At 45.4% G+C, this 56136-nt stretch carries 51 protein-coding genes and 1 rRNA gene; 31 read left to right on the top strand and 21 right to left on the bottom strand.

Annotated features, from left to right (window positions below; all coding sequences use genetic code 11):
* Nucleotides 1–1170 precede the first annotated feature (1170 nt).
* Nucleotides 1171–1473, bottom strand: a complete 303-nt coding sequence (locus tag L4D09_RS19390) for a DUF3301 domain-containing protein (RefSeq protein WP_428459175.1) — start codon at nucleotides 1471–1473, stop codon at nucleotides 1171–1173.
* Nucleotides 1474–1491: 18 nt separating this feature from the next.
* Nucleotides 1492–2544: a DUF3549 family protein gene (locus L4D09_RS19385; protein ID WP_428459174.1), complete on the bottom strand. Its 1053-nt coding sequence runs from the start codon at nucleotides 2542–2544 to the stop codon at nucleotides 1492–1494.
* A 95-nt stretch (nucleotides 2545–2639) separates the two neighbouring features.
* On the opposite strand from L4D09_RS19385, the gene L4D09_RS19380 reads away from it, so the two are divergent.
* From L4D09_RS19380 to L4D09_RS19370, 3 genes are all read left to right on the top strand, one after another.
* Complete coding sequence (locus L4D09_RS19380) at nucleotides 2640–2960, top strand: YqcC family protein (RefSeq protein WP_428459173.1); 321 nt, start codon at nucleotides 2640–2642, stop codon at nucleotides 2958–2960.
* Nucleotides 2961–2965: 5 nt separating this feature from the next.
* On the top strand, nucleotides 2966–3712 hold the full coding sequence (truC, locus tag L4D09_RS19375; protein WP_428459172.1) for a tRNA pseudouridine(65) synthase TruC: 747 nt from the start codon (nucleotides 2966–2968) through the stop codon (nucleotides 3710–3712).
* An 85-nt stretch (nucleotides 3713–3797) separates the two neighbouring features.
* On the top strand, nucleotides 3798–4259 hold the full coding sequence (locus L4D09_RS19370) for a flavodoxin (RefSeq protein WP_428459171.1): 462 nt from the start codon (nucleotides 3798–3800) through the stop codon (nucleotides 4257–4259).
* A 48-nt stretch (nucleotides 4260–4307) separates the two neighbouring features.
* On the opposite strand, the gene L4D09_RS19365 is transcribed toward L4D09_RS19370, so the two are convergent.
* The 3 genes from L4D09_RS19365 to map form a co-directional block, all read right to left on the bottom strand.
* Complete coding sequence (locus L4D09_RS19365) at nucleotides 4308–4688, bottom strand: DUF3461 family protein (RefSeq protein WP_428459170.1); 381 nt, start codon at nucleotides 4686–4688, stop codon at nucleotides 4308–4310.
* Nucleotides 4689–4760: 72 nt separating this feature from the next.
* Nucleotides 4761–7379 (bottom strand): bifunctional uridylyltransferase/uridylyl-removing protein GlnD, encoded by a 2619-nt coding sequence (gene glnD / locus L4D09_RS19360; protein ID WP_428459169.1) that lies wholly within the window; start codon nucleotides 7377–7379, stop codon nucleotides 4761–4763.
* Between the two features lie 112 nt (nucleotides 7380–7491).
* A complete protein-coding gene (map, locus tag L4D09_RS19355; protein WP_428459168.1) occupies nucleotides 7492–8319 on the bottom strand; it encodes a type I methionyl aminopeptidase in 828 nt (275 codons plus the stop codon).
* Between the two features lie 325 nt (nucleotides 8320–8644).
* On the opposite strand from map, the gene rpsB reads away from it, so the two are divergent.
* From rpsB to L4D09_RS19255, 20 genes are all read left to right on the top strand, one after another.
* Nucleotides 8645–9373 (top strand): 30S ribosomal protein S2, encoded by a 729-nt coding sequence (gene rpsB, locus L4D09_RS19350; RefSeq protein ID WP_428459167.1) that lies wholly within the window; start codon nucleotides 8645–8647, stop codon nucleotides 9371–9373.
* A gap of 111 nt (nucleotides 9374–9484) precedes the next feature.
* On the top strand, nucleotides 9485–10330 hold the full coding sequence (gene tsf, locus L4D09_RS19345) for a translation elongation factor Ts (RefSeq protein ID WP_428459166.1): 846 nt from the start codon (nucleotides 9485–9487) through the stop codon (nucleotides 10328–10330).
* 91 nt (nucleotides 10331–10421) lie between these two features.
* Nucleotides 10422–11150 carry a UMP kinase gene (gene pyrH, locus L4D09_RS19340; RefSeq protein WP_428459165.1) on the top strand — a complete coding sequence of 243 codons (729 nt, stop codon included), beginning with the start codon at nucleotides 10422–10424 and terminating at the stop codon, nucleotides 11148–11150.
* Nucleotides 11151–11207: 57 nt separating this feature from the next.
* Nucleotides 11208–11765, top strand: a complete 558-nt coding sequence (frr, locus tag L4D09_RS19335; RefSeq protein ID WP_428459164.1) for a ribosome recycling factor — start codon at nucleotides 11208–11210, stop codon at nucleotides 11763–11765.
* A 75-nt stretch (nucleotides 11766–11840) separates the two neighbouring features.
* On the top strand, nucleotides 11841–12605 hold the full coding sequence (uppS, locus tag L4D09_RS19330) for an undecaprenyl pyrophosphate synthase (protein WP_428459163.1): 765 nt from the start codon (nucleotides 11841–11843) through the stop codon (nucleotides 12603–12605).
* A 151-nt stretch (nucleotides 12606–12756) separates the two neighbouring features.
* Nucleotides 12757–13605 carry a phosphatidate cytidylyltransferase gene (locus tag L4D09_RS19325; protein ID WP_428459162.1) on the top strand — a complete coding sequence of 283 codons (849 nt, stop codon included), beginning with the start codon at nucleotides 12757–12759 and terminating at the stop codon, nucleotides 13603–13605.
* 113 nt (nucleotides 13606–13718) lie between these two features.
* Complete coding sequence (gene ispC / locus L4D09_RS19320; RefSeq protein WP_428459161.1) at nucleotides 13719–14918, top strand: 1-deoxy-D-xylulose-5-phosphate reductoisomerase; 1200 nt, start codon at nucleotides 13719–13721, stop codon at nucleotides 14916–14918.
* Nucleotides 14912–16267, top strand: coding sequence for a sigma E protease regulator RseP (gene rseP / locus L4D09_RS19315; RefSeq protein WP_428459160.1), 1356 nt, complete (start codon nucleotides 14912–14914; stop codon nucleotides 16265–16267). The genes ispC and rseP overlap by 7 nt, the downstream gene beginning before the upstream one ends.
* Nucleotides 16268–16306: 39 nt before the next feature.
* On the top strand, nucleotides 16307–18715 hold the full coding sequence (gene bamA / locus L4D09_RS19310) for an outer membrane protein assembly factor BamA (protein ID WP_428459159.1): 2409 nt from the start codon (nucleotides 16307–16309) through the stop codon (nucleotides 18713–18715).
* A 19-nt stretch (nucleotides 18716–18734) separates the two neighbouring features.
* Nucleotides 18735–19244, top strand: a complete 510-nt coding sequence (locus L4D09_RS19305; RefSeq protein ID WP_428459158.1) for an OmpH family outer membrane protein — start codon at nucleotides 18735–18737, stop codon at nucleotides 19242–19244.
* A gap of 223 nt (nucleotides 19245–19467) precedes the next feature.
* Nucleotides 19468–20496, top strand: a complete 1029-nt coding sequence (gene lpxD, locus L4D09_RS19300; RefSeq protein WP_428459157.1) for a UDP-3-O-(3-hydroxymyristoyl)glucosamine N-acyltransferase — start codon at nucleotides 19468–19470, stop codon at nucleotides 20494–20496.
* 97 nt (nucleotides 20497–20593) lie between these two features.
* Nucleotides 20594–21046: a 3-hydroxyacyl-ACP dehydratase FabZ gene (gene fabZ, locus L4D09_RS19295; RefSeq protein WP_428459156.1), complete on the top strand. Its 453-nt coding sequence runs from the start codon at nucleotides 20594–20596 to the stop codon at nucleotides 21044–21046.
* Nucleotides 21046–21834: an acyl-ACP--UDP-N-acetylglucosamine O-acyltransferase gene (lpxA, locus tag L4D09_RS19290; protein ID WP_428459155.1), complete on the top strand. Its 789-nt coding sequence runs from the start codon at nucleotides 21046–21048 to the stop codon at nucleotides 21832–21834. Before fabZ ends, lpxA begins: the two co-directional genes overlap by 1 nt.
* Before the next feature lies 1 nt (nucleotide 21835).
* Nucleotides 21836–23002, top strand: a complete 1167-nt coding sequence (gene lpxB / locus L4D09_RS19285; protein WP_428459154.1) for a lipid-A-disaccharide synthase — start codon at nucleotides 21836–21838, stop codon at nucleotides 23000–23002.
* Complete coding sequence (gene rnhB / locus L4D09_RS19280; RefSeq protein WP_428459153.1) at nucleotides 22977–23582, top strand: ribonuclease HII; 606 nt, start codon at nucleotides 22977–22979, stop codon at nucleotides 23580–23582. The genes lpxB and rnhB overlap by 26 nt, the downstream gene beginning before the upstream one ends.
* A gap of 128 nt (nucleotides 23583–23710) precedes the next feature.
* Nucleotides 23711–27190, top strand: coding sequence for a DNA polymerase III subunit alpha (gene dnaE / locus L4D09_RS19275; protein ID WP_428459152.1), 3480 nt, complete (start codon nucleotides 23711–23713; stop codon nucleotides 27188–27190).
* 56 nt (nucleotides 27191–27246) lie between these two features.
* The gene (accA, locus tag L4D09_RS19270; RefSeq protein WP_428459151.1) at nucleotides 27247–28206 is read left to right on the top strand and encodes an acetyl-CoA carboxylase carboxyl transferase subunit alpha; all 960 of its coding nucleotides are present in this window, start codon (nucleotides 27247–27249) and stop codon (nucleotides 28204–28206) included.
* 135 nt (nucleotides 28207–28341) lie between these two features.
* On the top strand, nucleotides 28342–29661 hold the full coding sequence (tilS, locus tag L4D09_RS19265; RefSeq protein WP_428459150.1) for a tRNA lysidine(34) synthetase TilS: 1320 nt from the start codon (nucleotides 28342–28344) through the stop codon (nucleotides 29659–29661).
* Between the two features lie 95 nt (nucleotides 29662–29756).
* Nucleotides 29757–30065 carry a c-type cytochrome gene (locus L4D09_RS19260; RefSeq protein WP_428459149.1) on the top strand — a complete coding sequence of 103 codons (309 nt, stop codon included), beginning with the start codon at nucleotides 29757–29759 and terminating at the stop codon, nucleotides 30063–30065.
* A gap of 215 nt (nucleotides 30066–30280) precedes the next feature.
* Nucleotides 30281–31492, top strand: coding sequence for an aromatic amino acid transporter (locus tag L4D09_RS19255; protein WP_428459148.1), 1212 nt, complete (start codon nucleotides 30281–30283; stop codon nucleotides 31490–31492).
* An 83-nt stretch (nucleotides 31493–31575) separates the two neighbouring features.
* On the opposite strand, the gene L4D09_RS19250 is transcribed toward L4D09_RS19255, so the two are convergent.
* The 9 genes from L4D09_RS19250 to metN form a co-directional block, all read right to left on the bottom strand.
* Entirely contained in the window at nucleotides 31576–31764 is a 189-nt protein-coding gene (locus L4D09_RS19250; RefSeq protein ID WP_428459147.1) for a DUF4250 domain-containing protein, read from the bottom strand.
* Nucleotides 31764–31970, bottom strand: a complete 207-nt coding sequence (locus L4D09_RS19245; RefSeq protein ID WP_428459146.1) for a YaeP family protein — start codon at nucleotides 31968–31970, stop codon at nucleotides 31764–31766. The genes L4D09_RS19250 and L4D09_RS19245 overlap by 1 nt, the downstream gene beginning before the upstream one ends.
* Before the next feature lie 139 nt (nucleotides 31971–32109).
* Entirely contained in the window at nucleotides 32110–32964 is an 855-nt protein-coding gene (locus L4D09_RS19240) for a GGDEF domain-containing protein (protein WP_428459145.1), read from the bottom strand.
* A gap of 92 nt (nucleotides 32965–33056) precedes the next feature.
* Nucleotides 33057–34181 (bottom strand): patatin-like phospholipase family protein, encoded by a 1125-nt coding sequence (locus tag L4D09_RS19235; RefSeq protein ID WP_428459144.1) that lies wholly within the window; start codon nucleotides 34179–34181, stop codon nucleotides 33057–33059.
* Nucleotides 34182–34329: 148 nt separating this feature from the next.
* Complete coding sequence (locus L4D09_RS19230) at nucleotides 34330–36045, bottom strand: proline--tRNA ligase (protein WP_428459143.1); 1716 nt, start codon at nucleotides 36043–36045, stop codon at nucleotides 34330–34332.
* Nucleotides 36046–36175: 130 nt separating this feature from the next.
* A complete protein-coding gene (gene tsaA, locus L4D09_RS19225; protein WP_428459142.1) occupies nucleotides 36176–36880 on the bottom strand; it encodes a tRNA (N6-threonylcarbamoyladenosine(37)-N6)-methyltransferase TrmO in 705 nt (234 codons plus the stop codon).
* A gap of 113 nt (nucleotides 36881–36993) precedes the next feature.
* The gene (locus L4D09_RS19220) at nucleotides 36994–37809 is read right to left on the bottom strand and encodes a MetQ/NlpA family lipoprotein (RefSeq protein WP_428459141.1); all 816 of its coding nucleotides are present in this window, start codon (nucleotides 37807–37809) and stop codon (nucleotides 36994–36996) included.
* Between the two features lie 89 nt (nucleotides 37810–37898).
* The gene (locus L4D09_RS19215) at nucleotides 37899–38585 is read right to left on the bottom strand and encodes a methionine ABC transporter permease (RefSeq protein WP_428459140.1); all 687 of its coding nucleotides are present in this window, start codon (nucleotides 38583–38585) and stop codon (nucleotides 37899–37901) included.
* On the bottom strand, nucleotides 38575–39609 hold the full coding sequence (metN, locus tag L4D09_RS19210) for a methionine ABC transporter ATP-binding protein MetN (protein WP_428459139.1): 1035 nt from the start codon (nucleotides 39607–39609) through the stop codon (nucleotides 38575–38577). Before metN ends, L4D09_RS19215 begins: the two co-directional genes overlap by 11 nt.
* Before the next feature lie 328 nt (nucleotides 39610–39937).
* Between metN and gmhB the strand changes: the two genes are divergently transcribed.
* A complete protein-coding gene (gene gmhB, locus L4D09_RS19205) occupies nucleotides 39938–40492 on the top strand; it encodes a D-glycero-beta-D-manno-heptose 1,7-bisphosphate 7-phosphatase (RefSeq protein WP_428459138.1) in 555 nt (184 codons plus the stop codon).
* A 216-nt stretch (nucleotides 40493–40708) separates the two neighbouring features.
* Nucleotides 40709–41014 carry a hypothetical protein gene (locus L4D09_RS19200; RefSeq protein WP_428459137.1) on the top strand — a complete coding sequence of 102 codons (306 nt, stop codon included), beginning with the start codon at nucleotides 40709–40711 and terminating at the stop codon, nucleotides 41012–41014.
* Between the two features lie 103 nt (nucleotides 41015–41117).
* Here the strand turns inward: L4D09_RS19200 and L4D09_RS19195 are convergent, their stop codons facing one another.
* The 7 genes from L4D09_RS19195 to L4D09_RS19165 form a co-directional block, all read right to left on the bottom strand.
* Nucleotides 41118–42338, bottom strand: a complete 1221-nt coding sequence (locus L4D09_RS19195) for a tetratricopeptide repeat protein (protein ID WP_428459136.1) — start codon at nucleotides 42336–42338, stop codon at nucleotides 41118–41120.
* A gap of 9 nt (nucleotides 42339–42347) precedes the next feature.
* Nucleotides 42348–42980 carry an energy transducer TonB gene (locus L4D09_RS19190; protein WP_428459135.1) on the bottom strand — a complete coding sequence of 211 codons (633 nt, stop codon included), beginning with the start codon at nucleotides 42978–42980 and terminating at the stop codon, nucleotides 42348–42350.
* A 4-nt stretch (nucleotides 42981–42984) separates the two neighbouring features.
* Entirely contained in the window at nucleotides 42985–43392 is a 408-nt protein-coding gene (locus L4D09_RS19185) for an ExbD/TolR family protein (RefSeq protein ID WP_428459134.1), read from the bottom strand.
* Between the two features lie 26 nt (nucleotides 43393–43418).
* Nucleotides 43419–43946 (bottom strand): MotA/TolQ/ExbB proton channel family protein, encoded by a 528-nt coding sequence (locus L4D09_RS19180; RefSeq protein WP_428459133.1) that lies wholly within the window; start codon nucleotides 43944–43946, stop codon nucleotides 43419–43421.
* A gap of 9 nt (nucleotides 43947–43955) precedes the next feature.
* A complete protein-coding gene (locus L4D09_RS19175; RefSeq protein ID WP_428459132.1) occupies nucleotides 43956–45317 on the bottom strand; it encodes a MotA/TolQ/ExbB proton channel family protein in 1362 nt (453 codons plus the stop codon).
* Entirely contained in the window at nucleotides 45317–46084 is a 768-nt protein-coding gene (locus L4D09_RS19170) for a DUF3450 domain-containing protein (RefSeq protein ID WP_428459131.1), read from the bottom strand. Before L4D09_RS19170 ends, L4D09_RS19175 begins: the two co-directional genes overlap by 1 nt.
* A gap of 68 nt (nucleotides 46085–46152) precedes the next feature.
* A complete protein-coding gene (locus tag L4D09_RS19165; protein ID WP_428459130.1) occupies nucleotides 46153–48786 on the bottom strand; it encodes a TonB-dependent receptor in 2634 nt (877 codons plus the stop codon).
* An 834-nt stretch (nucleotides 48787–49620) separates the two neighbouring features.
* Here L4D09_RS19165 and L4D09_RS19160 point away from each other — a divergent pair.
* The 6 genes from L4D09_RS19160 to L4D09_RS19135 all read left to right on the top strand — a co-directional run.
* Entirely contained in the window at nucleotides 49621–50646 is a 1026-nt protein-coding gene (locus L4D09_RS19160; RefSeq protein ID WP_428459129.1) for an ABC transporter permease subunit, read from the top strand.
* 1 nt (nucleotide 50647) lies between these two features.
* Complete coding sequence (locus tag L4D09_RS19155) at nucleotides 50648–51688, top strand: ABC transporter permease (protein ID WP_428459128.1); 1041 nt, start codon at nucleotides 50648–50650, stop codon at nucleotides 51686–51688.
* Between the two features lie 38 nt (nucleotides 51689–51726).
* Nucleotides 51727–53562, top strand: coding sequence for an extracellular solute-binding protein (locus tag L4D09_RS19150; RefSeq protein ID WP_428459127.1), 1836 nt, complete (start codon nucleotides 51727–51729; stop codon nucleotides 53560–53562).
* A gap of 17 nt (nucleotides 53563–53579) precedes the next feature.
* Nucleotides 53580–54446, top strand: coding sequence for an ABC transporter ATP-binding protein (locus tag L4D09_RS19145; protein WP_428459126.1), 867 nt, complete (start codon nucleotides 53580–53582; stop codon nucleotides 54444–54446).
* Between the two features lie 33 nt (nucleotides 54447–54479).
* Nucleotides 54480–55319 (top strand): ABC transporter ATP-binding protein, encoded by an 840-nt coding sequence (locus L4D09_RS19140; protein ID WP_428459176.1) that lies wholly within the window; start codon nucleotides 54480–54482, stop codon nucleotides 55317–55319.
* A gap of 423 nt (nucleotides 55320–55742) precedes the next feature.
* A 16S ribosomal RNA gene (locus tag L4D09_RS19135) occupies nucleotides 55743–56136 on the top strand; the annotation flags it as partial.

Raw genomic sequence — 56136 nt, 5'->3', positions numbered from 1 at the left:
GTACTAGGATGGTATATCGAACATGGACTGTGAAGGGATAGCCTAGGATAGGCAAAACAGTAAGCAGGATGTTTACTGGTCAGGATGACAAAAGGACCACTTCAGGACGAAGTTAGGGACACCTCCAGGACGGATGATGAGAATCAGGACAGGATGTGCTGATGGGTCAGGAAGGCCAAAGGACAACTTCAGGATGAAGTCAAAAGGACAATGCTGACGGATTACAGCAGTCAACGGAATGATGCAGGGAGCACCATAGTAGCGGGATTGCTGCAAGTAAGACCTAAGGGCGCAACGCAAGTTGCGCCCGCTCTTTTTTCGGCCTCGCTTGTTTCTGCTCCAACTATCCAATTCATACCCCTTATTCCAAACACGCTATTCCAGAACCACTCAAACTTACACACCAGTTATACCTTGTTGTATTTGAATTTACCTTTCTCTCTATCTCTAACTCTATCTCTAACTCTATCTCTATCTCTATCTCTATCTCTATCTTTCTTACGCTTATCTGGCTGCTAGCTTGCCGAATGGTTTTCAGTCTTAATCGCACTAGCTTGTGAGAGATCTCTTACAACAGCGTGGGATAAATCGGGTTCTACGATCAGATATAATCATTCACTAAAGTATAACTTATTGATTTTATGGTGATTGATGTATTCGTGGTTGAATAACTATTTTATTGCAGTGGATTAAAGTTGTTTTGAGGGGTTCATTCTTTTAGTCAAAAGCGTAATCTTATTGGTGTCGGAAGGAACTGACGGAACGGAACAGGAAAAAGCCACGGAGTGGTAGTCTTAGGATGAGACCGGTGTACTAGGATGGTATATCGAACATGGACTGTGAAGGGATGGCCTAGGATAGGCAAAACAGTAAGCAGGATATTTACTGGTCAGGATGACAAAAGGACCACTTCAGGACGAAGTTAGGGACACCTCCAGGATTGGATGATGAGAATCAGGACAGGATGTGCTGATGGGTCAGGAAGGCCGAAGGACAACTTCTGGACGAAGAATTAAAGGAATTTGCTGACGGATTACAGCAGTTCAATGGATTGATGCAGGGAGCACCGTAGTAGCGGGATTGCTGCAAGTAAGACCTAAGGGCGCAACGAAAGTTGCGCCCGTTCTTTTATGGGCGCAATTTGTGATGAGAGCAACTTGGGCTTGGCCGTTAATCAGGCATCCGGTGAGGCGGTACATTAAATGCGACGGGTCTAAACCCCTTCATAACGACATGCCCTTGATAAGCATCTTGCCCATCTGCTGAAAACTCGAACCAATACAGCGTGTGCCAGCACCAGTTTCCATCCTTATCACGCAGTTTGTGTGAGCCTCGGGCTGTATTCAAAAGCTGTAAACCAAGTCGTTCACACCGCAAGTTTATAAACTGCTGTGCCAGCTCGGTTTGTCGGCGTTGTTGCCAAAATAAATAACCGAGCAGCGTTAGCCCTAAAATCCCCAGTAAATTATCCATAATATATACCGTAATCCTTTATGGTTGCTGGCTTCGAGTCTGCTGTTGTAATTTAGCAATGGCTTCAACAAGTGCTGGATTTGCTTGGCTGTGCAGTACTTGCAGCATGATCCCCCTTAGAATAGGTAGCATCACCAAATCAGCAAAGAGTTGGTTAAATAGGGTTTGATCGCCTGTTTCAGCTAAGCGTAACAGGAATAGGCTGGCTGTTTCGGTCGTTGCTAAGCCATTCCAACAACGGCCTGCAATGGCCACCATCACCTCTGGATGGCACAGCTCAGGTCGAGCTAATACGCGCTCTAGCGTTTGGCCAAGCAATGCATTGTTTGCACCTGAAAGCGAACGTAGTAGTGCGCTGACGAGGAAGAGATCGACCTCTTCAGCGGCTATTTCATCGTTAATACGTTCGGCAATACGAGATGACAAACTATCGGATAGCTCGCAATGCTCTAAGCAACCGAGTAGGGCATATAATGGTGTTAACGGAAGATGGTTGAGTGATTTTCGAAGTAGTGTCGTATTGTTCGCTTGCTTCATTCGTGCACAAACATCGGCCAAACCTTGAAGACCAATGCCTTGCCATTTATCCCAGCCAAGCTCACCGCTTAAAAAGTGCTGCGCATGCTCATAATAATGGCTGGCAGGTAGTGACAATTCTTGGCGGATCTGGGCGTGGAAAATTGCCATTTTGTCATCGTTGGGTTTAAAGGTGTATGGGTTTGCTGCGAGTTTTTCCTGTTCTTCTTCGGTTGGCACGGTGTTAAGTGTTGCGCCCATCGCCTCAATAACATACTTGATGAAGTCACCAACAGCAGCCTGCTTTAGAAGGCCACGCTCGTCGAGCGGCAAGCGTAAGAACCAAATCCATGGCGGGGTATTTTTCTGCCAAAACGAGATGGAGATATTAGCATGTTGCTGCAATGGCCATGGATAGGGCTGGCGGTTGTCTTCAACAGCCTTGAATTGTTCAACGTCGATCTCAGCTACGCGGCGACCAAGGTCAAAAATCTTATAATGACAGCCAGCATTGTCTAATAGTTGGGTGAGGGTATGAAAATTATCCATGGACATCTTTGATTACTCCTAAATGGTTCTTTGATTATATGGACTCTGGGTGCGAGATGGTATCCTTGCGCGCCTGAATTCATCGAGCTGGGAGTAAAAAGGTGAATAAGTACCTTTATTGCCAACAACTGTTGGTGAAACTGCAACAGACTATGCAACAACAGCAGCTATGGGAAACAACGGAACCAAGTGCGCAGGCGTTAGCCAGTGTTGAGCCATTTGCGATTGATACCTTATCTTGTGCCCAGTGGTTACAATGGATTTTTATTCCTAAAATGAATCAACTTGTTCAGCTGGGGTTGCCGTTGCCAACTCAATTTGAGATCGCTCCGTACGTGGAAGAAGCGATGAAAGAAATTGTAGGGGGCGATGCCGTTATAACGGTGTGTCATGAATTCGATAATTTAATGAAAGCGAAGTGAGCGCAATGGAACTCGAAATTTTATTCCAAGACGAATATTTAGTGGCGGTGAATAAGCCCGCGGGTATGTTAGTGCACCGTTCTTGGCTTGATAGCCATGAAACACTATTTGTGATGCAAACCCTGCGTGATCAGATTGGTCAGCATGTTTTCCCTTTGCATCGCCTTGACCGTCCTACTTCAGGTGTGCTGATTTTTGGCTTATCCAGCGAAATTGCGGCACAGATGATGCCACTGTTTGCTGGTCGTGATATTCATAAAACATACCATGCGGTCGTGCGTGGTTGGATTAAAGAAGCGGCGGTATTGGATTATCCGTTGAAGAAAGAGTTAGATAAAATCGCTGATAAAAATGCGAGTGAAGAGCAAGAAGCGCAAGAGGCGGTTACTGCTTATCAGCCGTTGGCGACGGTAGAAACCAACATTCCGGTTGGGCGCTATAGCACCAGTCGTTATTGCTTGGTTGAAATGAAGCCAGAAACAGGCCGCAAGCACCAGCTACGCCGCCATATGCATCATTTAAGTCATCACATTATTGGTGATGTTAACCATGGTGACGGTCGTCATAATCGTATGTTCCGTGAAAATTATGATTGCCACCGTTTGATGTTACATGCATCGCGTTTGCAGTTTGAGCACCCAATTACTGGGGAAGCTTTAGATATTCGAGCAACGGTGGATGAGCCTTGGCTACGGGTGATGGATGCTTTTGAGTGGGATAATGCATTAATGAGCCCTGATAAAAAACAATAAATTTGCATCAAACCGTATCAACAGCCACAGTTATTATTAGTTGGTTAACTAAATTGCTTAATCGCACAAAGGATGGTGTTGCATTATGGCTAAAATAGGTGTGTTTGTTGGTTCGGTATTTGGTGGTGCTGAAGAAGTTGCCGAGGACGTTACGCGGTATTTAACTGAGGTTGGGCATCAAACGCAGCTATTTATTGAGCCAACGTTAGAAGAATTTCTGGCTTATCAGCGCGATCTCATTTTAGTGATCACCTCGACCACCGGGCAAGGAGAGATCCCCGATACTCTGCTTCCGCTTTATCAGGCACTCAATGATACTTTTCCGCTAATGCCACAATTACGCTACGGGGTCATTGCCTTGGGTGACTCCAGTTATGGCGAAGATCGGTTTTGTGGTGGCGGACGGCAATTTGATGAATTATTGCAACAATTACAGGCTAAGCCATTAGCAGAGCGTTTAGATGTGGATGCCTGTGTTCATTTTGATGCGCTGGAAGTCGCAATGCCTTGGGTAGTCGGTTGGACTAAGTTGGCGGATGCGGCATAACAGTGACAGAGGAGCCCTGTGCAGGGCTCTTATCTAATTTTGTTTCGATCACTTTAATTTTTCCAGATCAGCTTCGATCTCGGCGATCTTATGGGTTACGACTTGTTCTAAATGACGTAAATCCCCTAATATTTTCTTCTTAATATCAACATCACTGTGTTTACGGTTAGTGACTTGGTCGAGCTCATCAATGATAAACGTTAAGCTACGGTTGATTTCAGTTACTTCCTTGTATTCACGGCTGCTGCTGTTTACCACGACAGTCTTTCGCTGGCGGGGAAATTTAAACTTCACGCTTTTGGCGAATAGCTCCCCTTTTTGCTTAGTAAAATAGATTTTTAGAATGTCATTTGTCGCTTCTTGGCGAAGGCTGTAACGTTCAATACTTTCAGGCTTTTCAATGCCGATACTGGTGAGGTTTGGGTACATACAGGCCTCATAAGGTTATTGGTTTCACTATATTGGAGAAGCAGAAGTGTTTAGCCTCTGCTTAACGTTTTATTATTTTTTCTCTAGCTGAGTAAACAAAGCCTCTTTTAACTGTGCTTGCTGTTCTTCGGTAAGTTGTGTGCCTTCTTGGTTGGTGACAATGAAGAAATCTTCTGCGCGTTCACCAATAGTGGTAATTTTAGCAGCCTGTAGGCTGATATTTTGGCGTGCAAAGACAGCGCTAATCCGAGCCAATAGGCCTGGCATATCCAGTGCAACAAGTTCAATCATGGTTTTCTTACCAGACTTGGTTGGTAAGAAGTGCACCTGAGTTTTTACATTAAAATGCTGTAGTTTGTGTGGTGATCTTTTTTTCTTGCGGTCTGACTTCCAGTGAGTCAGGGCGCTGACTAATGCGCGGCGTACGGTATTATGCCGATTTTCATTGAGTGCTTTACCGCTAGGATCAAGCACCATGAAGGTATCAAGAGCGTAACCGTCTTTGCTTGTCATAACCTGGGCATCATGCACGCTTAAGTTCTTCTTATCGAGCTCTGAAACCACAAGTGCGAATAGCTTGGTCTTATCCTTACAATACACAAATACTTCAGTACCGCCGCGTGTTGGTTTCTTGCTGAGCAAGATCAGCGGCTTGTCATGATCTTCATGATTAAGGATAGCCTCTGCATGCCAAGCAATTTGCTTGTGGGTATGGCGCAAGAAGTAATCGGCTTTGAAGCGCTGCCACAGTACTTCAATGTCACGCGGGGCAAAGTTTTGACTGCGTAATAGCGCTGAAGCCATTTGTTGATTATGGCGGATACGCTCACGTACATCTGGTGGGTTCTCCAGCCCTCGTCGTAACGCTTTTTGGGTGGAGTAATAGAGCTCGGCCAGTAGGGTACGTTTCCAACTGTTCCATAGCTCTTGGTTCGTGGCACAAATATCGGCAACGGTAAGGCAGATAAGGTGATCAAGGCGCTCTTCATCACGAACGGTTTTGGCAAATTCCGTGACGACTTCAGGGTCATATATATCACGACGCTGAGCGGTTACCGACATCAGCAAATGCTGATTTACTAACCATTTCACTAAATTGGCTTCTGGTTTGGATAGTCCATGCTGGATACAGAAGTCGTAGGCATCGACACCGCCTAATTCGGAGTGATCGCCACCACGGCCCTTAGCGATATCATGGAACATCGCCGCAAGGATCAAGATTTCTTTTTTGGCTATTCGCGGATAGGCCTCGCAACAAATCGGGTGCCGCTCGCGATTTTCTGGATCATTAAATTTATTGAGATTCTTTAAGACCCTGACGGAATGCTCATCAACGGTATATACATGGAAAAGGTCGAATTGCATTTGCCCTACTATCTGACTCCACTGGGGGAGGTAGGCGGAAAGTACCCCGTGGCGATGCATAAGGCGAAAGGCTTTCTGCAAGCAGTTCGTCTGGCGAACCAGTTCCATGAACTTATCCCGCGCTTCTGGAATATCGATAAGAAACCGGTTAAGCCGTCGGCGAGCTGTACGCAGTTGGCGTAATGTTGGTGCGGCAATACCTTCGATATCTGAGTTGCGGGCGATGTGCAGGAACATGTCCAAAATTGTTTCAGGGCGTGCTTGAAACAGAGCAGGCTTGGTGGCTTCAATTAAATGGCCTCTAAGCTGAAAATCCTCATCAAGCAGGGTCGGGGCTACCACTGTATCTTGGGGCAGTATTGCTTGGTCGAAAAGCTGCAGTAGCATTTTGTTCAATTCGGCGACCCGGCGCAAAGTTCGGTAGAAATCTTTCATCATCATTTCTACCGCTCGATTTCCTTCTCCGGTATAACCGAGCAGCTCTGCGACAGAAGCTTGATGGCCAAAGGTAAGGCGGTTGTCGTAGCGGCGTAATTCACAATGCAAGGCAAAGCGGATCCGCCATAATGAATCTTGGCACTCCACGAGCTCACGGTATTCGGCATCGGTTAGGAAGCCAAATCGACTCATTTCGAGCAGGCTGGTGGCACCAAAGTGGCGGCGGGCTACCCAACTAAGGGTGTGAATATCACGTAGACCGCCGGGGCTCGATTTTATATCAGGCTCAAGATTGTAGGTGGTATCGTGATAACGGGCATGGCGTACTTTCTGTTCATTGAGCTTGGCTTGATAAAACTGCTCACTGGGCCAAAAATGGCCGGCATTAATTTGCTCTTCCAATTGTTGGAAGATGTCACTACTGCCACATAGCCAGCGTGATTCTTGCAGGTTGGTCGCGACGGTGAGATCTTCCATGCCGATTTGAATGCAGTCGGCGATGGTTCGGACACTGTGGCCAATATCTAATTTTAGATCCCATAAAAGGGTGATAAAAGCACTGACGGTTGTCCCTGTGGCGTCATCAAGGGGCGCTTCACTCAATATTAAAATGTCGACATCAGACAATGGGTGTAATTCACCACGGCCGTAACCACCAACGGCAATCAAAGCGAGTTCTGGTTGTTTAAATAAACCAAAGTGCTCCCATAAACGTTTGAGCAAATTATCAATGTAATGTGAGCGCGTCTCTACCAAAGCTGTTACTGGGGCGTGCTCAAGAAATTGTTGCTTTTGTTGCGCTGTAAAGTGCTCAAGTTCTTGACGCAAATATTCCGGTGAAAAGGCATCGGCCGTATCGGATGCTGGAATGAAGGAAGAGTCTGTCATTGCCGTCCATGCATGTTGTGGAGTCTTGTATTAACATTATCATGGATATTACGATAAATCTTGGATACAAAAAAACCGACCTAAAGTCGGTTTTTTATTGTTGAAGGGTGCTTTAGTTATGCATGACGCGCGGGATGGTTTCGTCTTTGCGCAATGTTAACACTTCACAACCGGTTTCAGTCACCAGTAGAGTGTGCTCCCACTGTGCTGATTTTTTGCCATCAACGGTGTACACCGTCCAGCCATCGCTATCATCGACATCACAGCCAAACTTGCCAGCGTTGATCATCGGCTCGATGGTGAAACACATACCGGCTTTGAGTACAGTACGGTCGTTGTTCTTATAGTGAACGACTTGCGGTTCTTCATGGAACTCGTTACCGATGCCGTGACCACAGAAATCTTTTACAATCGAGAAACGGCTATTGCCATTTTTGATGAATTTTTGGATTGCTGTACCAATTTCACCAAGTTTTGTACCTGGTTTCACTTTTTTCATCGCGAGGTACAGGCTTTCTTGGGCAATGCGACATAAGCGTTTGTCTTCAAGTGACACTTCACCAACTTCGAACATCTTCGAGGTATCACCATGGTAACCATCTTTGATCACAGTGATGTCGATGTTAATGATGTCGCCGTCTTTCAAAACCGCGGGCTTATTGTATTTGCCATTAACGGCTACATCTTGCTCAGCAGGGATACCGTGGCAGATCACATGGTTAATCGACGTACAGATTGATTTCGGGAAACCATGATAATTCAGCGGTGCAGGAATCGCACCTTGCTCATTGGTAATGTATTCGTGGCAGATACGATCGAGTTCTTCGGTCGTCACGCCCGCTTTTACGTGTGGCTCGATCATCTCAAGTACGTTGGCAGCTAAGCGACCTGCAACGCGCATTTTTTCAATTTCATCAGCCGTTTTGATCTTGATGCTCATTCAATCTTCTCTGCATTGACTGTTTTCTATTCTTTACATGTTAACAGTGAGGGCGCTTGATGGAAACCAAGTTTAGGGTGGTTAGTAACATTTAAACTGGATTTCGTTTGCTAAAATATGGTATAAAGCGCGCCGTAATTGGGTAATTAGATCTCGATTTGGTTATTCAGATTACACTTAAACTTTATTATTAATCACTCACACATATCGGCACATCTTCCGGGGTGCTCAAACAATCTTTCGCGAGATTGTAACGTCAATGGGCGTTTTATTGGGTCGGTCAAGATGGGATATGTGGACGCCTAACCCCATAGAGGATTATTCAATGGCAACTGTATCAATGCGCGACATGCTTAAGGCTGGTGTTCACTTCGGTCACCAAACTCGTTACTGGAACCCAAAAATGAAGCCATTCATCTTTGGTGCTCGTAACAAGGTACATATCATCAACCTTGAGAAAACTGTACCAATGTTCAACGACGCTCTAGCAGAAATCAACAAGATTGCTGCTCGTAAGGGTAAAGTTCTTTTTGTTGGTACTAAGCGTGCAGCCAGCGAATCTATCAAAGAAGCTGCAGTTAACTGTGACCAGTACTACGTAAACAACCGTTGGTTGGGTGGTATGCTGACTAACTGGAAAACTGTTCGTCAGTCAATCAAGCGTCTAAAAGATCTTGAAGTTCAGTCTACAGACGGAACTTTCGACAAGCTAACCAAGAAAGAAGCGCTAATGCGTACTCGTGAAATGGAAAAGCTTGAAAAATCTCTTGGCGGTATCAAGAACATGGCTGGTCTACCAGACGCTATGTTCGTAATCGATGCTGATCACGAACACATTGCAATTAAAGAAGCTAACAACCTGGGTATCCCAGTATTTGCTGTTGTAGATACTAACTCTAACCCAGACGGCGTTGACTTCGTTATCCCTGGTAACGATGATGCAATCCGTTCTATCCAGCTATACACTGGTGCTGTTGCTCAAACTGTTACTGAAGCTCGCAACCAAGATATCGTTGTTCAAGCTGAACAAGACGGTTTCGTAGAAGCTGAATAATAACCAGCTCATTGAGCTTCTTAAGTTACCTTGTGTAAACTAAGTATGGTTACCAGGGGCCTCTATCGGCCCCTGATTTTTATATCAAGTATTTAAACTGAGGATATAACGATGGCAACAGTTACAGCTGCCCTAGTTAAAGAACTGCGCGAACGTACTGGCGCAGGCATGATGGAATGTAAAAAAGCGCTTGTTGAAGCGAACGCTGACATTGAACTAGCGATCGAAAACATGCGTAAGAGCGGTGCTGCTAAGGCTGCTAAAAAAGCAGGTAACGTTGCTGCTGAAGGTACAATCCTAATCAAAGACGCTAACGGCGTTGCTGCTCTTCTAGAAGTTAACTGCCAAACTGACTTCGTAGCTAAAGATGTTAACTTCCTAGCATTCGCTAACGAAGTTCTTGACGTAGCTCTAGCTGAGCGTCTAGACATCGCAGCACTTCAAGCTAAGTTTGAAGACGCGCGTATCGCTCTAGTAGCTAAAATCGGTGAGAACATCTCTATCCGTCGCGTTCAATTCATCGAAGGCGAGAACGTTGCTTCTTACCGTCACGGCGACCGTATCGGTGTTGTTGTTGCTGGTAACGGCGATGCAGAAGTAATGAAGCACGTTGCTATGCACGTTGCTGCTTCTAAGCCTGAGTTCGTTACGCCTGAAGACGTACCGGCTGAAGTTGTAGAGAAAGAAAAAGCAATCCAAGTAGCTATCGCTGTTGAATCTGGCAAGCCACAAGAGATCGCAGAGAAAATGGTTGTTGGTCGTATGAAGAAATTCACCGGCGAAGTTTCTCTAACTGGTCAAGCATTCATCATGGACCCATCTCAAACTGTTGGTCAAATGCTGAAAGCTAAAGGTGCTACAGTAACTAACTTTGTTCGTCTTGAAGTTGGTGAAGGTATCGAGAAAGCTCAAGAAATGAGCTTTGCTGAAGAAGTAGCAGCAGTACAGAAGGGTTAATCCTTCTTGCTAAGAACTCCAAAGACCGTAGCCAAGGCTGCGGTCTTTTTACAACTCCATATCTCTATTTGTAAGCCTGGAAGGTAAACTAATGACCACGAATCCTAAACCGAGTTATCAACGAATTCTGCTTAAACTTAGCGGTGAAGCGCTACAGGGCGACGAAGGTTTTGGTATTGACGCGCAAGTTCTTGACCGTATGGCTCAGGAAATCAAAGAACTTATTGAACTAGGCGTTCAAGTTGGCCTTGTTATCGGTGGTGGTAACTTGTTCCGTGGTGCAGGCCTTGCAGAAGCAGGTATGAACCGAGTTGTGGGCGACCACATGGGTATGCTAGCGACCGTGATGAACGGTTTGGCAATGCGTGATGCACTACACCGTGCCTATGTGAACGCTCGAGTGATGTCTGCAATCCCTCTAAACGGCGTTTGTGATAACTACAACTGGGCCGATGCAATTAGCCAGTTACGTCAAGGCCGTGTTGTTATCTTCTCTGCTGGTACTGGTAACCCATTCTTTACAACAGATTCAGCAGCATGCCTACGTGGTATTGAAATTGAAGCAGATGTGGTACTAAAAGCAACGAAAGTTGATGGTGTGTTCACAGATGATCCAGTTAAAAACCCTGATGCTGTTCTTTGTGATAAGCTGGGCTACAATGATGTTCTTGAAAAAGAACTGAAAGTGATGGACTTAGCCGCATTTACTCTTGCTCGTGACCACAGTATGCCTATTCGTGTCTTTAACATGAATAAGCCTGGCGCTCTTCGCCGCGTGGTTATGGGTGAGCAAGAAGGCACTCTGATCACTAACGACTAATTTTCATAGGGGGCTTAAGTGCCCTCTATAGTGACCGAATAATCAAGGATATTAATCGTGATTGATGAAATTAAACAAGATGCGCAAGAGCGCATGGGTAAAAGCGTTGAAGCGCTAAAAAACCAACTAGCTAAGATCCGTACTGGTCGTGCGCATCCAAGCCTACTTGATACTATTTACGTTGAATACTACGGTGCAAACACACCACTGAAGCAACTTGCAAACGTTGTTGCTGAAGATTCACGTACACTAGCAATTACTGTTTTCGATAAAGAGCTAACGCCAAAAATCGAAAAAGCGATCATGATGTCTGATCTGGGTCTAAACCCAATGTCAGCGGGTACTGTGATCCGTGTTCCACTTCCTCCACTAACGGAAGAGCGTCGTCGCGATCTTGTTAAGATTGTACGTGCTGAAGCAGAGCAGGGCCGTGTTGCGATTCGTAACATTCGCCGTGATGCAAACGCAGATGTTAAAAGCCTTTTGAAAGACAAAGATATTTCTGAAGATGATGATCGTCGCGCACAAGACGAAATCCAGAAACTGACCGATGTTGCTGTTAAAAACATTGATTCTGTTTTAGAAGTCAAAGAAAAAGAGTTGATGGAAGTTTAATCGACTTTCTAGCTTAACTTGATCAGGTTTAGGGCGCTGTGCGTGCAGCACAGCGTTTTTTTTTGAGGGAGATGTATGGCAGAGCATGCAATCGATACTGCACTTTTTGCTGAGAGTTTACCTAAGCATATTGCTGTCATTATGGACGGAAATGGGCGTTGGGCGAAAGCAAAAGGCAAGGCTCGAGTGTTTGGCCATAAGGCTGGCGTAGAAGCTGTACGCAAAACTGTCTCGACAGCAAATCGCCTTGGGATCAAGGTCGTCACTTTATTTGCTTTTAGTAGTGAGAATTGGCGTCGTCCTGAGGAAGAGGTTTCTGTGTTGATGGAGCTATTCATGGTCGTATTAGGTCGTGAAGTAAAACGTCTTCATAAGAACAATATTCGACTTCGAATTATTGGTGACACCACTCGATTTAGCGAACGTTTACAGCGAAAAATTGTAGAAGCCGAAGCCCTGACTGAACATAACACTGGTATGGTGCTCAATGTTGCAGCCAACTACGGTGGTCAATGGGACATTCTACAGGCGGCGAAGCGTTTAGCTCATCAGGTTGCTGACAGCGGTTTAACCGCTGAAGATATTACCGAAGACATGCTAGCCGACGGTTTATCAACGGCAGGTCTGCCTGATGTTGATTTGCTTATTCGCACGAGTGGCGAATGCCGGATCAGTAATTTTATGCTGTGGCAAGCAGCTTACGCGGAATTGTACTTTACAGAGCAGCACTGGCCTGACTTTGATGAAGCCAGTTTGGCAAATGCCGTAGCATGGTTTGTGAACCGAGAACGCCGCTTTGGTTGTACCGGTGAACAACTACAAGCTTTCATTGAGCAGTAATCGGCAGTTGGCACCGAGTGTCTAATTGTGGTTTATCTTTAGGGCATCTGACATTTGGTTTCGATGCCTTTTTTACTGGTTGCCAGCATGGCAACACTTGGCTGGAATAGACTTTCTAGCTAACTAAAAAATAATATTGAGAGGACGCAGTTTGCTTAAGCAACGTATTATTACCGCAGTCATCCTCGCTCCCCTAGTTATTGCAGGAATTTTTCTTTTACCATTTCCTGCTTTTGTGGCCGCACTTGCAGGTATTACCCTGATTGGCTTTTGGGAGTGGACACAATTTGTAGAAGCAAAATCGCGTGTTATCGCCATGGCGCTACCTACCGCAGTACTTGCCGCATCGATTGTCTTTATGCCAACCGAGGCTGAGGCTTTGTCTACCTTGGCCACATCGCATCAATCAATGCTACTGGTGGGAGGCATTTGGTGGGTTATCGCTTCTGCGTTAGCGATCACTTACCCGCGTAGTGCTGCGCTCTGGTCAAAATCGATCCCTTTGAAATACCTTTTTGGTTTGCTGACCTTACTGCCATTCTTTTGGAGCGTGCTGATGCTACGCGCTGTCGATTACCTTGAATCGCCTTATCACGGTGCTAAGGTTGTGATGTTAGTGTGTTTCTTGGTATGGGCTGCAGATACTGGTGCATACTTTTCAGGTAAACGCTTTGGTAAACATAAAATGGCGCCAGCCGTTAGTCCAAACAAAACCATTGAAGGTTTAGCAGGAGGAGCATTACTTGCTGTTTTGGTGACATGGAGCGGTGCTGCATTAATGGATATTCCATTTGTGAGCTTAGGCAGCTTGTTACTCATTGCCGTTATTACGGTGGTTGCTTCGGTACTCGGCGACCTCGTCGAAAGTATGTTTAAGCGCGTATCTGGCATTAAAGATAGCGGTAATATTTTACCAGGCCATGGTGGAATATTAGACCGTATTGATAGCCTAACCGCAGCCCTTCCTGTTTTTGCCTTACTTTATCTTTGGTTAGTGTAAGCTACTCTATTGTGCTCCTAATGAATCCACCGACATAGATATTACTTGTTGGTGTTCATTGGGGGTGCCATGCTTTATATGCCAAACGAATTTTTGTGTTGTTAAGTGATAATATGCGTAAGTTAACGATTCTTGGTGCGACGGGTTCTATTGGTAGCAGCACGCTTGCTGTTGCTGCTCAAAACCCAGATTTATTTGATGTTGTTGCTTTGGCTGCGGGAAGCAATAGCCAAAAAATGTTCGAGCTATGTGTTCAATGGCGGCCTAAGTTTGCGGCAATGGCATCAGACTCTGCAGCGAGTGAACTGGCAACAAGACTAAAACAACATAATATTGATACCGAAGTGCTGGCGGGTGACGAAGGGCTATGTCAAGTCGCGGCACTGGATGAGGTTGATACCGTCATGGCGGCGATTGTGGGTGCCGCTGGCTTGTTACCAACCATGGCTGGTGTTAAAGCGGGTAAGCGCATTTTGCTGGCTAACAAAGAAGCCCTAGTGATGTCTGGTCAGATGTTTATTGATGCATGTCGCGAGCATGGCGCAGAGTTGCTTCCTGTTGATAGTGAGCACAATGCTATTTTCCAGAGCTTACCGGCCGATATCCAGCGTTCAATGGGATATTGTGACCTTAATGCGGCTGGTGTGAGTAAAATATTGCTGACAGGCTCTGGTGGCCCGTTCCGCTATACAGATGTTGCTGAACTTGATGCGGTGACACCTGAAATGGCGATAGCGCACCCCAACTGGTCTATGGGGCCGAAAATTTCTGTTGATTCGGCAACAATGATGAATAAAGGCCTGGAGTATATCGAAGCCCGCTGGCTATTTAATGCTTCTCGAGAGCAAATGGATGTCATCATTCACCCGCAATCTGTGATCCACTCTATGGTGCAATACAAAGATGGTTCGGTACTGGCGCAAATGGGGCTGCCGGATATGAGAACCCCGATTGCTTGTGCAATGTCCTATCCTGAAAGAGTAGGGGCTGGTGTTGCACCGCTTGATTTCAGCCAAGTGGGTGAATTTACTTTCCTTAAACCTGATTTTTCTCGCTATCCATGCTTAAAATTAGCAATGGATGCTTGCTATGCAGGACAGGCAGCAACCACGGCGTTAAATGCAGCCAATGAAGTGGCCGTTGCCGCCTTTCTTAATAATCAAATTGGTTTTACGGATATTGCACGTATAAACCAACAAGTGCTTGAAAAAGCCCCAATGCGTGAACCAACTGACTTGGAAAGCGTACTTGAGCTGGATAGAATAGCTCGCCAATTAGCGGAAGACGTCATTTGTAAGGTACAGATATGTTAGGGATTTTGTGGAACCTAGGTGCGTTTTTACTTGCACTTGGGATACTGATTGCAGTCCATGAGTTTGGACACTTTTGGGTTGCTCGCCGTTGCGGGGTATTCGTAGAACGCTTTTCTATCGGTTTTGGTAAATCGCTGTGGCGCAAAGTCGGCAAAGATGGCACTGAGTACACCCTTGCGATGATCCCGCTGGGTGGTTATGTCAAAATGCTCGATGAGCGAGTTGATGACGTGCCTGCTGAAAAAAGCCATATGGCGTTCAATAATAAAAAATTGTGGCAACGTAGTGCGATTGTTGCTGCTGGTCCTTTAGCGAATTTTATTTTTGCGATCTTTGCTTACTGGGTGGTTTACCTCATTGGTATGCCCGCGGTACGCCCTGTTATTGGTGAAATTGCGCCACAATCCATTGCGGCACAAGCAGGAATTGAAAGTGGGATGGAACTAAAATCCATTTCCGGAATCAAAACCGCTGATTGGGAATCCGTTAATCTAGCGATGATTTCTCATATCGGTGATAAAGAAATGGTCTTGACGGTGTCTGATGTTCAGGGTGGCTTTGAAAGCCAGCGTACGTTAGATTTAACGGCTTGGACATTTGATCCAGAGCGTGAGCGTGTGCTTACAACGCTGGGTATTACACCATACTCACCTGAAATAACCCTGACAATCTCACAACTTGTGGATGGTGGGGCAGCAATTGCGGCAGGATTGAGTTTAAATGATGAAATTGTGGCAATCGATGGGCGTGCTGTAACTCAGTGGCAAGAGGTTGTTGATGCGGTACGTTCGCACCCAGAACAAGCCTTAGCGCTTGAGGTATTGCGAGATAACGAACGCGTATCATTAACGCTTACACCAGGCGCTCAAGATGGCCCTGACGGTGAAGCGATAGGCTATGCTGGTTTTGCTCCTAAAGTCGAAGCATGGCCTGAATCTTATCGTATTAATTTGCAATTCGGCCCGATTGAGGCAGTAGGCAAAGCGACGGAGAAAACGTGGCAACTGGTAACATTAACCTTTGATATGGTGACCAAACTGGTCACGGGTGATGTTGCGATGAAAAACCTAAGTGGCCCGATATCGATTGCGAAAGGGGCGGGCATGACTGCTGACTATGGCATCGTGTATTTTCTTGGCTTCTTAGCGTTAATCAGTGTCAACTTGGGGATAGTTAATCTGTTACCGCTTCCTGTATTGGATGGTGGACATTTAATGTTTTTTGCCATTGAAGCGGTAACACGTCGTCCTGTTTCTGAACGTGTTCAGGATATAGGTTATAGAGTAGGATCAGCCATTTTGGTTGCGTTAATGGCCGTAGCGCTATTCAATGATTTTACCCGCCTTTAATATAAGAGCGTTTTTTAGCAAGGAATAATCAGAACAGTAATGGCGATGAAAAAACTGTTGATCGCATCACTCTTGTTTAGCAGCAGTGTTGCGTATAGTGCGGAACAATTTGTAGTAGAAGATATCCGTTTTGAAGGTCTACAACGAGTCACCCTTGGTGCCGCATTGCTTAAAATGCCGGTAAGGGTTGGTGATAATGTAGATGACCGTGATGTTTCAGAGATGATCCAAGCTCTGTTTGCATCTGGTAACTTTGAAGATATTAAAGTCTATCGAGATGGTAATACCTTACTGGTTAAGGTATTAGAGCGCCCAACGATTGCGAGCATTACCTTTTCAGGTAACAAGGCGATCAAGGAAGAGCAGCTGAAGGAAAACCTTGATGCTTCTCGTGTCCGTGTTGGGGAATCGCTGGATAGAACAACCCTGAGTAAAATCGAAAAAGGGTTGGAAGACTTTTACTACAGTGTTGGTAAATACAATGCATCGGTTCAGGCCGTGGTTACTCCGCTACCACGAAACCGTTCTGACTTGAAATTTGTATTTACGGAAGGCGTATCTGCTGAAATTCAGCAAATTAACTTTATCGGTAATAACGTCTTTTCTAACGAAGAGCTGCAAAGCAAATTTAACCTTCAAGCGGAAGTCGCTTGGTGGAACTTCCTCGCTGATAAAAAGTATCAGAAACAGGTATTGGCGGGAGACCTAGAAACTCTACGCTCGTTGTATCTCAATAATGGTTACCTGAAATATAAGCTTGATGCGACTCAGGTTGCTATTTCACCTGATAAAAAAGGCGTATACATTACCTTAAAGCTTGATGAAGGTGCTCAGTATACGGTTGAGGGTGTTCAGTTACGTGGCAATCTTGTTGGCAAAACCAGTGAGTTAGAAAGCTTAGTCGCGATTGATTCCGGTGATATTTATAACGGCGCAGAAGTAACCGCGTTGGAGGAATCTCTTAAACGAAAGCTTGGTGAGCTAGGTTATGCCTATCCACAGGTCAACACCATTCCTGACTTTGATGATGATAATCAGCAAGTATCGTTGATCGTCAATATTGAACCGGGCAAACGAATTTATGTGCGTAATATTGCCTTTACAGGGAATACCTCGACCAAAGATGAAGTTTTACGTCGTGAAATGCGTCAGATGGAAGGGAGCTGGTTAAACTCACGCTCTGTTGAACGTGGTAAAGAACGTTTGAACCGAACTGGTTTCTTTGAAACGGTTAATGTTCAAACGGTTCGAGTACCAGGCTCAGATGATCAAGTTGATATTAAGTATGACGTGAAAGAAGCGAATGCGGGTAACGTTAACTTTGGTATTGGCTATGGTACAGAGTCAGGGATCAGTTTTCAGGCGGGTATCCAGCAGGATAACTTCTTAGGTACTGGTAACCGTTTTGGTATTAATGCCATGATGAACGATTATCAGAAAAACGTGAGCTTGGAATACCGAGACCCATACTTCACATTAGACGGCATAAGCTTAGGTGGTAAAGTTTACTACAACGAGTTTGAAGCTTCTGATGCGAATATCTCTGATTACACCAACCAGAGCTATGGTGCTAGTTTGACGTGGGGTTTCCCTTTCGATGAATTGAATTTCTTCGAATTTGGTGTCGGTTATGATCACAATAAGATCTCGAATACCCAAGAATACTACCAAATCGAAAAATTCAAGCAGATCCATGGTTTTGACCGTGGTGATAACGTCATTGAGCTGGATGACTTTGATTGGTCGGTATCCTGGACACGTAATAACCTGAACCGAGGTTACTTCCCTACGGCAGGTAACCATCAGCGTGCCTCATTCCGAATGACGGTGCCGGGCTCTGATGCCCAGTACTTCAAGGTTCAATATGACGTTCGCCAGTACTACCCAATTACGGAAGATCACGGCTATAGCTTATTGCTACGTGGTCGTGTTGGCTATGGTAACGGTTATGGCACCACCGATAACGGCAGTGATCAGCTGTTACCATTCTACGAAAACTACTATGCGGGTGGCTTTACGTCACTACGTGGCTTCCGTTCAAATACCGTGGGTCCGAAAGCGGTTTATCTTGAACCAGGTCCTGGCGGCAGTAATAATCCAGAGCTAGTTGGATCTGATTCTGCAGCTGGTGGTAACGCCGTTGCGCTAGCGAGTATGGAGCTGATTGTTCCGACGCCGTTTGCGTCAGACGAGGTTCGTAACCAAATTCGTACCAGTGTATTTGTCGACGCTGGTACGGTATGGGATACAGAATATGATTTGAAAGAGACGGATGGTAAGTACATCCATGACTATTCTGACCCATCATTGATTCGTGCGTCTTATGGTGCCGCATTACAGTGGATGTCACCAATGGGGCCTCTTGTATTCTCGATTGCACGTCCAATCAAGAAATACGAGGGTGATGATGAAGAATTCTTTACCTTCACCATTGGTCGAACATTCTAATTTTTTAAGGAGATACCCTGTGAAACAGTGGATTAAAGCGGCTGGTCTTAGCCTTGTTATTCTTTCTTCATCTATGTATGCCCAAGCAGCTGAAGCGGCACAAAAAGTGGGTTATGTGGCAACAGGCCAAGCGATGCAGGAACTTGCTCAGCGTTATAATGTTGCTGAAAAGCTTCGTGGTGAGTTCAAAGATCGTATTGATGAACTACGTGGCATTGAAAACCGCATGAAGACGAAAGTTGACAAAATGCAGCGCGATGGTGAGCTAATGAGCTCAAGCGAGCGTACGAAACTGCAGCGTGAAATGGCATCACTAGAGTCTGATTACAAACTAAAAGCCAAAGCATTGCAGGAAGACCAACGTCGCCGTGGTGCTGAAGAAGAGCAGAAATTAGTACAGAAAATTCGTCAGGCGATTCAAGATGTTGCTAAACGTGAAGGTTACGACATCGTGATTGATGCGAATGCAGTCTTGCATGCAAATCCGAAAGATGATTTATCGTCGAAAGTGATTTCTGCCGTTAGATAAGGCTGTGGCCAAAATAACGGATGAGAATAAGGGCGTTAGACCCTAATCATGAGTCGAAAGTATGAGGGGTACGTTGGTACACTTTTACTTTCGACTTGTTTTATTTGGGGCTTATATTAACTGGTCTTACCAAGCGGAATGATATTCTGCTGGTTCAGAATAAAATTACCAGTTGGAAGATGTATAAAGCACCAACAGAAGTATTGATAAGAAAAGGTTACAGATGGCTGGAATTACTCTTGCTGATATAGCAGCACGATTGGGTGCAGAACTTCGCGGTGATGGCACGGTTGTTATTGAATCTATTGCGGCGATGGATCAAGCTGACGAGGGGCAAATTACCTTCTTGTCGAGCAGTAAATACCGCAAGCACTTGGCAGAATGTCAGGCATCTGCGGTTATGCTGAAGGCGGGTGATATTGAGTACTTTTCGGGTAATGCCCTTATTATGGCAGACCCTTATTTAGGGTATGCATTGGTGGCTCAACTGCTGGATACCACGCCCGTTGCAGCTTCTGATATTGCGCCTTCTGCGTATATTGCAAGTGATGCCATTATTGGTGAAGGCGTTGCGATTGGCCATAATGCTGTTATCGAATCAGGTGCTCAGATTGGTGACAATGCGCAAATTGGTGCGGGCTGCTTTATTGGTAAGAACGCTCAAATTGGTGCAGGTACTAAGTTGTGGGCGAATGTAACCATCTACCACCGTGTCGTATTGGGCGAACAATGTTTGGTTCAGTCAAGTACTGTGATTGGTGCTGATGGTTTCGGTTATGCGAATGATAAAGGCGAGTGGGTGAAGATCCCTCAGCTGGGCACGGTACGCATTGGCAACCGTGTTGAAATTGGTGCATGTACTACCATTGACCGTGGTGCACTTGAAGATACCATTATTGAAGATAATGTGATTCTTGATAACCAAATGCAAATCGCCCATAACGTGCAAATCGGATATGGTACCGCGATGGCGGGTGGTACAATTGTTGCGGGCAGCACCACAATTGGTAAATATTGTATTATTGGTGGTGCTTCGGTACTGAATGGCCATATCAATATAGCAGACGGCGTCACTATTACTGGTATGGGCATGGTTATGCGCAGTATTGAAGAAAAAGGGATGTACTCATCAGGTATCCCACTTCAGCCAAACCGCGAGTGGCGTAAGACTGCGGCACGCACAATGAAGATTGATGAGATGAATAAACGTCTCAAAGCAGTTGAAAAAAAGCTGGAAGAGAACGGCGAATAGCGCCCCGCCAGTAAACAGAAACGATGCGCCCGCATGATGTGGGCGGCCTTTCATTTCAACTGTACATTTTACTAATTTACTAGACAGGAATTCAGTTTTGACTAGCGAAAACAAAACACTGAATATCACAGAAATTCAAGAGCTTCTTCCTCACCGTTACCCATTCTTAATGATTGATCGTGTAACGAATTATGATGAAGGTAAAACGCTTACAGCGATCAAGAACGTTTCTGTAAATGAACCTCAGTTCACTGGTCATTTCCCTAAAATGCCGGTATTTCCAGGCGTTATGATCTTAGAAGCAATGGCTCAGGCTACGGGTCTATTGGCATTTAAAACGTTTGGTGCGCCAACAGAAAATGAACTGTATTACTTTGCTAGCATTGATAATGCTAAATTCCGTAAGCCAGTAGGGCCGGGTGATCAGATGATCATCGAAGTGGAATTCCTGAAGGAGCGCCGTGGTATTGCTATGTTTAATGGTGTAGCAAAAGTTGACGGTGCTGTGGTTTGTTCAGCTGAGCTGAAATGTGCAAGACGAGAATTTTAATGATCCACGAAACTGCGAAAATTCATCCATCGGCGGTTGTTGAAGACGGCGTAAAGATTGGTGCTAACGTTACAGTAGGACCTTTTACTTATATCGGTAGCGATGTAGAAATCGGTGACGGTACTGAGGTTATGTCGCATGTTGTCATTAAAGGGCCAACGGTTATTGGTAAAGATAACCGAATTTTCCCTAATGCAGTCGTTGGTGAAGAGTGCCAAGATAAAAAATACAACGGCGAACCAACGCGTTTAGTTATTGGTGACCGTAATGTGATCCGTGAAAGCGTTCAGCTTCACCGTGGTACCGTGCAAGATAAAGGCGTAACCACTGTTGGTGATGACAACCTACTTTGTGTGAACGCACACGTAGCCCATGATGTTGTCATTGGCAATCATACTCATATCGGTAACAATTCTATCCTTGGTGGGCATGTTACGGTTGGTGATCATGCCGGTGTTATGGCACTGTCTGCGATTCACCCGTTTTGTACTGTGGGTGCTTATAGCTACGTTGGCGGCTGTTCTGCCGTGGTTCAGGATGTTCCACCTTATGTGTTGGCGCAAGGCAACCATGCAACACCATTTGGTTTGAACCTTGTTGGCTTACAGCGTAATGGCTTTGAAAAGCCAGAGCTTCACGCCCTGCGTCGCGCATATAAAGAAATTTATCGCTCTGGTAAAACGCTGGCAGAAGTTAAGCCGGTGTTGGCTGAAATGGTGGAAGAATGGCCATCTGTTGGCTTGCTACTAGATGCATTAAATAACACAGAACGCGGTATTATTCGCTAATATGACGAAGCCACTTCGAATAGGAATTGTCGCCGGGGAAATCTCCGGCGATATTTTAGGTGCCGGCTTTATAAAGGCGGTTAGACAACAGTACCCCGATGCCGAATTTGTCGGTATTGCAGGTCCGCGCATGCAGGCCGAAGGCTGCGAAACGTTGTTTGATATGGAAGAGCTAGCAGTGATGGGGATTGTCGAAGTCCTTGGTCGCCTGCCGCGCTTATTCAAAGTCAAAGCTGAGCTAGTTCGCTATTTTAGCGATAACCCACCGGATGTGTTTGTCGGCATCGATGCCCCAGACTTTAACCTTCGCTTAGAGCGTGATTTGAAGTTACAAGGTATAAAAACGGTACATTATGTCAGTCCATCGGTATGGGCATGGCGGCAGAAACGTATTTTCAAAATTGAGGCGGCGACCAATTTGGTTTTGGCGTTCTTACCGTTTGAAAAAGCGTTTTATGACAAGTTTAATGTGCCTTGTGAGTTTATCGGCCACACCATGGCTGACGCTATTCCGATGGAAACGGACCAGCAAGCGGCACAAGCGCTTCTAAATCTCGACAGTAGCAAGCGTTGGCTCGCGGTATTACCGGGTAGCCGAGGTAGTGAGCTGGAGATGCTTGCCGCCCCGTTCATTGAAACGTGCAAATTATTGAAACAACAACATCCCGACTTGGGCTTTGTCGTTGCGCTGGTGAACCAAAAACGACGTGCACAATTTGAGCAGGAATGGCAAGAAACAGCCCCCGAGCTTGATTTTGAGTTGGTTGATGATACTGCCCGTAACGTCATGATTGCTGCCGATGCTGTCTTACTTGCATCTGGTACTGTGGCATTGGAATGTATGCTCGTTAAGCGGCCAATGGTTGTGGGCTATAAAGTGAAGCCATTAACGGCATGGCTTGCCAAAAAGATGTTAAAAACCAAATATGTCTCCTTGGCAAATATTCTGGCTGATCGTGAATTGGTGCCCGAATTGCTACAAGAGGATTGTGAGCCTGAAAAGCTCGCAGCTGAAGTAAATCGTTTTTTAGTGGCAGATAACCGTGAATTGATGGCAGAATTTTCCCGTTTGCACCAACTTATTAAGTGTGACGCAGACAAACAGGCTGCGGCCTCTGTATTGAAGTTGATAGATAAAGAATATGGCGATAATCCTAGAACCGTTTGAATATCCTAAAGCAAATAGTATTGCGGGTGTGGATGAGGTAGGGCGTGGCCCATTGGTTGGTGCCGTGGTTACTGCAGCGGTCATCCTTGATCCAAATAATCCAATTGAAGGGCTGACAGACTCCAAGAAGTTGACCGAAAAAAAACGTAATGTGCTGTTTGATGAGATCAAAGAAAAAGCATTGGCGTGGTCACTAGGGCGCTGTGAGCCAGAAGAAATCGATCAATTGAATATTTTGCAAGCCACGATGGTTGCCATGCAGCGTGCCGTCGCTGGTTTGCCGGTAACGCCCGATTATGTATTGATAGATGGCAATAAGGTCCCCGAGTTGCCTATGGCAGCACAAGCTGTGGTTAAAGGCGACTTACGGGTTGCTGAAATCAGTGCAGCCTCTATTTTGGCGAAAGTAACCCGTGATCGTGAAATGGAAGAGCTGGATGCTGAATTCCCGCAATATGGTTTTGCGAAGCATAAAGGTTATCCAACCAAAGCGCACTTTGAGGCTTTGGAGCAACATGGCGCGATTGAGCAACACCGCAAAAGTTTTAAGCCTGTGAAACGTATTCTCGGCTTGGAATAGCGTTCCTTTCTATTTAACGGCTGGTTTTTCACCGTAAAAGGTGTAAATAAGCTGATCACGGTGATGGTTGTGGCACTTTGAGCTATAATCGTCACCTTGTTTTATGCACATATCAAATCTGGTTAGTCATGGCAGATCCTCGCTTTATTCATCTTCGTGTCCACAGTGACTTTTCTATGGTCGATGGCTTATCAAAAGTTCCACCACTGGTGAAAACCGTGGCTGGAATGGGTATGCCGGCGATGGCACTAACGGATTTTACTAACCTATGTGGGTTGGTGAAGTTCTATTTTGCTGCGCATGGCGCAGGCATGAAGCCCATTATCGGGGCGGATTTCAAAGTCATGTCTGACGATCTTGGCGATGAACTGTGTGATCTAACGGTTTTAGCTGCCGACAATGACGGTTATCAAAACCTCACTATGTTGATCTCTAAGGCCTATCAACGTGGCCATGTACAACATTTACCCGTGATGGATAAAGAGTGGTTGGTTGAGCATAAAAAGGGCCTGATCTTACTCTCTGGTGGTAAAACTGGTGATGTGGGTAAGGCACTGCTAAAGGGCAACCAACAGCTAGTCGACAAATGTGTTGAGTTTTATCAGACCCATTTTGAAGATGCCTATTATTTGGAATTGGTCAGAACGGGTCGCCCAGATGAAGATGCCTATTTGCACTTCGCGGTGACACTTGCAGAAAATGCGGGTTTGCCTGTTGTTGCTACGAACGATGTGCGCTTTATAAAGGCCGATCAGTTTGATGCTCACGAAATCCGGGTAGCGATTCATGATGGCTACACCATGGTCGACCCTAGCCGACCAAAGCTTTACAGCGATCAACAGTATTTACGTACTGAAGAGGAAATGTGTGAGCTGTTTTCTGATATCCCAGAAGCACTGGAAAACAGTGTTGAGATAGCTAAACGCTGTAATGTCACCGTTCGCCTTGGTGAATACTTCCTGCCCAACTTCCCGACGGGCGACATGACCATTGAAGAGTTCTTGGTGGTCGAGTCACAAAAAGGGCTTGAGCGTCGTTTAGCTTTCTTATTCCCTGATGAAGAAGAGCGGAATAAGCGTCGCCCTGAATACGATGAACGCCTTGATATTGAACTGAAAGTTATCAACCAGATGGGGTTTCCAGGTTACTTCTTGATCGTTATGGAGTTCATCCAGTGGTCAAAAGATAATGCTGTGCCTGTTGGTCCTGGTCGAGGGTCTGGTGCCGGTTCATTGGTCGCTTATGCGCTAGATATTACTGACTTGGATCCGCTTGAATTTGATTTGCTGTTTGAGCGATTCCTTAACCCTGAACGTGTTTCCATGCCCGATTTCGATATCGATTTCTGTATGGATAAACGTGATCTGGTTATTGATCACGTGGCGGAAATGTATGGTCGAGATGCCGTATCTCAGATCATCACTTTCGGTACGATGGCGGCAAAAGCGGTTATTCGAGACGTGGGGCGTGTTCTTGGTCATCCATATGGCTTTGTTGATCGTATCTCTAAACTGGTACCTGCTGAACCGGGCATGACGTTGGCGAAAGCGTTTGAAGCTGAGCCGCAATTGCCACAGGTTTATGAAGCTGACGAAGAAGTTAAAGATCTGATTGATATGTGTCGCATCCTCGAAGGTGTAACACGTAATGCGGGTAAGCACGCTGGTGGTGTTGTTATTTCACCCACAACGATCACCGATTTTGCCCCGCTGTATTGTGATGCCGAAGGCGCAAACCCCGTCACCCAGTTCGATAAGAATGATGTTGAAACCGCAGGTCTGGTCAAATTTGACTTCTTAGGCTTGCGTACGCTTACCATCATTGACTGGGCGCTTGGTATGGTCAACCCTCGCCTAGAAGCGCAAGGGAAAGAGCCGGTAAACATTGCCTCTATTCCGATGGATGATGCGAAGTCGTTCGCCATGCTGCAGCGTTCGGAGTCAACTGCGGTCTTCCAGCTTGAATCCCGCGGTATGAAAGACTTGATTAAACGCCTTCAGCCCGACAGCTTCGAAGATATGATCGCACTGGTTGCCTTGTTCCGTCCGGGGCCGCTACAGTCGGGTATGGTAGATAACTTTATCGACCGGAAACATGGTCGCGAAGAAGTCTCATACCCTGATGCAACTTGGCAACATGAATCGCTAAAAGAAATACTTGAACCGACCTATGGCATCATCCTGTATCAAGAACAGGTTATGCAGATCGCGCAGGTTTTATCAGGCTACACCTTGGGTGGCGCAGATATGTTGCGTCGAGCAATGGGTAAGAAAAAGCCTGAAGAGATGGCCAAGCAGCGTGCCACCTTTGAAGATGGCGCAATCAAGAATGGGGTTGATGGCGAGCTCGCCATGAAGATCTTTGACTTGGTTGAAAAGTTCGCGGGTTACGGCTTTAATAAGTCTCACTCAGCAGCTTACGCCTTGGTTTCGTACCAAACACTGTGGCTAAAAGCGCACTATCCGGCAGAATTCATGGCGGCGGTAATGACTGCCGATATGGATAATACCGATAAAATTGTTGGTCTGGTTGATGAATGTCACCGGATGAAGATCACCTTATTACCGCCCGACGTTAACAAAGGGCTATATCGTTTTAACGTTGATGATAACGGTGCCATTGTTTACGGTATTGGTGCCGTGAAAGGGGTCGGTGAAGGCCCGATTGAAAATATTATTGAAGCCCGAGAAAAAGACGGTCACTTCAAAGATTTATTTGATTTCTGTGCCCGCATTGATACCAAGAAAGTGAATAAGCGAGTCTTGGAAAAACTGATCAAGTCAGGCGCAATGGATCGCTTAGGGCCAAACCGAGCAACCATGATGGCAACGCTCAATGACGCGATTAAGGCAGCGAGCCAGCATCACCAAGCAGAAGCTTTCGGGCAAACGGATATGTTCGGGGTACTCACCGCGGCACCTGAAGAGGTGGAGCACGCGTATGCCAACATTCCGGAATGGCCAGAAAAAGTGTGGCTGGAAGGTGAGCGAGATACACTTGGCTTATATCTAACTGGCCACCCAGTGAATGCCTATGTCAAAGAGTTAAAGCACTATACGACTTGGCGTTTGAAAGATGCTCACCCAACCGGCCGAGATAAAGTGGTGACGGTGGCAGGTTTGGTTATTGCGGCACGTGTTATGACAACCAAGCGCGGTACGCGAATTGGTTTAATGACACTTGATGATCGCAGTGGTCGAATGGAAGTCATGCTGTTCTCTGAACCACTTGAGCGGTATATTGATTTATTAGAAAAAGATAAAATATTAGTCGTTTCTGGACAGGTCAGCTTTGATGATTTCAACGGTGGCCTTAAAATGTCCGCCCGGGAAGTGCTAGATATCTCAGATGCACGAGAAAAACACCTCCGGGGGCTTGCTATCTCAGTCACTGAGAGGCAAATTGATGAACAGTTTTTTGAACGCTTTAGCCGTGTGCTGGAGCCGCACCGGGCAGGTACTGTGCCGGTAAATGTGTATTATCAGCGCTCGAATGCGCGTGCTAAGCTGACCCTCGGGACAGAATGGCGCGTTACCCCAGCAGATCAACTCATCTCCGATCTAAAAATATTGCTGGGTGAAAAGCAAGTAGAGCTTGAGTTTAATTAAATTAGCCCATAGTTATTGAATAATGAAATGATTATGAGCAAAAGGATTGAAGTGGTATGAGCCTGAACTTCCTTGAGTTTGAACAGCCGATTGCTGAACTAGAAGCCAAAATTGAAGCATTACGTGACGTATCACGTCGCGAAGGGTCTGAATCGGTTGATTTAGACAAAGAAATTGAACAGCTTGAGAAGAAAAGCCTAGAGCTAACCAATAAGATTTTTGGTGATCTAGGTGCTTGGCAGGTTGCACAATTAGCGCGCCACCCACAACGTCCATATACTTTTGATTACGTTGAACACATGCTTACCGAGTTCGATGAACTAGCTGGTGATCGTGCGTTTGCCGATGATAAGGCACTGGTTGGTGGTATTGCGCGTCTTGATGGTCGTCCTGTAATGGTTATTGGTCATCAAAAAGGCCGTGAAACCAGAGAAAAAGTACTGCGTAACTTTGGTATGCCTAAGCCGGAAGGTTACCGTAAGGCCCTGCGTCTAATGAAGATGGCAGAGCGCTTTAAAATGCCGATTATCACGTTTATTGATACCGCAGGTGCATACCCAGGTGTTGGTGCTGAAGAGCGTGGCCAATCAGAAGCGATTGCAACCAATCTAAAAGCGATGGCTGGTTTAACTGTACCCGTTATTTGTAACGTTGTTGGTGAAGGTGGTTCAGGTGGTGCACTGGCGATTGGTGTCGGTGACTGCGTTAATATACTGCAATACTCAACGTACTCTGTGATATCACCGGAAGGGTGTGCATCGATACTGTGGCGTGATTCTGACAAAGCCCCACAAGCGGCTGAAGCGATGGGCATGACGGCAGATCGTTTGAAAGAGCTTGAGCTTGTCGACAATATTATTGAAGAGCCACTAGGCGGCGCACACCGTGATCCTGTTGCTATTGCAGGTTCATTGAAAACGCAAATTCTAGCAACATTAGCAGAGCTTGACGCGCTAGATACTGAAGCGCTGCTTGAGCGCCGTTACCAACGCTTGATGAGCTACGGCTACTGCTAAATTTTGCGATACGTATAAGTATCTCTGCAAATCAGATATTAACGGGTCAGCGGTTTCGCTGGCCCGTTTTTTTATCCACTCTGTTCAACGTTGAATTTGGTATCATGTTCAACGCGTTTTTTATTGGATACCCTCATGCTTTACACCCATCTAACCAATGAACTTCAAGCCCACCAGCAGCACACGACTCACTTTATTCTCGCACTCAGTGGCGGGATGGACTCTCGCGTACTACTGCATTTGATGGGGCGCTATTTAAAAGACAATCCTCATATACATTGCCAAGCTGTGCATGTGCATCATGGCTTGAGCCAGCACGCCGATCAATGGGCTGAGCAGTGCTTAGCATGGGCGAAAGAGGCAAGTATTCCATGTGCAGTGGAGCGTGTGGTGCTTGATCTTGGGAAGGGTAAAAGCTTAGAGCAGGAGGCACGTGTTGCCCGCTATGAAGCACTAGCGAAGCATATGCAGCAAGGCAGTACATTGTTAACGGCTCAACATGCTGATGATCAGCTTGAAACCGTGTTACTTGCGCTTAAGCGAGGCAGTGGTCCGGCTGGGTTGTCAGCGATGCCTGCATTAACGTCGTTTTCTTCAGGCGAGCACTGGCGACCTTTGCTTGGAGTGACTCGCGGAGATGTTGAGCAATATGCGGCATTGCAGCAGTTACAATGGGTTGAAGACGAAAGTAATCGTGATGAACGTTATGATCGTAATTTCTTACGGCATAACGTGGCGCCTCTGCTGACTGACCGCTGGGCTGGAATACGAAAGTCGGTGGCGCGCAGTGCCGCATTGTGTGGTGAGCAGGAGGCATTACTGCAGGAATTGTTGGCGGATAAATTAGTCCACGCGTTACATCCCGATCAAAGCTTAAGCATTGCGGGACTAGGCAGTGAGCGACAAGGAAAAGCATTGATACGTCAATGGCTCTCCTTGCAAAATGTACTGATGCCCTCTCAAGCCCAACTTGAACAAATATGGCATAACGTTATTTTGGCAAAAGCGGATGCTAATCCTAAACTTTGTTGGAGCCAATATGAGGTGCGCCGTTTCGAGCAGCGCTTATATATTTTGGAGCAATGGCCTGATGTGAGCCAGCAAGTACTCACGTGCCAACTCGAGCAGCCATGTTGTTTACCGTATGATTTAGGTACGGTGACGTTAGCGAAAAGTGAACATGGCACCTTGCGTTTGCCAACAAAAAATGAGCCTGTGACGATTAGGTTCGAGCCCGCCGGGTTGGCTGTTCAGCCTGTTGGCCGAGTCGGTAAGCGTAAGCTTAAAAAGCTGTTTCAAGAACATGGCGTACCGAGCTGGAATCGACGCCGAACCCCTTTGTTGTTCTATGGTGAGGCGTTAGTCGCGGTTGCTGGATTGTTTGTTGTTGAGGGTTTTGCTGGTAATGATTGTGACTTAGAGTGGCGTAATTCTGCATTCAAGGTGCAATATTAGGTGAAACAAGGCACAATTTAATTGGCTCTATCGTGACTGATATGCTGGTCACGATTTAAGTGTATGGACAACAAACAATAAGAAAAGAGGACCTGATGAAGAAAGTTTTTGCGATAGCAATGTTAGCAGCAGTAGTTTCCAGCCCGGTAATGGCGGCAGGTGATGCCGATGCCGGTAAAGCCAAGGCGGCAGTATGTGCAGCCTGCCATGGGGCAAATGGCATTGCTGTGATCCCAGGTTACCCAAACCTAAAAGGGCAGAATGAACAATACCTTGTGAATGCCTTAAAAGCCTATAAGAACAAAGAGCGTACTGGCGGGATGGCCATGGTAATGCAGCCACAGGCATCAATGCTCAATGATGATGATATTGCCAATGTCGCCGCTTATTTTGCAAAAATGTAAAAACGCCGCTTCGATATAGCCAATATATTATAGACCGCAGAAAGACCTTTAAACGGGTGTTTGCTGCGGTTTTTTTATATCGATAATAACTGTAAAGCAAAATTTCCATCTACCTGTTCATCTTTTATCCAAATGAATGCTCTACGGTTGCGTAAAAAGTCAGAACACATTATTGTACTAGCACACTGATACATTAATGTTGTTTAGGAGTCATTATGAGTAAACCATCCACACTTGGGGGCGCATGTATTATCGCCAGTGTTTGTGTTGGGGCAGGCATGCTTGGGTTACCGAGCGCGGGTGCGGGTGCGTGGACGTTATGGAGTGTGATTGCCATTTCTGTCACGATGATCATGATGACTTTATCCGGATGGTTATTGCTAGAATCACTTAAGCATTACGAATTTAAATCGTCATTCAATACAGTCACCAAAGACTTATTAAGCAAAAAAGTAAATGTTATTAATAACCTATCGCTTTATTTTGTCGGTGGGATCCTGCTCTATGCGTATATATCATCATCTGGTATGATTTTTAGTGAAATGCTCGGTGTCTCGCGTGAATTGGCTTCTGTGTTGTTTGTCGCAGTCTGCTCGGCCTTTGTCTTGCACTCTACCCGTGCAGTGGATCGTATTTCTATTGTGCTGATCCTGTTTATGATCATCAGCTTTGTTCTGGGTATTTCAGGTTTAGCTTCGAATATCAGTGTGCCGGTATTGTTTGAACAAGGCCAGGTTGAAACCCCTTACTCGGCTTATGCGTTAGCCTTATTGCCAGTCGCGTTAACGTCATTTGGCTACCATCATTCAGTGAGTACGATGCGTGATTACTACCAAGATGAGTACATAGCCAAAAAAGCCATTCTTGGCGGTACAGTCATAGCCCTTACGTTTTATTTGGGATGGGTGATCAGCATTTTTGGCAATGTACCCCGTGAGGCATTTGGTCCTGTTGTGACTGCAGGTGGTGGTGTGGATGCCTTGATGTCAGCACTTACTTCTGCGATAGATTCAAATAGCATTAAACAAGCACTGCATATCTTCTCTATTGCTGCGATTGTCTCATCTTTCATCGGTGTTGGTCTGGGTGTGTTCGATTACTTGGCTGACTTCTTTGGCTTTGGCGATACCAAGCAAGGGCGACTAAAAACCTGGGGAGTGACTTTTGTTCCACCATTGGTGTTCTCGCTAGTGGCACCGTTTGGTTTTGTTGCCGCGATTGGTCTAGCTGGTGCTGCTGCTACGATTTGGACTTGTATCATCCCTGCTGTATTGGCTAAAACATTACGTCAAAGAGTGCCGGAACAAGAAGGTTTTGTTGTTCCAGGAGGGAATGTGACAATCTATGTAGTGATCGCATTCGGGGTACTGACAGCCGCTTTCCATTTACTGGCGATGGCGAACCTACTGCCTGTCTTTAAAGGCTAGGGTAACAGTGAAGTAAACGCTGAGTCTGTATTAGTACAATAAAAAACGGAAGCCGAGGCTTCCGTTTTTTATTGCCGATAGCTTTATCGAAACTGCTTGGCTTCCGGCAGGTAATCAAACCCCGCTCCGGCGAGTTTGGTTATCAGCTTGTCTTTATCGATATCGTAGTATTTGACCAAGCCATCCAGATCGCTAAATTCATCGCGGATCTTCATGTTGACGATACTCATCAGCATGACAGGATCCATGCTCTCAAAGTTGTTTAAGTCCATTAGGCGTCCTCGTGATCGCTCATCAATAAGTTAGCGGCTGCAAAAGCAGCGCGTTCACGCACATCTTTTGGTAGCTCCTCATTAGCGGCAATAAAGTCGAGGGTTTTGACTGCACAATGAATCGCATTTGGGATATAGCCCAGTTCGCCACCGCCAATTTGGGCGTAAGTCATACGGATCAGTTCACAGCATTCAAAAACTTTCATTGGGTTTCCTTACATAAACAGTGATTTCGTCAGTATGCTCGTTCTGAAAAGAGAAATATCAAACAAGACTGATGAAATAGCTATCGTTTTCACTATACCAGATTGATGGGAGGTGGGCAGTAACAGTGATTTGAGCTGGTTACTTATTGCGCTTATGGCTATATAAATGGCGGTCAGCACGATCAACTAATAACGTACTGCTATCACCTTTTTGATAGGCACTAAAGCCGCAAGAGTAACCGATTTTTAGCGTGCGCAGAATCGCATCTTCAGCCATAAATTGATCGACCCGTTGGATCACATGAGCAGCTGATTTATCTGTCGCCGGTTGAAGAAGCACGGCAAACTCATCGCCACCAATACGGTAGCAGCGATCTGAAGCCCGTACTGAATTTTTAATGAGACGTCCAAAATGGCGAATGACTTTGTCACCGTCAGGGTGGCCAAAACGGTCATTCACCTGCTTGAAGTTATCCAAATCAAACATAACCATTACCAGCCCAACATTGCGTCGCTCACTGATCGCAATCGCATGGGTAATGTCTTGCTCGAAACAGCTACGGTTACCAAGCCCCGAGAGGTAATCACGAAGTGCCATGTTTTTGACGCGACGGTATTCAATGGCACTCATTAAAGGGCCGGCAAATAGGCGGTGATATGTATGAAGAAGATTCACTTCATCTCTATCAAGCGGATAGGGGGTGCAATATTGTAATTTACCGAGCTCATTTGCACTGAAGCGAAGGATAAAGGTTTGGCGGTATTCGGTTGCTGAGCCGCGTCGTATCGGGGTTGTTGTGTCATCTAACTCCCAGATCAGGCGGCTAATATCAATTTGCTTTTCGACTTCTCGGGCGAACACTTCAAATAACACGGCTAGATCAAGCTTTCCCTGTAGCTTTTGCAGGATCAACAGGCGCTGATCAGCCCCAAGGGGTTTTTTCCTTGGTTTGTGTTCATCTGCCAGAATGTTGTTCCAGAGGCTCGGATCCATATTAGCGTCAAATAAATGTTAGGAAGATTACTATAGGCAAAAATTAAGCCATTTCAATAGCTAGGTAACTTTTTTGTTAATAATTGACTGATTTATTTTAAGAAATCGCGAAGGTTCGACTCTTTTTCGAGCGTATCTTCATAGCCCATATTGATAAGGGCTTGTATATAGGCTGGTTCAAATAAGATGTAGCTGGTGATCGCGGCATCATCTTTTGGGCTGATACCTGCGAGTCGCATGAGGGTTCGTGTCATAGGAGGAAGCTGGCAATAATAGTTTTGCGCTAGGGGCTCGAATGACTGGCTTGGTGATAAGTGAATATGATTGACAACTTTCATCCCTTGGTCACGTTGAGCGTCAAGCGGGAGATGAGACAATAAAGAATTGGTGCGTGATAGATTTTCAAGATCAGCGGTCAGGGTATCACTGAATATGGTGTCCATGAGATGACCCCCTAATGTTGCCAGCCCTGGCGCTCGGGTATGATCACGCTCATCGAGTTTTTGATTGATTAAATCGATGATCAGTATCTTATCAGCGCCCATTTTAAGCGAGGGACGTAGCGGGGCGAGTTGGTGAATTGAGCCATCACCGTAATAAGCTCTGCCTATGCGAGTGGCGGGAAAAACAAGGGGAATGGCTGCGGATGCCAACAAATGCTCAGTGCTGATCAGCGCCCGTCGCCCTTTTGACTTGGCGCGGTCCCATTCGCTAATCGCCTGCTGGCCTTGGAAAAAGCTGACAGAGTGCCCACTCTTATAGCTTGAAGCAGTGATAGATATTCCGTGTAAATTACCTGCGGTTATTTGTTTTTCCAGGCGGTGATAATTATTAACTTGATTAAGTAATTGGCGCAATGGACGGTTATTGAGTAAACCAAATGGTGGTCTTTCATGATGTGATGATTGTAAACGGGCAAACCATTGGTTAGCGAGATACCCCGTCATACCAGTAGGGCTAGTTTTGAAGATACGGCGACTATGAAGGCGTGACCAAATCCATTCGAGCTTCTTTACGCCAAGCCGAAAGCAAGACGCATAACTGGCAATCGAGATTGCATTGATTGCCCCAGCAGATGTCCCGCAATAGATACTGAAAGGGCTATGGTGAACGCGTGGGTACCACTCGGAAATGGCTTTTAATACCCCGACTTGGTAAGCCGCTCTTGCCCCTCCGCCTGTCAGTAACAAACTGATCTTTGGCTGTTCCTTTGCCATTTATTATCCTTGTGATGCGCCTACTTCTAACTATACACCGAACCTGAAGAAGGTGTTTATCCGCCAAAGAGCTTGTGAGTGATATCCATAAAAAAGAGACAAAAAAAAGCCTCCATATAGGAGGCTCTCGAATCAGCTTTCATTGAGGTTAAGCGATTTTTTGCTTAACTAGCTCAACGATATCTGTAATGGCAACAGCTTCTTTAGTACCAGCACGACGGTCTTTGTATTCCATCTCGCCGTTTTCTAGGCTGCGGTTACCAATAACGATGGTGTGAGGAATACCGATCAGTTCGTGATCTGCAAACATTACACCTGGACGTTCTTTACGGTCATCGAATAGCACTTCGATACCCGCAGCTGTTAGATCAGCGTAAAGCTTTTCAGCTGCCGCTTTCACTTCTTCAGACTTCGCCATATTCATTGGTACGATAGATACCTGGAACGGTGCAATAGCAGCAGGCCAGATAATACCGTTATCATCGTGATTCTGTTCGATAGCAGCAGCAACAACACGGGTACAACCAATACCGTAACAGCCCATCTCCATGATAGTGTTTTTACCATCAGGACCAAGAACCGATGCATTCATTGATGTCGAGTAGTTGTTACCTAGTTGGAATATGTGACCAACTTCGATACCGCGTTTAAGTAGAAGCGTACCTTGACCACATGGGCTTGGATCACCTTCAACTACGTTACGTAGGTCTTCAACTTGGCCTAGCTCAACGTCACGACCCCAGTTAATACCGAAGTGGTGTTTATCGTCGATGTTAGCACCTGCACCGAAATCGCTCATTACCGCAACAGAGTGGTCAACGATGAATGGCAGATCAAGGCCGACAGGGCCTAGTGAACCTGGGCCAGCACCGATCAATGCACGGATTTCTTCTTCCGTCGCCATTTCTAGTGGTGAAGCCACTTCTTTCAAGTTTTCAGCTTTGATTTCGTTTAGCTCGTGATCACCGCGGATGATCAGGGCAACAAGATCAGCATCTACTTCTTCAGAGGCTTTAACAAACAGTGTTTTTACTGTTTTCTCGATAGCGATATCAAACTGCTCAACCAACTCGGCAATGGTTTTTGCGTTTGGTGTGTCAACCAATGTCATTTCAACCGTTGCATCAGCACGTGTCGCTGTTGGCGCTACAGCTTCAGCTTTCTCGATGTTAGCTGCGTAGTCAGACTCGGTAGAGAAGGCAATAAGATCTTCACCGCTCTCTGCAAGTACATGGAACTCGTGCGAACCAGAACCACCGATAGAGCCGGTGTCAGCCAATACTGGACGGAAATCTAGACCCATGCGGGTGAAAACATTGCAATATGCCTGGTGCATTTCTGCGTATGTTTCTTCTAAACTTTCTTGGTTTAGGTGGAACGAGTATGCATCTTTCATGATGAACTCACGAGAGCGCATTACACCAAAACGTGGACGTACTTCATCACGGAATTTAGTCTGAATTTGATACAGGTTCAGCGGAAGCTGCTTGTATGACTTAACTTCGTTGCGAACCATGTCGGTGATCACTTCTTCGTGCGTCGGACCTAACACAAACGGTCGATCGTGGCGGTCAGCGATACGTAGGAGCTCGGGACCAAACTTGTCCCAACGGCCTGTTTCATGCCATAGATCAGCAGGCTGAACTACGGGCATAATCATTTCGACTGAACCGGCATTGTTCATTTCTTCGCGAACAATGTTTTCGACCTTACGCAGAACACGCAGACCTGTAGGTAGCCAGGTGTAAAGACCTGAAGCCAGCTTACGGATCATACCTGCACGTAGCATCAGCTGGTGGCTGATAACTTCTGCGTCGTTTGGAGTCTCCTTCAGCGTTGAAAGAAGATATTTACTGGTACGCATTGATGGTATCCGTTGTTTGATATAAAAGAGAATAAGGGGAGAATGCCCCAACCACTCAACGTGGCGATAACCGCATATACTACCAGCCATTTGGCTGTTCGCCAAAGGGAACAAGCGTGCGAGGAATCTTTTAGCTGAGTTTAGCCTTTTCTAGTGACGTCACCAGCACTTGCTCGTCGCTGACTGTGAATTTTACATTGTAGTCAAATAAATGAACGGCGTACTCTTTGGTATCGATTTTGCCCTTTTTGTAAGCGGGGCGGGGATCTTGCGCCAATACCTCTTCAATTACCGCACGCTGCTGCGCCTGTTGGTGTCCATCAAGCTGCGACTCTACTTGTGCCGAAAATACTACGGGTAAGGTCTTTGGCTGCTCGGTAGCAAACCCACCTTGCGCCTCTGGTAAGCTGTCTGAGTAGGGGATATATGGTTTGATATCAACAATCGGCGTTCCGTCAACTAAGTCTACGCCACCGAGCTCGATGATCACATCACTGCCTTGCTGGCGAACCCCTTTTAACTCTACCGCTGACATGCCTATACCGTTAGGGCGAAAGGTTGCTCGACTAGCAAAAACGCCGATACGTTCGTTGCCACCAAGCCGCGGAGGCCTGACGGTTGGTCGCCAACCTGCATCAAGGTTTTGATCAAACAGAAAGAGTAGCCACAGGTGGCTAAATTGCTCGATACCTCGAACCGCTTCAATGGCATTCGCTTCTCCTTGGAGAACAATTTCAGAGCGTGCGCTAGGAACGAGTCCGGGCTGGCGTGGAACGGCAAACTTTTCTTTATAAGGAGAGCGGATAATACCGATCGGTTCAATTTGGTACGACATAACAATTCCGGCCTGTGGAGATTGACGCAGAACATAGCATTATGGCCAAGGCAAAAAAAGCCCTAGCATAAGCTAGGGCAATTCAATCTCAGAGAGTACCGTTAAGAGGGAGATTACCAACCCTTAACCACACCACCTTGGAAGATTTCTTGTGCTGCAGTATAAACAGTATCTGACTGATACGCTTTGATGAACGTCTGCACATTTTCTGCATTTACGTTATCTTCACGAGCAACAATCAGGTTAACGTATGGTGATTCTTTATCTTCAACAAATACACCATCGCGCTCTGGCGTTAGGTTGATGCTGCTTGCATAAGTAGTGTTGATGATAGCTAGCTGAACATCATCTAAAGAACGCGGTAGCTGAGCGGCTTCCAGTTCAACAATTCTTAGGTTTTTCGGGCTTTCAACAATATCCAGTACTGTTGCTGTTAGGCCAGCACCTTCTTTTAGCGTTAATAGACCTTGTTGCTCAAGTAACAGTAATGAACGGCCAAGGTTAGTCGGGTCGTTCGGTACCGCAATTTGATCGCCGTCTTTTAGCTCATCCAAAGATGTAATTTTCGTTGAGTAAGCAGCAATAGGGTAAACAAAGGTGTTACCTGCAACTGCAAATTTGTAACCACGGTCAGTGATTTGCTGATCAAGGTACGGCTTGTGTTGGAAGGCGTTAACGTCAATAGAGCCTTCTTCTAGCGCTGCATTTGGTGAGACATAGTCAGTGAAAGTGATAAGTTCAACATCAAGACCGTACTTGTCTTTGGCTTCTTTCGCTGCCACTTCAGCAACTTGTGCTTCAGCGCCCGCCATTACCCCAATTTTTATTTTGCTGTTATCAACAACGGCTTCTTTGTCGCCACAACCTGTTAGTACTAGCGCAGATGCTAGGCCAGCAACGGCAAAAATGCTCTTCAAATTAAACGCCATGTTATTTCTCCTTAAATCGGGGTTTTCCGTAATTCTAGATAGTAATTGTCTTTTATATGTCTTTTATACGTCTTTTAAATCGTGTTCTTTTAGCGATGATCGAAACGCTTAACGAGGTGATCACCGGCAGATTGAATAATCTGCACTAAGATGACCAGCATGACCACGGTGATTAACATGACTGTGCCATCAAATCGCTGGTAGCCGTATCGGATACCGACATCACCTAGGCCACCGCCGCCAACCGTTCCTGCCATCGCTGAATAACTGACAAGAGTAACCAATGTAATCGTTACGGCATTAACAATACCCGGTAATGCTTCTGGTAATAATACCTTACTGATGATTTGGCTTGGTTTTGCCCCCATAGCTTGTGCGGCTTCAACTAAGCCCGTAGGTACTTCAAGTAGTGCGCCTTCAACTAAACGGGCAATAAATGGTATTGCACCAACGGTCAGTGGCACGATAGCTGCAGCAGTACCGATGGAACTACCGACAACGAAGCGGGTAAAAGGAATTATTGCCACAAGTAAGATAATGAATGGGATCGAACGGCCAATATTGGTCACGATACCGAGTACTTTGTTGACGATAGGGTTTGCCAGCAAACCGTTTTCTTTGGTCAGGTGCAGTGCAACGCCCACGGGGATACCGATCAAAAAGCCAATAAGTCCTGATACAAAGACCATTACCAGCGTCTGGCCTAGGGCATCAATTAGCAGTTGAACTAGACGTTCGTTTTCTGTCCACCAGGTTACAACAGATTCAAGCAACATAACCTAATACCTCTACATTGACTTTATGATCACGAAGGAAGGCAATGGCCTGTTCCGCAGCTTGCTCGGTACCGAATAATTCAGCCAACATAAGGCCAAATTTAACGCCCCCAGCATAGTCCATATCTGAACTTAGAATACTGATATCAATATTAAACTCACGGGCGACTTGTGATATCAACGGCGCATCTACCGACGCTCCCGTAAACTCAAGGCGTACTAATGGGTAGCTGTTATCGATACGGGTTTCAACCATGCGTGCACGGTAATCTTCAGGAATTGAGAGATCTAGCGTTGAGCGGATGAACTCACGAGCAAGGGCTGTTTTGGGATGAGCAAAGATATCACCGACAGGGCCTTTTTCGACCAGCTCACCATCTCCGATAATTGCCACTTGTGAACAAATACTTTTGACCACGTCCATCTCATGGGTAATAAGTAAAATGGTTAGGTTTAATTTGCGGTTGATCTCTTTGAGTAACTCTAAAATAGATTGAGTTGTCGCGGGATCAAGTGCGCTGGTGGCTTCATCACAAAGCAGTACTTTCGGATCAGAAGCCAAGGCACGAGCAATGGCAACCCGTTGCTTTTGTCCGCCGCTTAAATTTGATGGGTATGTTTCACTTTTATCAGCCAAACCGACTAAGGCAAGAAGCTCATTGACCTTCTTTTCGATAGCATCTTTCGATGCGCCTGCCAGTTCAAGCGGTAACGCGATATTTTTGAAAACAGTACGGGATGAAAGCAGATTGAAATGTTGGAAAATCATGCCAATTTTTCGGCGAGCTTGGGTTAGCTCTTGGCTTGATAGCATAGTGAGATCGGTGCCATCAACAATGACATGACCGCTAGTTGGTTTTTCCAAAAGGTTAACACAACGGATCAGGGTACTTTTACCTGCACCGGAAGAGCCTATTACGCCGAAGATCGTGCCTTGTTCAATGGTAAGGTTAATATCACGCAGCGCGTGGATCTCCCTTTCCCCCTGATAGAACACCTTGTTAACTCTATTTATTTCTATCATTGTTCATCCTGAATCATATGCCGTATATGTTATTACTTATCGTGAAGCGTTAATGGCATATTGTCATGTTGTTTTATGTGTTTGCATTATTTTTATCACGTGAGATAACGGTTAGCTAATCTCATCTATTGCGTTGATGCTATTGGCTAAGACAAATGAAGTCAATAGATATTTTTACGTCTAGACGTCCAAACGGCTTTATAGCCATTTAAACTCAATGATTACAGAAATTGAATAACTGAGCAGCAACGGTGATAAAGAGGTGAATCCAGCAGCGACCCATGTCATAATTTGACGACTACAATACAGCTAGACAGAGGGCTGACGCTTGGCTAAACCAGCAGTTTTTATCGATCGTGATGGTGTGATTAATGTTGATCATGGTTACGTACATACCGTGGATGACTTCGAGTATGTTGAAGGTGTCTTTGATGCCTGCAAACAGCTAAAGGCGATGGGGTATATGCTTGTTCTGGTGACCAACCAAGCTGGGATCGCTCGAGGCATGTATACCGAAGATGACTTTCTAACCCTGACTGAGTGGATGGACTGGAACTTTGTCGATAACGGTGTTGAGTTCGACGGTATTTATTATTGCCCGCATCACCCAACGGAAGGCAAGGGTGATTACCTGCAAGACTGTGATTGTCGCAAACCAAAGCCGGGAATGTTTATTTCAGCCCGTGATTTCTTGAAAATCGACATGGCGAACTCGGTGATGATTGGCGATAAAGCTGATGATATGGAAGCGGCTGCAGCGGCAGAAGTAGGGACTAAAATTTTGGTTCGTACGGGTAAGCCAGTAACTGAAACGGGTGAGAGTATCGCAACCGTTGTACTTGATAGCGTAGCAGATGTACCGACATGGTTGGCAGCACGCTAACTGCACGGTGACGTTGCTATATAAGAAGGTCGCTGAGGCGGCCTTTTTTATGGGCTAAACATTGGCGAATTACGCCATAATATGACTATATATTCACCACTGCATGTTTTCTTCATAAATGCCCCCCTTTATTTCCCTTTTGTTTCAGTGGCTTAAGGTTTGGCATGTAAACTGCAATATTTCAGTTTCTAATACTGGGAATGTAAGGAGAGAGACATGAATACAATAGCTGCTGGTTGTTTGGTGCTGTTTTCGACGATAAGTACCGCTTATGCACACGCCGATGAGAAGAGTGATGTACGGTGGCATGATGATCTTAACGTTGTAATGGCCGAACAAAAGCGCGCTGTTGTTGAGTCGTTAAATGCAAAAAATCGTCACCAGGTCGTGATGTCGCTACAGCAATCCCATCAACAAGTGATGAATGACGCCTTGATACCTCGCTCGGCAGATCCTATCTATGTTGCTCAGCCACGGATAGAGCAACCGGATACGGATAAAATCGAGATAGCGAGTAAGTAAACATATCGATTAGAGATAAAAAACGGGAAGCTAATGCAGTGCAAAAGCTTCCCAAAAGAGTGTGACTGACTCACACACAGATCACTGGTAATTGGTTGAAAGGTTAGCTTTGATCTTTTAGAAATGTTATCCACGGTATGGCTGCAGATTTCATTTCTTTTGATTTCGCAGCGGACTGCATCGCTTGCAAAGCACGACTTGGTTGTTCAAGCTCAAAGTAGGCCATACCTCTCAGGTAGGCCAATTCAGCTTTATCATCCAAAGTGGCATTAGCGACAACCTGTTGTGTAAATACAGTTGCTTGTTGGTATTGCTGGGCTTGTAACATCAAACGGGTAATTTTCAGTTGCGCTTTTGTCGTTTGCTCAAGCTCGAAAGCGTGTTGGTACGCCAAAATAGCACTATCAATTTCTTTTGCTTGCTGCCAAAAGCTTGCTAGTCGCTCAATATTTTCTTTTGATTGAGTGACACGGCCTGTATCCATTTCAGCTTGCAGTGTTTTCGCTGCGCGATAAGGGATCCCACGGTAGGCCTGGAAATTCACTAAACGCAGTATTTCTTTTTCACTCTCTAAGAGATCGAGCTTGTAGGCTGCCTCTAAGGTTGCTAACGAATTTCGCTCTTGGTTCAGCTCCATATAAACACCAGAAAGCTGCATCCAGTAACGCTTCTTTTTCGGATACTTATTGGTTAGTGTTTTTAGCACCCCCGCGACGCTTTTAAACTGCTTCAACTCGTAATGCGATGCCATCAACAGTAAGTACCATGATTCACTGGGTGATGGGCTCATTGCGATTGCTTGTTTCACCGGTGAGATGGCACTTTTATAGTCTTCCAATTGAACATAGGCGCTGGCCAACGTGATGTAGGCATGGGCTTGTGGTTTCTCCTCCGTTGTTTCTACCACTTCAAACCAGTGCTTCATGGTATTAACCGATTGCTTAAACTGCTCTTCGGCTAAATACAACTGGGCCAAGCTATAGCGAACTTGCTGTGCAACGGGCACTGGAAGCGCGTCAAGGGCTAGTGACTTTGCAAAGTACTCTGCTGCTTTCGAGTAATTATCACGCAATGAATATAAAAAACCCATTTGCTGTAGCAGTACAGCGCGGTCATATTTCTTGGCCTTGGTTCCCTCTAGTGCATCGCTTAGTTTCTCTATGGCGTCGTTGTAGCGTTCTGTCGCGATTAACTCCTGTACTTTATTAACGGTTCGAAAGGTGCGGTCACTGAGTTCAGGGCTGCTCTTGGCCACGGCCGGAGCCGCAAGGGCTCCGACTAGCAAGAATAATGAAGCCAGCAAATGTTGATAGTATTTCTGCATTGTGACTCCTTAGTTGATTGAGAACTCAATTTCCTGAGACAAACGTGCGCTTACAGGCTTTCCATCAACCTGCTTGGGTTTGAATGTCCATTTGGATACCGTTTTTCTGGCCGCTTTTCCAAGACCTAAACGGCGGGGATCTTCTTTTAAGACTTTTACATCTTCGACCGCACCACGGGCATTGACTGTAAATTCGAGTAATACCACGCCACTTTCAATACCTGCTCGGGCTGCTTTACGCGGCATTTGCGGCTGGAAAGTTGCCAGAGGAACGGGGCCGCCATTTCCGGCTAACTTCGCCCCGCCACCTTGGCTATAATGACCAAGTACTGAGCCGCCGGTTACATTTACCGGAAGATCCAGCTTGGGCATATCCATCGGGATTTGCTCCATCACTGGTTTCACCGTTGAGGTGATCTTCATTTCAGGCGGCGGTGGTGGCTTTTTCGGTGGCGGCGGCTTGGGTAGCTCGCGTTTTTTCTCCTGTACTTTTTCTTCTGATTTAACGCGAATGAAATCAACCATTCTCAGGTCATCATTCGACGTTAGCTCGTGACGCTCTTTATTAACGAGCTTGTCCATCCCCCAGAACAACCCAAGGGAGACAACGAGCGCCAGTGCTAATGAGGCCAGATACCGCATAAGCTTAATCCTTATTCGTTGCGGCGATGGAGATGCTTTGTACACCCGCCATTCTTATCTGGTCCATGACTTTCACGACGATACCGGATTTGGCCTCTTCGTCAGCTTGGATCACAACAGCACCGTCTGGGCTCTCTGCGCGTAGGCGTTCAATATTCGCGCGCACGGCATCCACTTCGATTCGACGTTTATCAACCCATACATCCCCGGCGGCGCCTACCGCAACCATGATGTTTCCTTTTTTCACGGTCTGCGCAGTGTTGGCGCTTGGGCGATTGACATCAATACCGGCTTCTTTAACAAAGGAGGTTGTGACAATAAAGAAGATCAACATAATGAACACGATGTCGAGCATCGGTGTCATATCGATGGCTGCTTCGTCACTGCTTTCGCTGCTATAGCGTCTTTTCATGACTTATACCTCTAAATTCCGTTTACTTAGGCAAAATGCTTTAATGTGTCTTCCAGCTTTTGCGTGGAGACTTTAGCTAGATGGTCGAGCCGTGAGCTGAAAAATAGCCCTGATAATGATGCGACCATGCCAGCAAGCGTTGGGATTGTTGCCTTTGATATTCCCGAAGCCATTGCTCGGGGGCTTCCTGTTCCGATGATTGCCAAAATATCGAATACCTGAATCATTCCCACCACCGTGCCGAGTAACCCCAATAGCGGGCACAACGCGATAAGCACTTTGATAACGGGTAATCCACGTTTATTTTCGATGTCTTGGATCGAGACTATCTCTTGGCGGATCATTTTGGCGTTCCAGCTTTGGTGCTCTGAGCGGGCAGCCCATTTAGCCTCCGCTTTTTTTATTGACCGCGGCAGCACTGCGGCAAAGTAAAACCAGCGTTCAAGCAATACAGTCCAGAGCATCAGGCTAAGCACGAAGAGCGCCATTAATACATCGCCGCCCATGCCGAGAAATCGTCGGATGGATTCCACTTCTTCAATTAACCACCACATAGTGCCTCCTTAGCTGTCGGCAGAATGCAGCTTTTCCTGATAGCGGGCGATAAAGCCTGCACTTTGCTCTTCCAGTGTTTGTACTAAGCGACGGCTCTTGCTATGGACAAGGGTATAGAAGAATAGCAATGGAATAGCGACAACAAGACCAAGCATGGTGGTCACCAGCGCTTCAGAAATGCCGCCAGCCATCAGTTTGGGATCGCCAGTACCGAATAGAGTAATGGCTTGGAAAGTACCGATCATTCCCATGACTGTACCGAGTAGACCAAGTAATGGGGCGACCGAGGCAAAGAGTTTAATAGAGCCAACAAAGCGTTCAATGCGAGGTGCATTACGTAAGATCACTTCATCAAATTTGGCTTCAAGATCTTCAAGGTTATTACCGCTGTGTCCAAGGTAAGCCTCCATAATTTCACCTAAAGGGTTGCCATTGATAACGCTTTCAGATTTGGCTTGTTTATTCATCTTGCGGCTAATGATTGTTAGACGGAAGTAGCAAAAGAGAGCAATAATTGCGCCTATCGCACCCATACCTAATATTACGTAACCAACTAAACCACCTTGATCTACACGTTCTTGTACGGTTGGACTTTGTACCAGCAGAGACAGAATAACGCCGCGAGAAGGGTCGATAAATAATGGCTCATAGCTATTGTTTGCACTTTCAAATCCAGGCACGTTACGCATGATGTTCTTGCTTGGCTGGCGTGATAGCTCTTCAAATTTTCCGGTTTGCGGTACATAGGTGATGTATTTACCGTCTGAAATGGCATTGAATTCACCGATCAGGGTAACGTCTTGAACGGCTTCTTTACCTTCGCCGTAAACGACCGTTGCTGGGGTGGTGGTGGTGTCACCAGAAACAACTACTTGTTGTAGAATAGTGTGCCAGAAGGCCTCTAGCTCTAGGGTTGAAGGTAGCTCCTTGCTTTCGGCAAGCTTGGTGAGTAACGCATTTCGCTCAGGAAACTGAACCGCATTTTGCGAGGCAGCAAACAGCCCTTTAAATTCCCCTGCATACTGGCGAACAACACCAAACATTTCACCTAGCGTACCAGAGCGTTGGCGTAGGGTTTCCGTTAATACGGTGAGCTCTTTATCGTTGCTATCAAAGGTTGCTTTGAGCTTATCGCCACGCTGAGTCTCTGCTAACAATTCTGCCTTGGCTTGTTTCAGTAGCGCGGCTTGGTCGTTGCGGTCGATACGGAACTCAGCTTCTCGAAGCTTGCTTTCTTTTGATTCAACAATGCTATTAGATTTTACCGATTTTAATAACTCAGCCAGTGATGTTGGCGTTTCGGCTTGTGCGGGGCTAGCTAACAGTAGCCCTGCAACTAAGGCTGCTGCCAGTGATTTGAATCCGTTCATTATTCTTCCTCCCCGGCAAAAACAGGTAGTTTGATCAGTGATGGTGGTGCTTGTTTCTTGGCGATACGCAGACCTTGCTGGACGGCAATACGGTAGCTTTGTGGCAGGGTTTCCCATTGGCGAGTTTGTTGATTCCACATCCCAGTTTCACCACCATCGGGTGATTGATAAAGTAGGGCGGTACGGCCAATGCGTAGGAAGTCGTAGGTAACGGTTTCACCGTTACGCTCAAGGCTGGCTTTGTAAGATTCAATCGAACGGGAGAAGCCTTCTTCTATCTGATAGGCTTCCATTACTTTACGGAATTTTTCTGATGTGGTGACATCGGCGCGGTCCATTAATTCTCGTAATTCATTGATCCGTAGTACGCGCTCTTGAGATTGAAACGGCAAATCAAGCACCACAAACTCGTCTAAGGCATCAATCATTTTTAGTGTCAGTGGAACCACTTCCATTGCGGTTTGATCGATTTGCGCTATTTGACGATTCAGTGAATCCAGTTCACCTTGCTGGGAGTCGACCATTCGACTAATTTGCGTGTTATACACGTTCATGCTGTCGATTTGGCGCAACAGGCCTTTGTATTCCGCTAGCATTGCTTCGGTGTCATCTGCGTATGTATCGATTTTAGTCTGTGAGGCTGCGGCAGACTTGTCTGCTTTGCTCTGGTTTGCAACGACCGAGCCCGTATTGGCCGCAAAGGCTGGTGCGCTGAGAGTGAGTATGGCGGCAGTGATTGCACTTACGCCAAAGTCCTTTAACGTCATAGTTACATCCTTGTCAAAGTGTTAGTCAGTCAGAAAAGGGCGCGAGCTGAACTCGCGCCTGATTGTTATTAGAATTTGACGTTGACATTGGCGTAGTAGAAACGCCCTGCTACGTCATAGGTGGTTGAGTCCGTATTTGCTGCAAGAGTATCTAGCATCAACGGTGGCTCTTTATCGAATAGGTTGTTGATGCCCAAAGATAGCTTGATATTGTCGTTCACAAGATATGAACCCGTGATATCGTGATAAACCACGGTTGGAACATTGAATTCATATTGGTCTTGATCAACCCCTGGTAGTTCGTAGGTTACGCTGTCAATAAGGCGTGTAGTCCAGTTGGCCGTCCAAAGTTCTTGCGATAAACCAAGGTTTAATGTTGAGCGGTACTGGGCAAAGTGGCCGATCTGATCACTGATAAACTTACCCGCGTAGTCGATAACGGTACCGTCAGGTTGTTCGACTTCGTATTTCAGTAGATAGGTGTTTTCCCAATTCGCTCTGAAGGTTAACTCGTCAAAGTCATAGCGGTAGCGAACGTTGAAGTCGATGCCGTCGGTTTTCAAGCCGCCAAGGTTGGTATAGCGCGCATCAATCGACTGAATATTGCCATTGTCAAAACGGGTGATACTGTCACAATATTCGCCAGTGGCTTCACACTGATCGAGCATGAACTGTGGATCAACGTTATCTATCAGGTCTTCAAGCTCGATTTGCCAGTAATCAACTGTCATTGATAGGTTGTCGACAAAGGAAGGTGAGTAAACAAAGCCAACTGATGCGGTATGGCCTTGCTCTGGCTTTAGGTCTTCATTCGAGCCGTATTGAACCGGGAACTGATCTCGGCCGGATGTATCTTGCCCTGATGAGTCGGTCAAATTATCGAAGCTCTCCTGCTGCCCACCGTAAAGCTGGCCAATAGATGGAGCCTTAAACACCTCTGAGTAAGTACCACGCAACATTAAATCGTCGAATGGTTGGTATAGTAGGCTATAGCCCATAGAGGTGTTACTACCAAACGACGAGTAGTCATCGTAGCGAGCAGAAACTTTGGCTTCTAAATATTCGGCAAACTGAACATCTGAAAGAAGAGGAATTAATAGCTCGCCATAGAGTGAATCTACCGAGTAAGTCCCCGATGTTGCAGACAGGGCGTTACCACTGGCATTACCTGATACTACAAGGGCGTCAGGCTGACTTTCGCCTTTTTCGGTGCGGGTTTGGTAACCAGCGGCGAAGGCAATTGTTCCCATTTCATAATCAAGAACATCACCCGTTACATTGAAGTCAATGACTTGTTGTTGGTTGAATCCAGTATCTTGGCGAGTAAAGGTAGTGTAATCCAGCGCCTCTTGACTAATGGTGCCGAAGATATCCATTGGCACACAGCCAGGAATAACGTTACCACCAGCATCTAGACATTGTCCATTTGATGAAGGCCCGAGTGCATTGTTCACCCGGTCTTTCATGAAGACATTGTTCTCTTGCTGTACCGTTTTGGTTTTACCCCAGTTAAAACTGGTATCCCATACCCAGCCATTAGAAAATTCACCATCCAGCGCGAATACGATGCGTGCAGTATCAGATTCAAACGCTCGGTTGCGTCCACCGGTTTCAACCATTCGACGGCGCCAGTCAACAATGTCTTCGCCTGTCGGGTTATATTCGTTGTCGGCAGAAATTGGGTTAAAGCCAGGAGTGAATGCACCAAACATAGGTTCTGCGGCTAATAGATAATCCGACTTCGAGTTGGCATAAAGTGCTTCGAATGAGGCAGTAACTGGACCCAAGTAATCATTTTCGGCAACGAGGTAATTACCGTTGGCACTCAAATAAAAACGCTCTGCTGGGCGCTTGAGGTAATTGTCTGGTGCGTAGTTATAAAGATCGGTTTCTGGGTTAAATGGACGTAGGGCATTGCCGCCCTCAGGGCCAAATGTTTGGCCATCGTAGTAGCCCCAAGGAGTAGCAGAGCTGCCGCCAACAGAGCTGCCACCAAATCCATCGTGATTTAAGTCTGTATTGGCAAAGCCACGATCACTGCCTTGGATTTTCTTTTCTTCGGTGTAACCTGCCGAGAACATTAGGCTACCACGGTCACTAGAAACGCCGGTTAGCATGGTGACTTCTGTTACTTGGCCATCGCCTTTAGAGGTTTGTCCGGTTTTAACGCCAACTTCAAAGCCTTCGTAGCTTTGTTTGGTAATGATATTAACCACACCAGCGACAGCATCAGATCCATAAACCGATGAAGCGCCGTCTTTAAGAATTTCAATACGCTCAACCATGGCGGTTGGGATCATATTGAGGTCGACTGCTGCATCTGCGCCTGTACCACCGTTAACCATTCGACGGCCATTAACCAGAACAAGGGTACGTTCTGCGGTAAGACCGCGCAGGTTGACTGTCGCAGCACCATTACTGCCGTTATTCATTGAGGTGCTTTGTACCGTTCCTGCTATAGCTGGGATTTGATTGAGGATATCGCCTAAAGAGACAAGGCCGGTATTTTCGATATATTCAGATGACAATACTTGGACAGGCTCGGCACCTTCCATTTCAACTCGTGAAATACGCGAACCCGTTACTTTCATCTTCTGCAGTTTTTCAACTTGTTGCTCTTCGGCCTGCGCGATAGGGGTTGCTAATAATCCCCCCAGAGCGAGACTAATAGCCACCGATAGGGCTGTTGTCTTTTTATTCATCCTTGCTGCTCCATTTATTATTCTTCCTGCTTTTCATTTCGAGAGGTACTTAATTTTCGAAATAACCATTAACTTTTTGTTAACGGTGAGTCGCAAGATATACACGAAGCAAAAAGTTGAAGTCAAATGGGTGAATGATGGATGTGAAAATAACTAAAATAATATATATAACTGGAATTGTATAAATGTCGGGTTTTTATATTGACTTATGTAAATATTTTGAATTTAAATATCAAAAAGTGGTTGTGTTTTATTTGTTAGTGGATGTTGCAGCTATATATTGGGTAAGGGTGGAATACAGGTTTAATGATCTGAATGTTAGTGTTTATATGGTTTTTAATATTGAATGGTGGGTTTTGTATTTTTATTCTTCATATTCTAATTTGGTATTCATTGATTATATCATTCAGTCCTTTTTTGAGATGGCTTGGCTGAAAATATATTTCAATATGGAATACTTAATTGTGATTATTTATTAAATAAAATGCGATTGACGTTGGAGTTAGATAGTTGTCGGTGATTTATAAAATGTTCTTTTAAAGTGAACGGTTTCAGATTTTAATGTTTTTTTAACGTGAAAAATTACCTATGGGATAAATGTGACAAAAATGGGTCAAAATAGTTAAGCTTACTTGATGGAAGGAAGATTTAACTGTACATGTGGAGTTATAAGAAATAAGTGGTGTCGTTATTCGACATGCATAACACGAGATTGTTCAGGGTGAATAAGTGTTCGTAATGAGTAACTGCTGAAATGATTAGCTATTCTTTAATAGGTGAGTCTTTTTGCCAGCCTCATGGAGTATTACGAATAGACATGGAGTGAGTGAATACATGCTGTCATATTTTTTACGTCGAATGGCATTGGTCATTCCAACGTTTATAGGGATCACAATCCTAATTTTTGCCATAACTCGGTTTGTGCCAGGAGGGCCTGTTGAGAGGATGCTTGCAAATATGCAGGCTCAAGGTGACGGTGCCGCTGCGATGACGTCTGCAGGAGGGAATACGGCGTTATCTGAGGATCAAATTGCCGATCTAAATGCTTTTTATGGTCTTGATAAGCCAGTATTTGAAGCTTATGTCGAATGGCTCAGTAAGCTGGTGGTCTTTGACTTTGGTGAATCAACACGTTATTACGAACCCGTATCTGACATGATTGCAGAGCGACTGCCAGTCTCTCTGTTTTATGGTGGGATGACGTTTTTTATTAGTTACTTTATCTCTATTCCCCTTGGTTATTATAAAGCCATTAAGCATGGTTCAGTGTTTGACTCTGGCTCCTCTATCCTTATTTTTGTCGGCTACGCCTTACCAGGTTATGTGGTAGGGGTGCTAATGATTACGCTATTCAGTTACCACTTAGAGTGGTTTCCGATGGGAGGATTTGTCGGGGATGACTTTGATGATTATGAAACCGTTTCTGAACAAGTAAAAGACCTTATGTGGCATGCGGTTCTACCGCTTATTTGTTATTTGATTGGTGATTTTGCCACCTTGACCATGACGATGAAAAATAATCTGATGGAAAACCTTTCCTCTGACTATATTCGTACAGCGATCGCGAAAGGGCTGCCATTTAAGCAAGCGGTCCGTAAGCATGCCTTAAGAAATAGTTTAATTCCCATTGCTAGCCATTTTGGTAACTCTTTATTATTTTTTATGACCGGTGCATTTTTGATTGAGGTTATTTTTAATATCGATGGGATAGGGCTATTAGGTTATGAGTCAATTATGGAACGTGATTACCCTGTTGTAATGGGTATTGTTGCCATCAACGCCATCATGTTGTTAATCGGTAATATCCTGTCGGATATTTGCGTGGCATTAGTTGATCCCCGCGTGAAATTTGGAGCGTAACATGTTCACTATAAATCCATTAACACTGAAGAAAATAAAACGCTTTAAAGAAATTAAACGAGGTTATTGGTCTTTTTTGATTTTGACGACGTTGTTGCTACTTTCATTAGTTGCCGAATTACTTATTAATAGTAAGGCATTAGTCGTGAAATATAATGGGAGTTATTCTTTCCCTGTTTTCAGTGATGTACGGTTTGGACATGAATTTGGTCTCGGTTCTAGCAGTGAAGCGAATTACCGAGAGTTAAAAGTGTCCTTTGAACGAGATAGTGACAATTTCGTGATAATGCCATTAGTGCCTTGGAATCCTTATGAGCAAGACTTCAGCGGTGATTATCCGCCGAATGCGCCGAGTATTGATAATAAACACTATTTAGGCACCGATATTATTGGGCGTGATATTTTAGCTCGGCTTGTTTATGGCTTTCGAACGGCTATGGGATTTGCGCTATTAACAATGGCAATCTCTTACGCTATTGGGACCGCTGTTGGCTGTGCGATGGGCTTCTTTGGTGGGAAGTTTGATTTATTTGTTCAGCGGTTGATCGAGGTTTGGTCAATGGTGCCATTTTTATATGTCATTATGATTTTGGTTTCGATTATTCAACCGACTTTCACTCTATTTGTTGGGATCAATGTCCTTTTTGGCTGGATGGGAATGACATGGTACATGCGAACCATGACCTATAAAGAAAGTGCGAGAGAGTACGTTATGGCCGCAAAAGCAATCGGCGCATCAACAGCTCGTATTTTATTTAAGCATATACTCCCAAATACCATGGTTATGATTGTCACTCTTGCCCCTTTTACAATTGCAGCCAATATTACAGCCTTAACAGCGCTAGATTATTTAGGGCTAGGGTTAATGCCACCAACCCCGAGTTGGGGCGAGTTGCTACAACAAGGTAAATCGAATCTTGATTCGCCTTGGATCGTCACATCAGTCGTGACCTCGATTGTACTAGTCTTAGTAATGGTTACTTTTATTGGTGAAGCGATTCGCGCCGCTTTTGATCCCAAGAAATTCACTCGATATATCTAATTAGCTCTTTCAGCATCGCAGTAACAAGGAAGTGAATAATGAATAAAAAATTGATGTTCCCGACATTGGCAATGGTCGCCGTATTCAGTGCTGAGACTTTGGCTACTTCGTTACCCTCAGGGCTAGAGTGGGAGTCAAATTTAAATGAACCACTGTTTGCTTCAAAAGAGGCGAAATTTGGTGGCACATTACGTACACATATGATGAGTTTTCCTCAAACATTACGCAGTGTTGGCCCCGATGCAAATTCAGGCTTACGGGCATATTTGATGGATGGTGTGCCAAAGTTAGCCGCAAGGCACCCAAATACGGGCAAGTGGATCCCGCAGTTAGCCGATTCATGGGCGTTTGGTGACGATAATAAAACGGTTTATTTCAAACTGAATAAAGCGGCAAAGTGGTCTGATGGTGAGAAGGTGACCGCTGATGATTATTTATTTATGCTCAAATATTATCGCTCTAAAGACATCATTGATCCTTGGTATAACGATTTTTTTATAAACCTGATTGAGCAGGTTGTAAAGTTTGATGATTATACTATTGCGATCACATCAAAAGTTGCCAAAAGTAACGATGAATTGATGGTGATGTTCAACTTACCGAGCAACGGCCTGCAGCCTCGGCCTGAGCATTTCTTTAAACCGTCAAAAGACGAAAACAACGATGGTATTGATGATAACTTCGTTCGCAAATATAACTTCAAAGCAGAGCCAACAACGTCAGCTTATTATATGGACAAGATAAAGAAGGGTAAAAGCGTAACCTTCAAACATGTTGGGCAAAACTGGTGGGGATACAGCAATCGTTATTACCAAAATCGTTATAATGTAGAGAAAGTTCGGATCAAGGTGATTCGAGATAATGATATTGCGCGAAAGCATTTTGAAAAAGGTGATTTGGATACGTTTGGTTTGGTATTGCCGAGCTTATGGCATGAAAAGGCCAACACTAAACCTTACAAGCAGGGCTACATCAATAAATTCTGGGGTTATAATCAAGTTGTTCAAGGTGCGGGCGGACTTTGGATGAATACGGCGACACCGCTATTAATGGATCGGAATGTTAGGGCTGGTGTGACCTATGCGACTGACTTTGATGGCATGATCAAAAAGGTACTGCGTGGTGACTATGTACGAAAGCCTCACGGAATGGGCTTTGGTCATGGTGATTATGATCGCATAGACAACCAAGCCCCCGTGTTTGATCCAGAATTAGCCGTGAGCTACTTCGTGAAGGCGGGCTTTGAACAAGTTGGTTCCGATGGGATCAGAGTAAATAGTAAAGGTGAACGTTTAAGCTTTGCGATTACATATAGTAATCAACCCCACACTCCTCGCGTTGCTTATTTAAAAGAGCAAGCAAAAAAAGCTGGACTCGACTTTACCCTCAATTTAATTGATGGCTCATCAGCGTTTAAGTACATCCTCGAGAAAAAGCATGAATTAGCCTTCCTTACTATGGGGGGAGGGGAGTTACCTGCTTATTGGGAATACCTGCATTCGGTAAATGCTAAGCCACAAACGAATAATCACATGAACTACAGCTCTCCCAACATGGATAAGCTGATCGAACGATATACAGAAGAGTTTGATGTACCTAAAAAACAGGCTATTTCTCATCAGATTCAGAAAATCGTATCGGAGGAGTTTTTAATTGTTCCTGGTTATATGGTGCCGTATACCCGAGAGGCGCACTGGCGCTGGCTTAAATATCCAACACCAGCCATGACGAAGAAAACACAGGCAATGTTCTCTGCAACTGATTTATCGACATTCTGGATTGATAAGCAGGTATTGAAAGAGACCAAAGCAGCGATAAAGAAAGGGCAAAGCTTTAAGCCTGTTACCGTGATTGATGACACCTACAAGTTATAGATAAGCAGGAGGCATAAATGACGGATGAGGTTATTTTAAGTGTTAGAGACTTAGAAACGGAATTTACCACCGATGAAGGCGTGGTAAAAATTCTTCATGGAGTGAGCTTTGATGTTTACAAAGGCCGAACATTAGGGATCGTTGGTGAATCAGGGTGCGGTAAAAGTGTTACCGCAATGTCGATCATGGGATTGTTACCCAAGCCTTATGGATGTATTACCAATGGGCAAATTCTTTATAGAGGCACTGATCTTGTTACGTTACCTGCCAATGAAATGTATGGCATGCGTGGAAACCGTATCTCGGTAATTTTTCAAGATCCGATGACGGCGTTAAACCCAGTGCACACGGTGGGAAAGCAGTTGAATGAAGTGCTTGAACTCCATCGGCCAGATTTAACTAAGCTAGAGAGGGACGCTTACTCACTGGAGATGCTGAAAAAAGTAAAAATCCCCCTGCCAGATAAACGGCTCAATGAGTACCCGCACAACTTGTCTGGGGGAATGCGACAACGAGTCATGATTGCGATGGCGTTAGCATGTAAGCCAGACATACTTATATGTGATGAACCAACAACGGCATTGGATGTGACCGTTCAGGCGTCGATTTTGGCGTTAATGAATGAGTTACAGCAGGAAACGGGCATGGCAATGATCTTCATCACCCATGATTTGGGGGTTGTTGCTGAAATTTGTGATGATGTTGCCGTGATGTATGGCGGCAAGGTTGTGGAGTATGCAGATATCTACAATTTATTTGATCACCCCCAACACCCCTATACGGAGCGTTTAATGGGACTCATGCCAAGCCTTGATAAAGAACCTAAACAGCCAATTGAAATTAAGCCAATTGATACTGCATTGTTTCCTGAATTTAAAGGTTAACAGGTTCACATCGTGGGGTTACTTAAAGAGGAAGTGATGACAGAAGTATTAAGGATAGAAAACCTTAAGCAGCACTTTGTGTCTGGCAAAGGCATTTTCAAAAAAGGCTATACAGTCAAAGCTGTTGATGGTGTGTCTTTTTCTGTTGCTCAAGGTGAAACGTTAGGCTTAGTGGGAGAATCAGGGTGCGGCAAAAGTACGTTAGGCCGAACCATATTGAAACTGTACGAGCCAACAGAAGGTAAAATATTCTTTGAAGGAAAGGACATCACTGATTTTACAACGAAGCAGATGCGGCCTTTAAGAAAAGATATTCAAATCGTTTTTCAGGATCCAATGGAGTCATTGAATCAACGACACACCATTGGCATGATTTTGGAAGAGCCTTTTATTATTCATAAAATAGGTACGGCACAGCAACGAACACGCTGGGTAGCTGAACTATTAGAAAAAGTCGGTTTACCGAGTGCTGCGGCAAACCGATACCCCCATGAGTTTTCTGGCGGGCAAAGACAGCGTATTGGTATTGCGCGAGCTATTGCACTGAAGCCGAAACTTTTGATTTGTGATGAGTCGGTGTCTGCGTTAGACGTTTCTGTACAAGCTCAGATCTTAAACTTGTTATTACAGCTGCAGAAAGAGATGGATTTAGCGATCATTTTTATCTCCCATGATTTGTCAGTTGTTAAACATATCTCCGATCGGGTAGCCGTGATGTACTTTGGTAAAATCGTCGAGTTGGGCCAGGCCTCGGATATTTATAATGACCCTCAGGCTGAATACACCAAAACACTATTATCAGCGATTCCAATTACACATCCTCGTGACCGTAAACGGAAAAAGCCCAGGCAGGTCAATAATCAAGTAGCTTAAGAGTACGCACAATAAAAACACAGGAGCACTGCGAGAGTAGTGCTCCTGTGTTTTTATTGTGCAAAAAGATACGCTTTGTATGGTTTCTAGACGTTCGGTCTATTTTTGTCAGGAAATGGAGTAAAACCTATTGCTTCATTCTAAATGCTCCCTATAATGCGACCTCACTGACACGGAGCACGGCAACTTAAGCCGCTAACCAATCAGTTTGTTCTTTAATAATTTGACCATGCAATCTGTGTGGGCACTCGTGAGAAAGTTAAGTCAAAAGATTTATCAATGAACTGAGTGACCAATACGAAATACTTTCTCTTTTATAAAGAGGAGCTATATCGGCACAGTCAATTCGAATGTCATGACTAGCTTCTAGTTATTGATGTTCAATCAGTATTCGTTGAGCCGGTCGAGAGACCACAAAAATTCTAATTGAAGAGTTTGATCATGGCTCAGATTGAACGCTGGCGGCAGGCCTAACACATGCAAGTCGAGCGGCAGCGACAACATTGAGTCTTCGGATGATTTGTTGGGCGGCGAGCGGCGGACGGGTGAGTAATGCCTGGGAATATGCCTTAGTGTGGGGGATAACTATTGGAAACGATAGCTAATACCGCATAACGTCTTCGGACCAAAGAGGGGGACCTTCGGGCCTCTCGCGCTAAGATTAGCCCAGGTGGGATTAGCTAGTTGGTGAGGTAATGGCTCACCAAGGCGACGATCCCTAGCTGGTTTGAGAGGATGATCAGCCACACTGGAACTGAGACACGGTCCAGACTCCTACGGGAGGCAGCAGTGGGGAATATTGCACAATGGGGGAGGA

Source organism: Photobacterium makurazakiensis (genome assembly GCF_050336715.1).
GTDB lineage: Bacteria > Pseudomonadota > Gammaproteobacteria > Enterobacterales > Vibrionaceae > Photobacterium > Photobacterium makurazakiensis.
Note: the sequence above shows the minus strand (reverse complement) of the source record. Positions and strands in the feature narration are given on the sequence as shown.

Bases quoted from the DNA above. Each gene is read 5' to 3' on its own strand.
- tsf (WP_428459166.1), top strand. From the start codon at position 9,485: ATGGCAACAGTTACAGCTGCCCTAGTTAAAGAACTGCGCGAACGTACT.
- L4D09_RS19215 (WP_428459140.1), bottom strand. From the start codon at position 38,585: ATGTTGCTTGAATCTGTTGTAACCTGGTGGACAGAAAACGAACGTCTA.
- L4D09_RS19195 (WP_428459136.1), bottom strand. From the start codon at position 42,338: ATGCAGAAATACTATCAACATTTGCTGGCTTCATTATTCTTGCTAGTC.
- L4D09_RS19165 (WP_428459130.1), bottom strand. From the start codon at position 48,786: ATGAATAAAAAGACAACAGCCCTATCGGTGGCTATTAGTCTCGCTCTG.
- L4D09_RS19230 (WP_428459143.1), bottom strand. From the start codon at position 36,045: ATGCGTACCAGTAAATATCTTCTTTCAACGCTGAAGGAGACTCCAAAC.
- L4D09_RS19255 (WP_428459148.1), top strand. From the start codon at position 30,281: ATGAGTAAACCATCCACACTTGGGGGCGCATGTATTATCGCCAGTGTT.
- L4D09_RS19390 (WP_428459175.1), bottom strand. From the start codon at position 1,473: ATGGATAATTTACTGGGGATTTTAGGGCTAACGCTGCTCGGTTATTTA.
- L4D09_RS19250 (WP_428459147.1), bottom strand. From the start codon at position 31,764: ATGGACTTAAACAACTTTGAGAGCATGGATCCTGTCATGCTGATGAGT.
- L4D09_RS19145 (WP_428459126.1), top strand. From the start codon at position 53,580: ATGACGGATGAGGTTATTTTAAGTGTTAGAGACTTAGAAACGGAATTT.
- bamA (WP_428459159.1), top strand. From the start codon at position 16,307: ATGGCGATGAAAAAACTGTTGATCGCATCACTCTTGTTTAGCAGCAGT.
- L4D09_RS19245 (WP_428459146.1), bottom strand. From the start codon at position 31,970: ATGAAAGTTTTTGAATGCTGTGAACTGATCCGTATGACTTACGCCCAA.
- metN (WP_428459139.1), bottom strand. From the start codon at position 39,609: ATGATAGAAATAAATAGAGTTAACAAGGTGTTCTATCAGGGGGAAAGG.
- L4D09_RS19235 (WP_428459144.1), bottom strand. From the start codon at position 34,181: ATGGCAAAGGAACAGCCAAAGATCAGTTTGTTACTGACAGGCGGAGGG.
- L4D09_RS19190 (WP_428459135.1), bottom strand. From the start codon at position 42,980: ATGCGGTATCTGGCCTCATTAGCACTGGCGCTCGTTGTCTCCCTTGGG.
- accA (WP_428459151.1), top strand. From the start codon at position 27,247: ATGAGCCTGAACTTCCTTGAGTTTGAACAGCCGATTGCTGAACTAGAA.
- lpxA (WP_428459155.1), top strand. From the start codon at position 21,046: ATGATCCACGAAACTGCGAAAATTCATCCATCGGCGGTTGTTGAAGAC.
- L4D09_RS19370 (WP_428459171.1), top strand. From the start codon at position 3,798: ATGGCTAAAATAGGTGTGTTTGTTGGTTCGGTATTTGGTGGTGCTGAA.
- map (WP_428459168.1), bottom strand. From the start codon at position 8,319: ATGAGCATCAAGATCAAAACGGCTGATGAAATTGAAAAAATGCGCGTT.
- L4D09_RS19160 (WP_428459129.1), top strand. From the start codon at position 49,621: ATGCTGTCATATTTTTTACGTCGAATGGCATTGGTCATTCCAACGTTT.
- rpsB (WP_428459167.1), top strand. From the start codon at position 8,645: ATGGCAACTGTATCAATGCGCGACATGCTTAAGGCTGGTGTTCACTTC.
- dnaE (WP_428459152.1), top strand. From the start codon at position 23,711: ATGGCAGATCCTCGCTTTATTCATCTTCGTGTCCACAGTGACTTTTCT.
- L4D09_RS19240 (WP_428459145.1), bottom strand. From the start codon at position 32,964: ATGGATCCGAGCCTCTGGAACAACATTCTGGCAGATGAACACAAACCA.
- ispC (WP_428459161.1), top strand. From the start codon at position 13,719: ATGCGTAAGTTAACGATTCTTGGTGCGACGGGTTCTATTGGTAGCAGC.
- L4D09_RS19180 (WP_428459133.1), bottom strand. From the start codon at position 43,946: ATGTGGTGGTTAATTGAAGAAGTGGAATCCATCCGACGATTTCTCGGC.
- L4D09_RS19200 (WP_428459137.1), top strand. From the start codon at position 40,709: ATGAATACAATAGCTGCTGGTTGTTTGGTGCTGTTTTCGACGATAAGT.
- L4D09_RS19385 (WP_428459174.1), bottom strand. From the start codon at position 2,544: ATGTCCATGGATAATTTTCATACCCTCACCCAACTATTAGACAATGCT.
- L4D09_RS19155 (WP_428459128.1), top strand. From the start codon at position 50,648: ATGTTCACTATAAATCCATTAACACTGAAGAAAATAAAACGCTTTAAA.
- lpxB (WP_428459154.1), top strand. From the start codon at position 21,836: ATGACGAAGCCACTTCGAATAGGAATTGTCGCCGGGGAAATCTCCGGC.
- rseP (WP_428459160.1), top strand. From the start codon at position 14,912: ATGTTAGGGATTTTGTGGAACCTAGGTGCGTTTTTACTTGCACTTGGG.
- L4D09_RS19365 (WP_428459170.1), bottom strand. From the start codon at position 4,688: ATGTACCCAAACCTCACCAGTATCGGCATTGAAAAGCCTGAAAGTATT.
- lpxD (WP_428459157.1), top strand. From the start codon at position 19,468: ATGGCTGGAATTACTCTTGCTGATATAGCAGCACGATTGGGTGCAGAA.
- tsaA (WP_428459142.1), bottom strand. From the start codon at position 36,880: ATGTCGTACCAAATTGAACCGATCGGTATTATCCGCTCTCCTTATAAA.
- L4D09_RS19170 (WP_428459131.1), bottom strand. From the start codon at position 46,084: ATGACGTTAAAGGACTTTGGCGTAAGTGCAATCACTGCCGCCATACTC.
- pyrH (WP_428459165.1), top strand. From the start codon at position 10,422: ATGACCACGAATCCTAAACCGAGTTATCAACGAATTCTGCTTAAACTT.
- truC (WP_428459172.1), top strand. From the start codon at position 2,966: ATGGAACTCGAAATTTTATTCCAAGACGAATATTTAGTGGCGGTGAAT.
- uppS (WP_428459163.1), top strand. From the start codon at position 11,841: ATGGCAGAGCATGCAATCGATACTGCACTTTTTGCTGAGAGTTTACCT.
- L4D09_RS19175 (WP_428459132.1), bottom strand. From the start codon at position 45,317: ATGAACGGATTCAAATCACTGGCAGCAGCCTTAGTTGCAGGGCTACTG.
- glnD (WP_428459169.1), bottom strand. From the start codon at position 7,379: ATGACAGACTCTTCCTTCATTCCAGCATCCGATACGGCCGATGCCTTT.
- L4D09_RS19260 (WP_428459149.1), top strand. From the start codon at position 29,757: ATGAAGAAAGTTTTTGCGATAGCAATGTTAGCAGCAGTAGTTTCCAGC.
- L4D09_RS19150 (WP_428459127.1), top strand. From the start codon at position 51,727: ATGAATAAAAAATTGATGTTCCCGACATTGGCAATGGTCGCCGTATTC.
- rnhB (WP_428459153.1), top strand. From the start codon at position 22,977: ATGGCGATAATCCTAGAACCGTTTGAATATCCTAAAGCAAATAGTATT.
- tilS (WP_428459150.1), top strand. From the start codon at position 28,342: ATGCTTTACACCCATCTAACCAATGAACTTCAAGCCCACCAGCAGCAC.
- L4D09_RS19220 (WP_428459141.1), bottom strand. From the start codon at position 37,809: ATGGCGTTTAATTTGAAGAGCATTTTTGCCGTTGCTGGCCTAGCATCT.
- L4D09_RS19185 (WP_428459134.1), bottom strand. From the start codon at position 43,392: ATGAAAAGACGCTATAGCAGCGAAAGCAGTGACGAAGCAGCCATCGAT.